Annotated in this window: 37 protein-coding genes and 1 tRNA gene; 28 read left to right on the top strand and 10 right to left on the bottom strand. The window is 72.5% G+C overall.

Annotated features, from left to right (window positions below; all coding sequences use genetic code 11):
* The 3 genes from kdpB to kdpF all read right to left on the bottom strand — a co-directional run.
* On the bottom strand, window positions 1–1,733 hold a 1,733-nt coding region (gene kdpB, locus ACWD4A_RS25850), incomplete at its 3' end, for a potassium-transporting ATPase subunit KdpB (RefSeq protein WP_451197547.1).
* Window positions 1,733–3,397 carry a potassium-transporting ATPase subunit KdpA gene (gene kdpA / locus ACWD4A_RS25845; protein ID WP_451197546.1) on the bottom strand — a complete coding sequence of 555 codons (1,665 nt, stop codon included), beginning with the start codon at window positions 3,395–3,397 and terminating at the stop codon, window positions 1,733–1,735. The genes kdpA and kdpB, both read right to left, overlap by 1 nt.
* Complete coding sequence (gene kdpF / locus ACWD4A_RS25840) at window positions 3,397–3,486, bottom strand: K(+)-transporting ATPase subunit F (protein ID WP_451197544.1); 90 nt, start codon at window positions 3,484–3,486, stop codon at window positions 3,397–3,399. Before kdpF ends, kdpA begins: the two co-directional genes overlap by 1 nt.
* A gap of 496 nt (window positions 3,487–3,982) precedes the next feature.
* Between kdpF and ACWD4A_RS25835 the strand changes: the two genes are divergently transcribed.
* From ACWD4A_RS25835 to ACWD4A_RS25785, 11 genes are all read left to right on the top strand, one after another.
* A complete protein-coding gene (locus tag ACWD4A_RS25835) occupies window positions 3,983–4,144 on the top strand; it encodes a hypothetical protein (RefSeq protein WP_451197543.1) in 162 nt (53 codons plus the stop codon).
* A 295-nt stretch (window positions 4,145–4,439) separates the two neighbouring features.
* A complete protein-coding gene (locus ACWD4A_RS25830; protein WP_451197542.1) occupies window positions 4,440–5,753 on the top strand; it encodes a DegT/DnrJ/EryC1/StrS family aminotransferase in 1,314 nt (437 codons plus the stop codon).
* A gap of 24 nt (window positions 5,754–5,777) precedes the next feature.
* On the top strand, window positions 5,778–6,872 hold the full coding sequence (locus ACWD4A_RS25825; protein WP_451197541.1) for a GHMP family kinase ATP-binding protein: 1,095 nt from the start codon (window positions 5,778–5,780) through the stop codon (window positions 6,870–6,872).
* Window positions 6,873–6,953: 81 nt separating this feature from the next.
* Window positions 6,954–7,745, top strand: coding sequence for a glycosyltransferase family 2 protein (locus ACWD4A_RS25820; RefSeq protein WP_451197540.1), 792 nt, complete (start codon window positions 6,954–6,956; stop codon window positions 7,743–7,745).
* 25 nt (window positions 7,746–7,770) lie between these two features.
* On the top strand, window positions 7,771–8,697 hold the full coding sequence (locus tag ACWD4A_RS25815) for a radical SAM protein (protein WP_451197539.1): 927 nt from the start codon (window positions 7,771–7,773) through the stop codon (window positions 8,695–8,697).
* Window positions 8,698–8,709: 12 nt separating this feature from the next.
* Window positions 8,710–9,630 (top strand): NAD-dependent epimerase/dehydratase family protein, encoded by a 921-nt coding sequence (locus ACWD4A_RS25810; RefSeq protein ID WP_451197538.1) that lies wholly within the window; start codon window positions 8,710–8,712, stop codon window positions 9,628–9,630.
* Window positions 9,627–10,787 carry a DegT/DnrJ/EryC1/StrS family aminotransferase gene (locus tag ACWD4A_RS25805; protein ID WP_451197536.1) on the top strand — a complete coding sequence of 387 codons (1,161 nt, stop codon included), beginning with the start codon at window positions 9,627–9,629 and terminating at the stop codon, window positions 10,785–10,787. The genes ACWD4A_RS25810 and ACWD4A_RS25805 overlap by 4 nt, the downstream gene beginning before the upstream one ends.
* Window positions 10,788–10,796: 9 nt before the next feature.
* Window positions 10,797–11,573, top strand: coding sequence for a phytanoyl-CoA dioxygenase family protein (locus tag ACWD4A_RS25800; RefSeq protein WP_451197534.1), 777 nt, complete (start codon window positions 10,797–10,799; stop codon window positions 11,571–11,573).
* Between the two features lie 56 nt (window positions 11,574–11,629).
* Window positions 11,630–12,259 (top strand): SIS domain-containing protein, encoded by a 630-nt coding sequence (locus tag ACWD4A_RS25795; RefSeq protein ID WP_451197533.1) that lies wholly within the window; start codon window positions 11,630–11,632, stop codon window positions 12,257–12,259.
* 31 nt (window positions 12,260–12,290) lie between these two features.
* A complete protein-coding gene (locus ACWD4A_RS25790; protein WP_451197532.1) occupies window positions 12,291–13,307 on the top strand; it encodes a zinc-dependent alcohol dehydrogenase in 1,017 nt (338 codons plus the stop codon).
* 32 nt (window positions 13,308–13,339) lie between these two features.
* The gene (locus tag ACWD4A_RS25785; protein WP_451197531.1) at window positions 13,340–14,200 is read left to right on the top strand and encodes a galactose-1-phosphate uridylyltransferase; all 861 of its coding nucleotides are present in this window, start codon (window positions 13,340–13,342) and stop codon (window positions 14,198–14,200) included.
* A gap of 62 nt (window positions 14,201–14,262) precedes the next feature.
* Here ACWD4A_RS25785 and ACWD4A_RS25780 read toward each other — a convergent pair whose 3' ends face one another.
* Window positions 14,263–15,402 (bottom strand): glycosyltransferase family 4 protein, encoded by a 1,140-nt coding sequence (locus ACWD4A_RS25780; protein ID WP_451197530.1) that lies wholly within the window; start codon window positions 15,400–15,402, stop codon window positions 14,263–14,265.
* On the opposite strand from ACWD4A_RS25780, the gene ACWD4A_RS25775 reads away from it, so the two are divergent.
* Window positions 15,381–16,031 carry a D-glycero-alpha-D-manno-heptose-1,7-bisphosphate 7-phosphatase gene (locus tag ACWD4A_RS25775; protein WP_451197529.1) on the top strand — a complete coding sequence of 217 codons (651 nt, stop codon included), beginning with the start codon at window positions 15,381–15,383 and terminating at the stop codon, window positions 16,029–16,031. The genes ACWD4A_RS25780 and ACWD4A_RS25775 overlap by 22 nt on opposite strands.
* Window positions 16,031–17,005: a UDP-glucose 4-epimerase GalE gene (gene galE / locus ACWD4A_RS25770; RefSeq protein WP_451197527.1), complete on the top strand. Its 975-nt coding sequence runs from the start codon at window positions 16,031–16,033 to the stop codon at window positions 17,003–17,005. The genes ACWD4A_RS25775 and galE overlap by 1 nt, the downstream gene beginning before the upstream one ends.
* Before the next feature lie 32 nt (window positions 17,006–17,037).
* Here the strand turns inward: galE and ACWD4A_RS25765 are convergent, their stop codons facing one another.
* A complete protein-coding gene (locus ACWD4A_RS25765) occupies window positions 17,038–18,012 on the bottom strand; it encodes a phosphotransferase family protein (protein ID WP_451197526.1) in 975 nt (324 codons plus the stop codon).
* 190 nt (window positions 18,013–18,202) lie between these two features.
* Here ACWD4A_RS25765 and ACWD4A_RS25760 point away from each other — a divergent pair, with 190 nt between their 5' ends.
* From ACWD4A_RS25760 to ACWD4A_RS25740, 5 genes are all read left to right on the top strand, one after another.
* A complete protein-coding gene (locus ACWD4A_RS25760; RefSeq protein ID WP_451197525.1) occupies window positions 18,203–19,996 on the top strand; it encodes an ABC transporter ATP-binding protein in 1,794 nt (597 codons plus the stop codon).
* A gap of 8 nt (window positions 19,997–20,004) precedes the next feature.
* Window positions 20,005–21,876 (top strand): ABC transporter ATP-binding protein, encoded by a 1,872-nt coding sequence (locus ACWD4A_RS25755; RefSeq protein WP_451197549.1) that lies wholly within the window; start codon window positions 20,005–20,007, stop codon window positions 21,874–21,876.
* An 82-nt stretch (window positions 21,877–21,958) separates the two neighbouring features.
* A complete protein-coding gene (locus tag ACWD4A_RS25750; protein WP_451197523.1) occupies window positions 21,959–22,855 on the top strand; it encodes an SDR family NAD(P)-dependent oxidoreductase in 897 nt (298 codons plus the stop codon).
* Window positions 22,856–23,005: 150 nt separating this feature from the next.
* Window positions 23,006–23,308 (top strand): acyl carrier protein, encoded by a 303-nt coding sequence (locus ACWD4A_RS25745; RefSeq protein WP_451197522.1) that lies wholly within the window; start codon window positions 23,006–23,008, stop codon window positions 23,306–23,308.
* Window positions 23,305–24,522, top strand: coding sequence for a beta-ketoacyl-[acyl-carrier-protein] synthase family protein (locus tag ACWD4A_RS25740; protein WP_451197521.1), 1,218 nt, complete (start codon window positions 23,305–23,307; stop codon window positions 24,520–24,522). Before ACWD4A_RS25745 ends, ACWD4A_RS25740 begins: the two co-directional genes overlap by 4 nt.
* On the opposite strand, the gene ACWD4A_RS25735 is transcribed toward ACWD4A_RS25740, so the two are convergent.
* Window positions 24,472–25,725 carry a wax ester/triacylglycerol synthase domain-containing protein gene (locus ACWD4A_RS25735; RefSeq protein ID WP_451197520.1) on the bottom strand — a complete coding sequence of 418 codons (1,254 nt, stop codon included), beginning with the start codon at window positions 25,723–25,725 and terminating at the stop codon, window positions 24,472–24,474. The genes ACWD4A_RS25740 and ACWD4A_RS25735 overlap by 51 nt on opposite strands.
* 225 nt (window positions 25,726–25,950) lie before the next feature.
* Window positions 25,951–26,715: a lysophospholipid acyltransferase family protein gene (locus ACWD4A_RS25730; protein ID WP_451197519.1), complete on the bottom strand. Its 765-nt coding sequence runs from the start codon at window positions 26,713–26,715 to the stop codon at window positions 25,951–25,953.
* Window positions 26,716–26,915: 200 nt separating this feature from the next.
* On the opposite strand from ACWD4A_RS25730, the gene ACWD4A_RS25725 reads away from it, so the two are divergent.
* The 10 genes from ACWD4A_RS25725 to ACWD4A_RS25680 all read left to right on the top strand — a co-directional run bounded on the left by ACWD4A_RS25725 (window position 26,916) and on the right by ACWD4A_RS25680 (window position 39,312).
* A complete protein-coding gene (locus ACWD4A_RS25725) occupies window positions 26,916–28,937 on the top strand; it encodes an oxidoreductase (protein ID WP_451197517.1) in 2,022 nt (673 codons plus the stop codon).
* 32 nt (window positions 28,938–28,969) lie between these two features.
* Entirely contained in the window at window positions 28,970–29,500 is a 531-nt protein-coding gene (locus tag ACWD4A_RS25720; RefSeq protein ID WP_451197516.1) for a PadR family transcriptional regulator, read from the top strand.
* 298 nt (window positions 29,501–29,798) lie between these two features.
* A complete protein-coding gene (locus ACWD4A_RS25715; protein WP_451197514.1) occupies window positions 29,799–30,500 on the top strand; it encodes a class I SAM-dependent methyltransferase in 702 nt (233 codons plus the stop codon).
* A gap of 374 nt (window positions 30,501–30,874) precedes the next feature.
* A complete protein-coding gene (locus tag ACWD4A_RS25710) occupies window positions 30,875–32,545 on the top strand; it encodes a hypothetical protein (protein ID WP_451197512.1) in 1,671 nt (556 codons plus the stop codon).
* 210 nt (window positions 32,546–32,755) lie between these two features.
* Window positions 32,756–33,913: an RNA-guided endonuclease InsQ/TnpB family protein gene (locus tag ACWD4A_RS25705; protein WP_451197510.1), complete on the top strand. Its 1,158-nt coding sequence runs from the start codon at window positions 32,756–32,758 to the stop codon at window positions 33,911–33,913.
* A 74-nt stretch (window positions 33,914–33,987) separates the two neighbouring features.
* Window positions 33,988–34,185: a hypothetical protein gene (locus ACWD4A_RS25700; protein WP_451197509.1), complete on the top strand. Its 198-nt coding sequence runs from the start codon at window positions 33,988–33,990 to the stop codon at window positions 34,183–34,185.
* Window positions 34,186–34,253: 68 nt separating this feature from the next.
* Window positions 34,254–35,993 (top strand): cholesterol oxidase substrate-binding domain-containing protein, encoded by a 1,740-nt coding sequence (locus tag ACWD4A_RS25695; protein ID WP_451197508.1) that lies wholly within the window; start codon window positions 34,254–34,256, stop codon window positions 35,991–35,993.
* 156 nt (window positions 35,994–36,149) lie between these two features.
* Window positions 36,150–36,908: a GNAT family N-acyltransferase gene (locus tag ACWD4A_RS25690; protein ID WP_451197506.1), complete on the top strand. Its 759-nt coding sequence runs from the start codon at window positions 36,150–36,152 to the stop codon at window positions 36,906–36,908.
* Complete coding sequence (locus tag ACWD4A_RS25685) at window positions 36,905–38,095, top strand: 1-acyl-sn-glycerol-3-phosphate acyltransferase (protein ID WP_451197505.1); 1,191 nt, start codon at window positions 36,905–36,907, stop codon at window positions 38,093–38,095. The genes ACWD4A_RS25690 and ACWD4A_RS25685 overlap by 4 nt, the downstream gene beginning before the upstream one ends.
* Window positions 38,092–39,312, top strand: coding sequence for a beta-ketoacyl-[acyl-carrier-protein] synthase family protein (locus ACWD4A_RS25680; protein WP_451197503.1), 1,221 nt, complete (start codon window positions 38,092–38,094; stop codon window positions 39,310–39,312). Before ACWD4A_RS25685 ends, ACWD4A_RS25680 begins: the two co-directional genes overlap by 4 nt.
* A gap of 57 nt (window positions 39,313–39,369) precedes the next feature.
* Here the strand turns inward: ACWD4A_RS25680 and ACWD4A_RS25675 are convergent.
* From ACWD4A_RS25675 to ACWD4A_RS25665, 3 genes are all read right to left on the bottom strand, one after another.
* A tRNA-Lys gene (locus ACWD4A_RS25675) sits at window positions 39,370–39,443 on the bottom strand.
* Between the two features lie 79 nt (window positions 39,444–39,522).
* On the bottom strand, window positions 39,523–39,951 hold the full coding sequence (locus tag ACWD4A_RS25670; RefSeq protein WP_451197502.1) for a hypothetical protein: 429 nt from the start codon (window positions 39,949–39,951) through the stop codon (window positions 39,523–39,525).
* Between the two features lie 128 nt (window positions 39,952–40,079).
* Window positions 40,080–41,828, bottom strand: coding sequence for a TIGR03767 family metallophosphoesterase (locus ACWD4A_RS25665; RefSeq protein ID WP_451197500.1), 1,749 nt, complete (start codon window positions 41,826–41,828; stop codon window positions 40,080–40,082).
* Between the last annotated feature and the right edge of the window lie 459 nt (window positions 41,829–42,287).

Genomic DNA, 42,287 nt, shown 5'->3' with positions numbered 1-42,287 from the left:
ATCTCGATGAGCTTGGTGGGGTTGGAGTCCAGGTCGACCATGTTCCCGGCCTCCTTGGCGGCGGAGGTGCCGGTGTTCATGGCGACGCCGACGTCGGCCTGGGCGAGGGCCGGGGCGTCGTTGGTGCCGTCGCCGGTCATCGCGACGAGCTTGCCGCCCGCCTGCTCCCGTTTGATCAGTGCCATCTTGTCCTCGGGCGTGGCCTCGGCGAGGAAGTCGTCGACACCCGCCTCCTCGGCGATGGCCCTGGCCGTCAGCGGGTTGTCACCCGTGATCATGACGGTCCTGATGCCCATGCGGCGCAGTTCCTGGAAGCGCTCCCTGATGCCCTCCTTGACGACGTCCTTGAGGTGGATCACGCCCAGGACACGGGCCCCTTCGGGATCGTGCACGGCGACCACGAGCGGCGTGCCGCCGTGCTGCGAGATCCGCCCGACCGTCTCGTGCACGTCGTCACCGACCGTGCCGCCCGCGGCGGTCACCCACCCCGTGACGGCACCGGCCGCGCCCTTGCGCACCTTGCGGTCGTCCACGTCCACCCCGCTCATCCGGGTCTGCGCGGTGAACGGCACGAACGTGGCCTGTTCCAACTCGCCTTCCGTACGGGCCCGCAGGGCGTACTTCTCCTTGGCGAGGACGACGACGGAGCGGCCCTCGGGCGTCTCGTCGGCGAGCGAGGAGAGCTGGGCGGCGTCCGCGAGTTCGTCGGCGCCCACCCCGCCGACGGGGAGGAACTCGGCCGCCTGGCGGTTGCCGAGGGTGATGGTGCCGGTCTTGTCGAGGAGAAGGGTGTTGACGTCGCCCGCGGCTTCCACCGCGCGTCCGGACATCGCCAGGACATTGCGCTGCACGAGCCGGTCCATGCCCGCGATGCCGATCGCGGAGAGCAGCGCGCCGATGGTGGTCGGGATCAGGGCGACCACGAGCGCGACGAGGATGACGAGGCTCTGCTCCGCGCCCGCGAAGATCGCGAACGGCTGGAGCGTGACGACCGCGATCAGGAACACGACGGTCAGGGAGGCGAGCAGGATGTTGAGCGCGATCTCGTTGGGCGTCTTCTGCCGGGCGGCGCCCTCCACCAGCGCGATCATCCGGTCGATGAAGGTCTCGCCCGGCCTGGAGGTGATCCGCACGACGATGCGGTCGGACAGCACCTTGGTGCCGCCGGTGACGGCCGACCGGTCGCCGCCGGACTCCCGGATCACCGGCGCGGACTCGCCCGTGATCGCGGACTCGTCCACGCTCGCGACGCCTTCGACGACGTCCCCGTCACCGGGGATGATCTGCCCGGCCTCGACCAGGACGTGGTCGCCCAGCCGCAGTTCCGCGGCGGGCACCTCCTCCTCGTGGACGGGGTCCGCGCCGGGCCGCCAGTCCATGGCGCGGCGGGCCGTGGTGTGGGTGCGCGTCCGGCGCAGGGTCTCCGCCTGGGCCTTGCCCCGGCCCTCGGCGACGGCCTCCGAGAGATTGGCGAAGACCGTGGTCAGCCACAGCCACGCCGTGATCACCCAGGCGAACACACCGGGTTTGTCGATCGCGGAGAGAGTGGTGAGCACCGCCCCCACCTCGACGACGAACATGACCGGGTTGTGGGCCATCAGGCGCGGGTCGAGCTTGCGCACCGCCGCGGGGAAGGAGGTGACGAGCTGCCGGGGGTCCAGCAGGCCGCCGGAGACGCGGTGCGGCCCGTGCCCGACGGACGAGGGAGAGGGAACGGCCGGGTGAGCGGGCATCAGCGCAGTCCTTCCGCGAGCGGCCCCAGCGCCAGCGCCGGGAAATAGGTGAGGCCGACGACGATGAGGATCACGCCCGTCAGCAGTCCGACGAACTGCGGCCGGTGCGTGGGCAGCGTGCCCGCCGTGACGGGCACCGGGCGCTGCCCGGCGAGTGTCCCGGCCAGGGCCAGGACGAACACCATCGGCAGGAACCGGCCGAAGACCATGACCAGTCCGAGGGCCGTGTTGTACCAGACGGTGTTGGTCTGCAGGCCGGCGAAGGCGGATCCGTTGTTGTTGGCCGCGGAGGTGAAGGCGTACAGCATCTCGGAGAAGCCGTGCGGACCGGAGGCCGTCATGGCCGCCCGTTCCCCGGGCAGCGCCATGGCGATGCCGCACGCCACCAGGACGATGGCCGGGGTGGTGAGGATGTACAGCGAGGCGAACTTCATCTCCCGGCTGCCGAGCTTCTTGCCCAGGTACTCGGGCGTACGGCCCACCATCAGCCCGGCCACGAACACCGCGACGATCGCGAGCACGAGAATGCCGTACAGGCCGGAGCCGGTGCCGCCGGGGGCGATCTCGCCCAGCATCATGTTGAAGATCAGCAGCCCGCCGCCGCCCGGAGTGTAGGAGTCGTGGGCCGAGTTGACGGCGCCGCACGAGGTGAGCGTGGTGGACACGGCGAACAGGGCGGAGGCCCAGACGCCGAACCGCTGCTCCTTGCCCTCCATCATGCCGCCCGCCGCGTGTCCGGCCGGGCTGCTCACGCTGTGCAGCTCGTTCGCCGTCACCACGGCGACCGAGGCCGCCCAGAGCAGCCCCATGACGGCCAGCACCGCGTAGCCCTGCCGCCGGTCGCCGACCATCGTGCCGAAGGCGCGCGGCAGCGAGAAGGAGATCACCAGGAGCAGGTAGATCTCCAGGAGGTTGGTGAAGGCGGTGGGATTCTCGAAGGGGTGGGAGGAGTTGGCGTTGTAGAAGCCGCCGCCGTTGGTGCCGAGTTCCTTGATGGCCTCCTGCGAGGCGACCGGGCCGCCGGTGATGCCCTGGTGGCCGCCCGCGACCGTGGTGATGTCCTGGACGCCGTGGAAGTTCTGGATCACCCCGGCCGCCAGCAGCACGACCGCGAAGACGAAGGCGACGGGCAGCAGCACGCGCAGCACGATGCGGGTCAGGTCGACCCAGAAGTTGCCGACGCGGTCGGTCTGCTTGCGGGTGAACCCCCGGATGAGGGTGGCCACGACGGCGATGCCCACCGCCGCCGACACGAAGTTCTGCACGGCCAGCCCGGCCATCTGCACCAGATGACCCATGGTCGACTCGCCCGAGTACGACTGCCAGTTGGTGTTGGTGACGAACGAGGCCGCCGTGTTGAACGCCTGGTCCGGGCTGACGGGCTTCATGCCCAGCGACAGCAGCAGCCGGTCCTGCACCCGCTGGAACCCGTAGAGGAAGACCACCGACACCAGCGAGAACGCCAGCACGCTGCGCAGATAGCCCGCCCAGGTCTGGTCGGTGTCCGCGCCCACCCCGCCCGCGCGGTAGACGAACCGCTCGGCGCGCAGGTGCCGGGAGGTGGTGAGGCAGCGGGCGATGTGGTCGCCCAGCGGCCGGTAGGAGAGGGCGAGAGCGCCCACCAGCGCGAGGATCTGCAGCCAGCCCGCGAGAGTACCGTTCATCAGAACCTCTCGGGGAAGAGGAGACAGAACACCAGATAGCCCACCAGGGCCACGGCCACGATCAGGCCCACGACGTTTTCCGCGCTCACAGGCGTTCGACCCCCTTGACGACCAGGTGGAGGAGGACGAACGCGAAGACGCTGAGTCCGATGAATGCCAAGTCCGCCATGAGCGATGCACCCCGTTGTTCCGTGAGCGGTGGACCGAATCATTTGAGCCACCCGTAGCGAAGCGCCAGGCAACGGGCTGTGGCGAGCCCCCTTAGCGCGCTCCTGACGCGCGGGCGCACTCCTTTGACGGGTCCTTTATTGCGTTCGAGGCCTTGTTCTGATTTTCGTGGGGCGGCGCAAGGCCCGAGAGCAAGGAAGAACGCACAGAGAAACACGGTAATGGCGGAAATCAGTGGGGACACAGAGGAACACGCCGGGTGCACGGGCACCCGGCGTTGGCGCGATCGGTATCAGTTGTTCCGGGCCAGGGAAGCGTTGAGGAGCTCCAGGCAGGACGCGACGTCCGTACTGCCCGGCTCGGGGCGGGGAGCCTGCCGTCGGCGGCCTTGAGCTCGCGCGGGGCACGCTCCATGGCGTGGCGCTCGGCGCCGGTGCCGACGACCACCCCACCAAGCCGTTCCGGCTCACCGGTCTCCTCGCCCGGCTCCTCGCCCACCCGCGCCGCCCGGCGGTCGTCACGGGCCCGGCGGCCGGCACGAAGTGCACCTGCGCCCCAAGGAGTTCGACCCGCTGGTGACCCTCGCCGGGTCGGCGGGGGAGCATGGGACGACCTCCGGGGGGGGGGCTTGCTCGGCGGGCTATCCTGCCGGTCCGGCCGGCCGTTCCCCCGTACCCGCAAGTACCAGCAAGTACCCGCGAGTGGCGTGAAGTTGACGGATCGTATGGTTGACACTGGCATCAGTCGATGGCGTAGGCTCCCGAATCATGCCGTCCGCTACGACGGGCGGTGCAAGGCGCGCGTACTCGCGTGAGACCCGTGGCACACCCCCTTCCGACCGCAGCCCCAGAGGCACTGCCCGCGCTGTGGTCTCGTGAGCACGGAGGTCCGGAGTTTGAAGACGCAAGCGCAGAGTGAGGGACACTTATCCCACGGCGGGAAACAGTCCCCCGAAGAGCCCGCCTGGCCGACCTGGCCCACCTTCACGGCAACCACCGAAGAGCGTCTGCTCACCGCGTTGCGATCCGGCCGATGGGCGGTGAGCGGTGCCTACACCGGCACCCCGTCGTTCGAGCAGGCCTTCGCCGACGCGTTCGCCGCGTTCACCGGCACCGCCTACGCCGTTCCCACCTGCAACGGCTCCGCGGCCCTGACGATCACCCTGGAGGCGCTGGGCGTCGGCGCCGGGGACGAGGTCCTCGTGCCCGGCCTGACCTGGGTGGCCTGTGCCTCGTCCGTGCTCCGCGTCGGCGCGGTGCCGGTCCTCGTCGACGTCGAGCCGGACACCCTGTGCATGTCCGTGGCGGCCGCCGAGGCTGCGCTCACCGAACGCACCCGGGCGATCATGGTCGTCCACCTCTACGGCTCGGCCGCGGACCTCGACGGATTCACCGCGCTGAGCCGCAGGCACGGCGTGGCCCTGCTGGAGGACTGCTCCCACGTGCACGGCGCCACCTGGCGCGGCCGCAGACTCGGGGCGTTCGGCGACGCGGCGGCCTTCAGCCTCCAGCAGACCAAGCTGCTCACCTCCGGCGAGGGCGGCGTGGCCGTCACCTCCGACCCCGAGATCCACAACCGGCTCTACCGCAAACGCGTCGACGGACGCAGGCGGCGGGAAGGCGCCCCGCTCGGCGAGCTGGAGCTGGAGGAGCTCCCCGGCGTGCAGGGATACAACTACTGCATGAGCGAGTTCAACGCGGCCGTCGTGCTGGACGGGCTCGCCCGCCTCGACGAGGAGAACGCCCGCAGACGCGTGTCGATGCGGCGGCTGGACGAACTGCTCGCCGACATCGACGGCGTGACCCCGCTCGCCCGCCCGGCCGCGCTCACCGAGGACGCCGCCTACCAGTACTGCGTCCGGCTGGACCCCGCGGTCTTCGGGCACGGCGCCAAGAACGCGGTCGCGGCCGTCATGTCGCAGCACCTCGGCGTGCACGTCGAACCCATCGACTCGGCGCTCAGCGACAACGTCCTCTACCAGCCGCTGGCCTCCGGCTGGACCAGGCCCGCGGTCGACCCGCGGCGCGCCCGCGAACTGGACCCGTCCCGCTTTTCGCTGCCCGTCGCCGAGGTCGAGGGGGAGAACGCGGTCGTCCTGCCGCACCGCATGTTCCTCGCCCCGCCCGAGCGCATGGACCTGATCGCCACGGCTGTCGAGAAGGCCAGGGCGCAGCTCTCCCGGGCCTGAACTCCGCTATCGAAGGCATTGGTGATGGACCTTCAGAAGGAGTACGGGCCCGCGACCGGAACGCGGTCCCTGCCGTACGCCCCCGTGCCGCCCCCGGCGATGGACCCGGCGACGGACCCGGCCCGCCCGGCCGTCGTCACCGCCCGCTCCCCGCTGCGCATCTCGCTCGCCGGGGGCGGCACGGACATCCCCAGCTATTCCACCCGCTTCGGCGGCCTGGTCATCGGCTGTGCCATCGACCGCTACGTCGGTGTCACCGTCTTCCCCCGGGAGTTCTCCGGGCGACTGCGGGCCGCCACCGACTCGTACGAGCTGTACGACTCCGCCGCCGACCACCCCAACAGCATGACCCGGGCCTGCCTGCTGCGTGCCGGGCTGCACCGCGACCGGCAGGTCGCCGTCTTCGGCGACGTGCCACCGGGCAGCGGGCTCGGCGGCTCCGCGGCCTTCGCCGTGTCCCTGCTGCACGCCGCCGCGCACCCCCGACCCGCCCCGGCCCGCGAACTGGCCGAGACCGCGAGCCGGGTGGAGATCGAGGACCTCGGGCGCGCTGTCGGCAAACAGGACCACTATCTCGCCGCGTACGGAGGAATCCGGCTGCTGCGCTTCCACCCGTCCGGCCACGTCGACCCCGAGCCCCTCGAACTCGTCCCCCGGGTCCGCGCGGAGCTGGAGGAACGGCTGCTGCTCTTCCACACCGGCATCAGCCGGGACGCCGGTGACGTCCTCGCCGAACAGAACCGGCGCACCCTCGAAGGCCACAGCGACTCCCTCACCCGGCTGCACGCGATCCGCCGTATCGCCGATGAGATGGCCGACCGCCTGCGCACGGGCGACGTCGACGGGGTCGCCGGGCTCGTCGAGGAACACTGGAACCTCAAGTCGAAACTCGGCTCACGGGTGAGCAGCCCGCAGCTCCAGGCCCTGCACGACCGCGCCGTCGAGGCCGGCGCGGCGGGCGGGAAGCTGCTCGGCTCGGGCGGCGGCGGCTTCCTGCTGCTGGTGTGCGACCCCCGCCACCGGGCGGAGGTGCGCCGGGCCATGGACGATGCCGGGCTGCGCGCCCTGCCCTTCCGGTTCACCGACAGCGGCAGCGAGGCGGTGCATGTCCCGCTCTGAACGCACGCCTCTCCCCGGACTTCCCGCGCACACGTCCCCTCCGCACGCACGAATCCGCACGTACGAAGGGCGGCTCCCCCCGTGCTGGTCACCGTCGTCACCATCACCCGCACCCGGCCCGCGCTCCTGGCCCGTGCCGTCCGCAGCGTCCAGGAGCAGAAGCTCGACGCGGCCTTCGAACACCTCGTCGTGCTCGACGACTGCGACGACTCCTACCGGTCCCTGCGGGAGCGCGGGCCACTGCCCGGCAACGTCCGCTGGGTCCTCGCCGGCCGGGGACCCCGCGACGTGTCCGGCCCCGGCCGCTCGTCCAGGCTGCGCAACATGGCCGTACGGATCAGCGAGGCACCCTGGATCGCCTTCCTCGACGACGACAACACCTGGCGCCCCGACCACCTCGACAGCCTCCTGGACTGCGCCCGGCGCACCGGGCACCGCGCGGTGCACTCCCACCTGAGGATGCTCAACAAGGACGGCAGCCCCTACCTGGAACAGCGCGACCCATGGGCCCGCGACCCCGCCGAAGGCCGCGCCGAGTACGCGCGCATGCGCGCCAAAGGGGTCGTGGAGCCCGGCACCTGCGTCCGCCGCGACCGGCTCGACCCGCCGGGGGAGCCCGACCCGGTGATCTCCGTGGACACGGGGGAGTGGCTGCTCGCCCGCGACCTGCTGCTGGAAGTGCCCTTCACCGACGACTTCGACGCCCGCGACGAGGAACGGCTCATCGGCGAGGACGACAAGCTCGCCATGAGCCTCCGCGCGCGCGGCGAACCCGTCTCCTGCACCGGGAGACCCACGCTCCACTACCACCTCGGCGGCTACTCCAACGACTTCTCCCGCCCCTTCGACGCGACGTTCTCCTGGCGGGACTGAGCGAGCGAGACGGAGGCAGAGCCCGATGACCTATCGCATGGTGAACGGAAAGGTCGAGACCCCCGAAGGCTGCGAGATCAACGTCGCCTACCACTGCAACCTCGGCTGTGCCTCCTGCAGCCACCTCTCACCGGCCTTCAGGCGGTCCCTGGCCGACCCCGGGACCATCGCCCGCGACCTGACCGTCCTCGCCCGCTCCTTCCGGGCGCGGTTCGTCAAGGTGCTCGGCGGCGAACCGCTGCTGCACCCCCGGCTCGTGGACATCCTGCACTCCGTCCGCGCCTCGGGCATCGCACCCCGCACCCTCGTCTGCACCAACGGGCTCCTGCTGCCCCGCATGGGCGACGACTTCTGGGCGGCGGTGGACGAGGTGGAGATCTCCGTCTACCCCGGCCAGGAGCTCCCCGAGGAACAGCGGGCGCGCGTCGAGGCCCGCGCGGCCGGCCACGGCGTCACCCTGACCCTCGCCCGCTACTCCCACTTCCGCTACTCCTACTCCGAGCACGGCACCGACGACGCACAGCTCGTCCGGCGCATCCACGCGACCTGCCAGATCGCCCACGTCTGGCGCTGCCACACCGTCTACGAGGGGCACTTCTTCACCTGCCCGCAGTCCGTCTTCATCCCCCAGGTCATCGCCGACCGCGAGGACATCTGGGCCGACGCCCTGCCGCTCGCCGACGACCCCGGCTTCGCCCGGCGGCTGCTGGACCACCTCCGGCGCCCCGAGCCCCTGCGGGCCTGCCGCAACTGCATGGGCAGCGTCGGCCGGCTCATGCCCCACCAGCAGCGCACCCGCCGCGACTTCCGCGCCCCCCAGCAGCACAGCACCGAGGAGCTCGCCGACCGGCGCTTCCTCACCCTGCTGGAGAACACCCCGGACGCGGACGACGGCTGCGCGGCGCTGCCCGTCCCCCCGCTCCCTTCCCCCAGCCTCCGGAAGAGGTCCTGAATGCGTTGCCTGGTGACAGGTGGATCCGGCTTCATCGGCCGGCACGTGGCCCACAAGTTCCACGAGGAAGGACACGAGGTCCACGTCGTCGACACCCGCTGGACGCCCGACGACCCCCACCCCGGCACGGCCCTGTCGGTCACCGCCAAGGACGAGCTCGCCGCCCTCTTCGCCTCCTGGCGGCCCGACGTCGTCATGCACCTGGCCGGGATCGCCGACGCCAGGGCCGTCCTCGCCGACCCCGTGACCGCCATGGACGTCAACGTCACCGGGACCGCCGCCGTCCTCGACGCCGCCGCCGGCTCCGGCGCCTCCCGGGTCGTCATCGCCGGGAGCTGCTGGGTCTACAACGCCATGCGCGTCGAGGCCATCGACGAGGACGAACCCTTCCTGCCCACCGGCGCGGGCCACTACTACACCACCTCGATGATCACCAAGGAGCTGCTGGCCCGGGACTACGCGCGGCTGCGCGGCCTCGACTCCACCGTGCTGCGCTACAGCCCCGTCTACGGGCCGGGCATGTGGCCGGGCCTCGTCGTCTCCGCCTTCCTGCGGCTGGCCGCCGAGGGCAAACCGCTCACCGTCTTCGGCGACGGCACCGAACGCCGCGCCTTCCTCCACGTCCACGACCTCGCCGACGCCTTCCACCGCGCCGTCGCCCCGGCCGCCGCCAACCAGGTCTACAACCTGGAAGGCCCCGAGATCCTCACCACCCGCGAACTCGCCGAACGCGTCTCCGCCCTCTTCGGCGGCGTGCCCGTCGTCCACCGCGACGAGCCCACCCGCCGCGGCGAACTCGTCTACTCCCAGCGCCTCGTCTCCACCGCCAAGGCCCGCGAACAACTCGGCTGGACCCCCAGGATCGGCATCGACGAAGGGCTGCGCATGGAGCTCGCCGCCCGCGGCCCCCGGGCGGAGGCGAACAGCCGATGACGACACCCCGGGTGGTGCCGGTGCGCCCCGACTTCACGGACACCGACATCGGCACGATCCTCGCCGCCGTCCGCACCTCCCTGGAAACCGGACAGCTCGCCCAGGGCGCCCAAGTCGCCGCGTTCGAGGCCGAGATGGCCGACTACACCGGAGCCCGGCACGCCGTCGCCGTCGCCTCCGGCACCGCCGCCCTGGTCTGCGGACTCCGCGCCGTCGCGGGCGAGCGGGGCGACGGCGGGACGGGCGAGGTGCTGGTCCCCGCCAACTCCTTCTACTCCTCGGCCGCCGCCCCCCTCCTCGCCGGACTGCGCGTACGGCTCGTCGACGTCGAGCCCGACACCCTCGCCCCCAGCCCCCGGACCCTCGACGAGGCCGTCACCGGCGCGACCGAGGGCGTCCTCCTCGTCCACATGGGCGGCATCATCACCCCCGCCGCCGACGCCATCACCGACTGGTGCGCCGAACGCGGCCTGTGGCTGATCGAGGACTGCGCCCACGCCCACGGCAGCCGCCTCGGCGGACGCCACGCCGGGACCTTCGGCGAGCTCGGCGCGTTCTCCTTCTTCGCCACCAAGGTCATCACCTCCGCCGAAGGCGGCATGGTCACCACCGACGACGACGAACTCGCCGCCCGCGTACGCCTCCACCGCAACCTCGGCAAACCCGAGGAGTGGCGCAGCCACCACACCGTCCTCGGCGAGAACGCCCGCATGAGCGAACTGCACGCCGCCGTCGGCCGCGCCCAGCTGCGCCGCCTCGACGAGTTCCTCAAGGTCCGCGACCGGCTCGCCCAGCGCTACACCGCCGGACTGCGGACCCTCCCGTACGTCCGGCCCGTCCTGCCGCAGCACGCGCCGGCCAGCTGGTACAAGTACGTCGTCGCCCTCGACCCCGCCGTGGACCGGGCGGCCCTGCGCGCCCGCATGAGGGACGCCGGGGTGCAACTCGGCGGCGAGATCTACGAGATGACGCTGGGCGAACAGCCCGCCTTCGACGGCAGGATCCCCCCGGGCCGCTTCCCCGTCGCCGAGGAGCTCTGCGCCCACCACATCTGCCTGCCGCTGCACACCCGCATGGGCGAGGACGACGCCGACACCGTCCTCGACGCGCTGCGCACCGCGCTGGACACCGCGCTGCACACCGCAGGGAAGAGGTGACCCGCCGTCATGACCGCACTGTCACCGGAGGAGCTCTACCTCTTCGACACCACCGGATTCCTCGTGCGCCGCGGCGCCTTCACCCCCGCCGAGGTCACCGGGATGCGCGCGGAGCTCGCCCGGATCACCCCCGCCGACTCCGGGTTCGCCAACACCGAGCGCTTCGAGGACCTCCCCGCGGCCGGTGACCTCTTCGCCCGGCTCGCCCTCGACCCCCGCCTCCTCGGCCCCGTCCGCGACGTCGTCAACCAGCCGCTGCGCCTGCTGGAGGGCTACGGCCTGCGCCGCGGCCCCGACAGCGTGCTCTACCTGCACGGCGGCAACGCCGAACTGCTGGACCTCGACGGCGGGACCGTGGGCCGCGACATGTCCATCACCCACACCTACCACGACGGCAAGCTGTACTGCCCGTACGTCAAGACCCTCGTCTATCTCAGCGACATCGCCTCCCGCGAGGACGGCTCCTTCTGCTACATCCAGGGCTCGCACAAGGCCAACTTCCCCCTGCTGCGGCCGCGCGCCGAGCGCGGCGCGCGCGCCTCGCTGATCGACGAGGGCTTCCCCACCCTCTCCGACCTCTTCGTGCGCGCCGGGGACATGCTGCTGCTCAACGAGGCGCTGATGCACGGCACCCGGCGCAAGCGCACCCCCGGCGACCGGCTGCTGGTGGCCTACGGCTACGGGCCGACGTTCCTCACCGACTGGCGCGAGCTCGACGGGGAGACCGGCGACCTGCGCGGCGCGGGCTATGTCGACCACGACGTGGAGGAGGACTTCGTGCCCTGACCCGACCGGCACCGGCGCCGTACGGAATTCCCCGACACGATGGCAGGCGATCAGAGATGACCCAGAACTCCCTCGCGACGGACGCCCCCGCCGGACCTTCCGACGGCCCGCGGGCCGGGAGCCGGTGGAGCGCGTACCTCGCCACCGCGGGCCCCCTGCTCGACGCCATGGGCGACCAGGTCCAGCAGCTGATAGCCGAGCTCGACGAGGTCCGGCACAGCGGGGCCACCGTCTTCCTCGCGGGCAACGGCGGCAGCGCCTCCGCCGCCTCCCACCTCGCGCAGGACCTCCTCAAGGGCACCCACACCGAAGGCGCCCGGCCGCTGCGGGCCGTCGCCCTGACCGACAACCTGTCCATGCTCACCGCCTACGGCAACGACTGCGGCTACGACCGGGTCTTCGCCGAACCGCTGCGGCTGCTGGCCAGGCCCGGCGACCGGCTGCTGGCGATCAGCTGCTCCGGCACCAGCCCCAACGTGGTGGCCGCCGCCCGCTGGGCGGGGGAGTCCGGTCTTCGGGTGCTGGCGGTGACCGCGGGCACCGGGGGCACGCTGCGCGAACTGGCCGACGTGGAGGTCAACACCCCCACGAAGGACGTGGGCATGGCGGAGGCCATGCACAGCGTGATCTTCCACTTCGTCACCCGGTCCCTGCGGGACAGCGCCGCGCGCTCCCCCCGCCGATGACCCGTAGCGACTCCCAGAGAGGCCACCGCCCATGAAGGCAGCCGTGCTGAACGGCCCCCGCGACCTGTCCGTGGAGACCGTGCCCGACCCCCGCCCGCCGGAGGGCTGGGCGCTGGTCCGCGTGGCCCACAACTCGATCTGCGGCAGCGACGTGTCCCTCTTCAACAACGCCTGGCACGGCTCCGCCTTCCCGGCCGTCCCCGGGCACGAGTGGAGCGGCGTCGTCGTCGAGAGCCGCAGCCCCCTCGTGGCACCCGGCGCCCATGTGGTCGGTGACATCGCGATGACCTGCGGCCACTGCCCGTGGTGCCGCGCGAACCAGCGGGTGATGTGTCCACAGCTGCGGGAGTTCGGCTTCACCGACCCCGGCGCCTGCGCCGAGTTCATCGCCGTGCCGGGCGAGAACCTGATCCCGCTGCCCGAGCACCTCGACCTGCTGGCGGCGACCCAGGCGGAGCCGCTGTCCGTCGCCCTGCACGCGCTGCACCGGGTACGGCTGGAGCCGGGGGAGCGGGTCGCGGTCGTCGGCTGCGGCGGCATCGGCCTCAACGTGCTGCAGGCGGCCCGCGCGGCGGGCGCCCGCGCCGTCCTGGCCGTCGACCCCCGCGAGGGCCGCGCCGCCGTGGCGGGCCGGCTCGGCGCCGAAACGGTGCTCACCGGCGCCGGCCAGGTCGCCGAGTGGATCGACACCGTGGGCCCGGAGGGCCTCCCGGACGTCGTCCTGGACGCCTGCGGGGAACCCGAGGCCCTCCAGCGCGCCGTCGAACTGGTCCGGCCGGGCGGCCGGGTGGGCATCATCGGCTACCGGGTGGGCAAGCGGGTCGACCTCCTGTCGGCGGGCTGGACGCTGAAGCTGATGGAGACCATCGGCGTGATGGGGCCGGGCAACTTCATGCCCCGCGCCGTCGACCTGCTGGCCCGTGGCGCCGTGCGCACCGAGGACATCATCACCGACGTACTGCCCCTGGCGGAGGCGGGCAAGGCGTTCCTGCTGGCGGAGGAGACGGACGGCGACGCGATCCGGGTGGCCGTCCGTGCCCATGGCTGACCCCACGACCCCCGCCGCGAAGGACGGCCCGGGTGGCTGAGCTGCGGACGGACCCGCTCACCGGCGTCCGCGTGGTCGTCAACGGCGGCAGGCAGGGCAGGCCGCGCAACCGCGGTGCGGACTGCCCCTTCTGCCCCGGCGGACTGGAGGCCCCCGAGCCGTACGAGGTCCGGCGGATACCCAACCGCTGGCCCGCGCTGGACGGGCAGCGGTGCGAGGTGCTGCTGTACTGCCCGGAGCACGAGGCGTCGTGGAGCACCATGAGCGGCGCGCAGGCCGAGGCCGCCGTCGAGCTGTGGAACGACCGCACCCTCGCGCTGGGTTCCCGGCCCGACGTCGCCTATGTGCTGCTGTTCGAGAACCGGGGCGCCGACGCCGGGGCGACCGTGGACCACCCGCACGGCCAGGTCTTCGGGCTCGCCGAGGTCCCCGACGCCCCGGCCGCCCGGCTGGCCCGCGGCGGCAGGCTGGGACGGTGCGCGCTGTGCGAGGCACCGCCCGGGGCACTGGTGGTCGCCGAGGAGGACGACTGGCTCGCCTGGGTGCCGCAGGCGCCGCTGTTCCCGTACGCCCTGCGGCTCGCGCCGCGCGGGCACGTCGCGGACCTGCCGGAGGCGGGACCGGAGGGACGGCGGGCGCTGGCCCGGCTGCTGCGGACCGTACTGGCCCGGATCGACGGCCTGTTCGGGCGGCCCGCCCCGTACTTCCTCTGGGTCCACCAGCGCCCCGCCGACGGCCGCGCCTGGCCCTGGGCACACCTCTACGTGGAGATCAACGCCGTGTGGCGGGCCCCCGGGGTGCCCCGGTTCATCGCGGCGGGCGAACTGGGCAGCGGGATGTACTTCACCCCGCTGGAGCCGGAGGCGGCCGCCGAGCGGCTGAGGGAGGCGTGATGCCGCGGGACCGTCCGGCGGCCCCGTTCCCGGGCGGCGACCGCCGCCCGGGAACGGGCCGTTCACACCCCGGCGAGCTCCTTGAACTGCTCCACCAGCAGGGCGATGGGGTCCGGCGGGATCTCCCGCCGGACGGCCTCGGCGGCCAGGCGGCCGATCTCCCGCCACTCGGCACGCCGCTGCCAGGCCCGCTCCAGCGCCTCGTCGAAGCACGCGGCCGCGGGCGCCGCCGCCACGAACCCCGTGACACCGTCCTCCAACAGCTCGGCGTTGCCCGCCACATCACTGACGACCACCGGCCTGCCGCACAGCATCGCCTCGATGATCACGGTCGGCAGGCCCTCCGCGCGGGAACACAGGACGAGGCCGTGATGCGTGCGCCAGACGCTCTCGATGTCGTCGGCGTACCCGGCGAAGACGACATCGGCCAGCCCCAGCCGGTCGCGCAGCGCCCGCAGCACGCGCTCGTGCGCCCCCGCCCCGTACAGCGAGACGGTCAGCGGCCGCTCCCGCCACTTCGGCATCGCCAGCACGTCGAAGAGCACGTCGTGGCCCTTGCCGTTGGGGTCCAGCCGGGCCAGGCAGGCCATCCGGATGCGGCCGTCCCCCTCCGGCCACGGCGGGGCGGCGGCGTAGTCGACCTTGAAGTGGCAGCGCACCACACGGGCGTTGGCGATCGGCCCGCCCACCTGCCGCTCCGTCAGCCGCCGGTTCCCCTCCGAGACGAAGAAGGACGCGAGGGCCCCGCCGTAGCCCACGGCCAGCCGCTCGGCGACGTCGTCGGTGCACCACTCGTAGTCGGAGGCCGAGTTGGCGTACGCCACATAGGGCACGTCCCGCCGGAGGCACTCCTCCATCCAGCCCAGGCCCTCGTAGTTGTCCCCCTGGGAGACCACCACGAAGTCGGGGCGGAGCTTCTCCAGGACGCTCGACTGCCGCTCGGACCACGGGAGTTCATGAACGGGGCGCTGGTCGTGGGGCGGCGGATCCCACCTGCGGTGCACCGTGCACCCGGCCCGCTCCACGGCGGCCAGCTCGGCGGGGACCTCCTCCCAGCCCTTGACGCTTGCGTGGATCTCGGCGCCGTCCCGCAGCCAATGACCGGCCGCCAGCGCCCAGTTGGTCTCGCTCGGGCCCCAGGGGGCCGATTCATTGGCCGACGCGAAGAGAATCCGGGGCCGTGCTCGATCCGTCCGACCCATTCCGGTATCACCTTCCAGAACAGACGACTTCGAATGAACAGGACCGTAACGTGAAAAACACCGGTACGGAAGTGCGCAACCGTGCGAGGAGAACCGCCGAGGTGCCCGACGCATTCTTTCTGGACAGGGACGGAACACTCAACGAGAAGCCCCCGCCGGGCGAATACGTGATGTCCCCGGACCGACTGGCCCTGCTGCCCGGAGCCGCCGCCGCGGTACGCCGCATCAACGCGAGCACACGCCCCGCCATATTGGTGACGAATCAGCGCGGCGTGGCCCGCGGAATCATGTCCGAGCGCGACCTGGACGCCGTACAGCGCCGATTGACGGAATTACTGCGGGCCGCCGGCGCCTTTCTGGACGCCTGCTATTGCTGCACCCATGGGGAAGGGGACTGCCGCTGCCGCAAACCGCACCCCGGCCTGCTCACGCGGGCCGCCGAGGACTTCCCGGGGATCACGCTCCGGAACACGGTCATGATCGGCGACTCCGAGACGGACGTCCTGGCCGGCCGCGCCGCGGGCACCGGCACCGTGCGCCTCGCCGAGGCGCCCGGCGACACCGCGGCGGACCTCGTCGCCCCCGATCTGTGGACCGCGGTCGACCTCTTGCTGAAAGGCGGTTGGTGATGAGAATCCTGGTGACGGGTGGCGCGGGCTACATCGGCAGTGTCGTCGCGCACCGGCTGGTCGAGGAAGGGCACCGGGTCACGGTCCTGGACGACCTGTCGACCGGCTTCGCCGAAGCGGTCCCCCAAGGCGCCGTCCTCGTCCGGGGGACGATGCGGCGGGCCGCCGAGATCCTCGGCGGGCGCGAGGGCTTCGACGCCGTCGTCCACCTGGCCGGCCGCGCCCTGATCGACGACTCGGTGCGCCGCCCGGAGCGCTACTGGCACGGCAACACCACCGAGACGCTCACGCTCCTCGACGCCATGCTCCGCACCGGGACCGGGCGGCTGGTCTTCTCCTCCACCGCCGCCGTCTACGGGCAGCCGGAACGCGTCCCGATCGAGGAGAGCGCGCCCACCGTCCCCACCAACCCGTACGGCGACTCCAAGCTCGCCGTCGACCTGGCCCTCGCCGCCTACGCCCGCGCCCACGGCCTCGCCTCGGTGAGCCTGCGCTACTTCAACGTGGCCGGAGCGGTCGACCGGTTCGGCGAGCGGCATGCCCCCGAGACCCACATCATCCCGCTCGCCCTGGACGCGGCGCTGGGCCACCGGCCGGAGTTCGCCGTGTTCGGCGACGACTACCCGACGCCCGACGGCACGTGCGTCCGCGACTTCGTCCACGTCGCGGACGTGGCGGAGGCACACCTGGCCGCGCTGCGCGGGGTGCTCCCCGGCGAGCACCGGAACTACAACATGGGCAACGGCACCGGCTTCTCCGTACGCGAGGTCCTGGCGGCCGCCGGCCGGGCCGTGGGCCGCCCGGTGCCCGCCCGGAACGCGCCGAGGAGGCCCGGCGACCCCGCCGTGCTCGTCGCCTCCAACGAGCGCATCCGCCGCGAACTCGGCTGGAAGCCGGCCCGGCCGGACCTCGACGGCATGATCGAGGACGCCCTCCGCTTCCGCCGGGAGTCCGGGCGGGGCAGGGCCCGGTGACGGGCCCCGCGGCCCTTCCCTCACACGCCCCCTCACACGCCCCAGAGCAGCCGGGCCAGTTCGCCGATGTCCTCGACACCGGTGAGATCGGCGGGCACCTCCTCCAGCACGTCGAAGTCGTGCAGGAACGTGAACTGCAGCATCTCCTCCGCGAAGCCGTCCGACACCTCCCATCCGGCGCCCTCCAGCGCCGCCGAGAGGAGCTCCCGGTCGGCCCGGAAGGCGTTGAGGTGCAACTGGACCAGGCCGTACCGCGGATCGCCCGCGTAGACGTCGGTGAAGTCGATCAGGCCGCTGATCCGCCCGGCCGCCGCGTCGACGAAGAGGTTCGTGCCGTGCAGATCGCCGTGCACCAGGACCGGCTCCCGCCCGGCCAGCAGGGCGTCGACCCCGGGCAGGAAGTCCGGCACGTCCGCCAGCAGCCGGGGCGACAGATAACCCCACTCCCGGTGGTCCTCCACCGTGTCCTCCCGCCGCTCGCGCAGCAGCTCGGCGAAGACGTCCGACTCCGGCCGCAGCGCGGCCGCACCCGTCAGCGGCACCTCGTGCAACTGCCGCAGTACGGCACCGAAACGCCGGGCGAGAGACAGCAGCCGGGGACGGTCCACCGTCGCCATGGCCTCCCGCCAGGTGATCCCCGGGGCGGTCTCCATCACCAGGAACGGCCATGGCCAGGCGCCCGCGCCGGGCCGCAGCTCCCCGCGCGCCACTAACCGCGGAATCGGCAGGCCGTGGCCCGCCAGGACCTCGTACGCCTCCAGCTCGGCGGCGTGATTCTCCGGACCGCACCAGTGCTCGCCGTAGAGCTTGACGGCCAGCCCGGTATCGGTGAGCAGTACCGGATTGGTGCTCTCACCGGGAATGCGCAGCGTGCCGGGGGCCACGAGACCGAGGGAATCCAGCGCCCCGCGGACCCATGGCTCCCAGAAATCCAGATCGTTACGGAGCTTTGCGTAGATGTCATCCGAATTGATTTCGGCGAGATCCGTGGGACGGCTTTCCGGCACTGGGGGACTCCCGTTCTGTGCGCACGGGTCCGTGCACACGAGGATTTCCGGCGGAATTCGCAACAGGCTAGCACGGAGGGCGGTACCGGCAACCGTGAAGTCCGGTCAACGGTACGCGTGTTGAGAAGAAACGGCAGTCGAGGACTTCGAGGACTTCGAGGACGACGAAAGGCAGCGTGAGGAGCCAGCAATGAGCGCCGATCCCGACAACGCCCGCAGGCCAGGTTCGTCACTCGCCTCGCTCCGGCGGCTCGCCCCGTACCTGAAACCCGTCCGGCGCCCCGTCGCGGGCGCCGTCGCCGCGACCCTGGGCGCCCAGCTGTGCGGGCTCGGCATCCCCCTGGTGGTCCAGCGGATCATCGACGGCCCGTTCACCACCCGGGACTACGGCCGGCTGCCCTGGCTGATCCTCCTCGTCGCCGCGCTCGGCGGCGCGGAGGCCCTGCTCTTCTACGCCCGCCGCAAACTCGTCGCCCGCCCCACCGCCCTGGTGGAGGCGCGGATGCGGGCCGACCTCCTCGGACACCTGCTGCGCATGCCCGTGGCCTTCCACGACCGCTGGCAGACCGGCCAGTTGCTGTCCCGCGCCGTCAACGACCTGGTGACACTGCGCAAATACCTGGCCTTCGCGGCGCTCTTCCTGGTCGTCAACACCGTCACCCTCGTGGTGGGCCTGGTCCTGCTGTTCACCATCACCCCCATGCTCGCCCTCGTCGGACTGTGCAGCGCCGCACCGCTGTTGCTGGTCTCCTACTTCTACGAGACCCGCTACAAGCTCGTCGCCCGGCGCGTCCAGGACCAGTCCGGCGACCTCACCACCATCGTCGAGGAGACCATGCTCGGCATGCGGCTGCTGAAGTCCTTCGGCCGCACCCGGGTCCGCACCCGGCTCTTCCACGACCAGGCCCGCCTGCTGCGCGACAGCGAGCTGCGCATCGTCCGCATCATGGCGGCTCTGTCCGCCGCCGTCCTGATCCTCCCCGAACTCGGCATCGCCGGGCTGCTCGCCGTCGGCACCGCGGGCATCATCCACGACAGCCTCACCCTCGGGGACCTCGTCGCCGCCATCACCATCAGCACCTACCTGCGCTGGCCCACCGAGTGCATCGGCTGGGCGCTGTCCGAGACCAGCACCGCGGCGTCGGCCTGCGACCGCTACTGGGAACTCCGCGACAGCGTCCCGGCCATCACCGACCCACCGCACCCCGCCGCGGCGGCCCGCCCGGCGCGCGGCCACCTCCGCTTCGAGAACGTCCACTTCCGGTACCCCGGCGCCCCCCGCTCCCTGCTGCGCGGCATCGACCTGGAAGTACGGCCCGGCGAGACCATGGCCCTGGTCGGTGCCACCGGCTCCGGCAAGACCACCCTGACCGCCCTGGTGCCCCGGCTCATCGACGTCACCTCCGGCCGCGTCACCGTCGACGGCACCGACGTGCGCGACCTGCCCCTCGCCGACCTGCGCGCCCACATCGGCTGCGCCTTCGAGGACGCGATGCTCTCCTCCGCGAGCATCCGGGAGAACGTCGTCCTCGGTGCCCCCGGCGCGCCCGGGTCCGAGGTCCGCGAGGCGCTCCGCATCGCCTCCGCCGAGGAGTTCACCGACGCCCTCCGCCCGGATGGGGCGGACACCCGCATCGGCGAACAGGGCCTCTCCCTCTCCGGCGGCCAGCGCCAGCGGCTGGCCCTGGCCAGGGCCGTCCTCGGCAGGCCCGCCCTGCTTGTCCTCGACGACCCCCTCTCCGCCCTCGACCTGCACACCGAGGCCGAGGTGGAGAAGGCGCTGCGCGGTGTGCTGACCGAGGCGACCGCCCTCGTCGTGGCCCACCGCCCCAACACCGCCCGGATGGCCGACCGGGTCGCCGTCCTCGCCGACGGCCGGATCACCGCCGTCGGCACCCACCACGAACTGCTCACGACCTGCCCCCACTACCGGGCCCTCATGGCGGCACCCGAGCCCTGGCACCAGGAGGCGACGCCGCGGTGACCATCTCCATGGGCTCCACGGGAGCCTCCCGCGCCACCCCCGCGCCGGCCCCCGACCCCTGTCCGGGCCTCGACGCCGCCGAGGACTCGTCCGTACTCGACAAGGCCACCCAGCGCCGCGTCCGCGCCCGCTCCCGGCGCCTGTTCGCCTCCCTGATGCGCCCCTGGCTGATCCGTACGGCGGTCGCCATGGCCGCGCTGGTGCTGGAGAACGCCGCCCAGCTCGCCGGACCGCTGCTGATCGCCCGCGCCATCGACACCGGGGTGCCGCGCGCGGTCGCCGGCCGGTCGGGGCCGCTGGTGTGGTGCGTCGCCGGCTTCGCCGTGTGCACCGGGGTGTCCGCGGCGGCCCGCTACGCCTTCTTCCGGCTGTCCGGCGCCGTCGGCCAGGCCGTCCTGCTCGACCTCCGGATGCGCATCTTCCGGCAGGCGCAGCGGCTCCCGGTCGCCTTCCACGACGCGTACACCTCCGGCCGCGTCGTCTCCCGGCTGACCGCCGACGTCGACGCCGTGCGCGATCTGGTCGAGGGCAGCCTGGACGGCCTGCTCACCTCCCTGCTCACCGTGCTGGGCATCGCCGTGCTCCTGATGTGGCTCGACCTGCCGATGGCGCTGGTGGTGCTCCTCTCCTTCATCCCGCTGATCCTGCTGACCCGGTGGTTCCGCGAGCGCTCCCGCCGCGCGTACCGCAGGGCCCGCAACACCGTCGCCGAGATCCTCACGGAGCTGGGCGAGACCCTCAACGGCATCCGGGCGGTGCAGACCTTCCGCGCCGAGCACCGCAAGGCCGCCCGCATGAACACCCTCAACGAGGACTTCCTCGCCGCCCAGACCGAGGCCCTCGGCGTCGTCGCCCGCTACACCTCCGGCGTACGCCTCGTCGGCAACACCGCACTGGTCCTCGTCCTGGCCATCGGCAGCTGGCGGCTGTCGGAAGGCAGCCTCCGGCTCGGCATCCTCACGGCCTTCGTCCTCTACCTCCGCAAGTTCTACGACCCCTTGGACGAACTCGCGCACTTCACCAACCTCTACGTCGCCGCGAGCACCGCCCTGGAGAAGATCTCGGCACTGCTCGCCGTCGAACCCTCCGTACCCGAGCCCGCCGCCCCGGCGTCTCTGCCCGCCGACCGCCCCGGACGCGGCCGCCTCCACTTCCGGTCCGTCGACTTCCGCTACACCCCCACCGGCCCCCTCGTCGTGCCACGGCTCGAACTGACCGTGCCCGCCGGGCAGACCGTGGCCGTCGTCGGCGCCACCGGAGCGGGCAAGTCGACACTCGCCAAGCTCGTCGCCCGCTTCTACGACCCCACCGCCGGCTCCGTGACCCTCGACGGCGTCGACCTCCGCGAGCTCCCCGACGCCGCGCTGCGCCGCGAAGTCATCCTCGTGACACAGGAGAACTTCCTGTTCACGGGCACCATCGCGGAGAACGTCGCCCTGGCCCGCCCGGACGCCACACGGGACGACATCCGCGCCGCCGCGGCCGCCGTGCACGCCCACGAGGTCATCGAGGCGCTGCCCGACGGCTACGACACCCAGGTCAGCAAGCGCGGCAGCAGGCTCTCCGCGGGACAGCGCCAAATGGTCGCCCTCACCCGGGCGTTCCTCGCCGACCCCACCGTGCTGCTCCTCGACGAGGCGACGTCGAGCCTGGACATCCCGACCGAGCGCGCGGTCCGGGTGGCCCTGTCGAAGGTGCTCGCGGGCCGCACCGCGCTGATCATCGCGCACCGGCTGTCCACCGTGCTGTCGGCCGACCGCGTCCTCGTCATGGACGGCGGCCGGATCGTCGAGGACGGCCCCCCGCGCACCCTGATCGCCGCGTCCGGGCCCTTCTCCCGGCTGTACCGGACGTGGGTGGCCTCGACGTCGGGCGGCTGAGCGCCTGTCAGATTTCGCCCTGGTTGTCCGTCATAGTGTGTGGCGCCCGGCACGAAGCGGGGACGGTTCGAAGGAGGCGCTGATGGGACGCAGTGTGATGGTCACCGGTGCGACGAGCGGGGTGGGCATGGGAGCGGCCCTGCGGCTGGCCACCGCGGGGTACGAGGTGTTCGCCGCGGCCCGCACCGAGGAGGAGGCGGAGAAACTGCGGGCGGCGGCCGACGAGTACGGGCTGCCGCTGCGCACGGTGCTCCTCGACGTGACCGACCCGGACTCCTGCGAGCAGGCGTACGCGGAGGTCGCCGCGCGGACCGACGGCGGCCCCTGGGCCCTCGTCAACAACGCGGGCAGCCCGCTGGCCGGGGCCGTCGAGGACATCGGCGACGTGGTCGCGCGCGCGTCTCTGGAGGCCGATGTGCTGGCCCCCGTCCGGCTCGCCCGGCTGGCGCTGCCCGCGATGCGCCGCCGGGGCGACGGCCGGATCGTCAACGTCTCCTCGCTCGCCGGACGGGTCTCCGTACCGGCCATGGGCTGGTACTGCGCGGGCAGGGCGGCCCTCGGGGCCCTGAACGACGCCCTGCGGATGGAGGCCGGGCCCGACGGGGTGCGCGTGGTCGTCGTCGAGGCGGGCCTGCACGCGGGCGCCGTCCGGGACCGGGCCGCCGACGGCCTGGAGAAGCTCGCCTCGGAGGGCCGGTCCTCGTTCGCCGGGCTGTACCGGTCCGCGGCCGCGGAGCTGCGCACGAGAGGCGCGGAGCCGCCCGGACCGGACCCGGTCGTCGGCGCGATCCACGCCGCGCTCGCCGCCAAGCGCCCGAGGGCCCGTTATGTCGTCGGGGCGAAGGCGAAGGCGGGGGCCGCCGTCGACGCGCTGACCCCGTACCGGGTGGGCGACCACGTCAAGCGGGTGGCCCTGGGGGCGGCCGGCTCGCACCGGGCGGTGGAGTACGCCGCCCGGCGCTGGTGCTCCCCGTGGTGACGGCGAGTGCGTGCATCGTCCGGATGAAATCCGCTCATAAACTATCAAAGGTAGTCACTTAAGCGGCGCGGGAGCCCTGAATCCGTACAAGGCGGTTGCTAGCTTGCCGCCCGTGACCGAACTCCGAGCGTGCCCGGCGGGCGACAACCGATGACTTCCCTCTACGAACCCATCAAAGACAGCCTGATCCAGCACTTCAACATCCCCGAGGACGCCGTCCGGCCCGACAGCACCCTGGAGGATCTGGGCCTGGACTCCCTGGGCGTGGTGGAGCTGATGTGCGTCCTCCAGGACGAACTGGGCCTGCGCGTACCCATGGACGACGCCGCGCTGAAGTCACTGCTGACCACCTTCGGCGAGGCCGTCGCCGCCGTGGAACGGGCCCAGCCCGCCCGGCCCGTGCCGGACCAGGGCCCGCGCCCGGCCGCCGACTCCCCGGTGTCCCCGGTATGAACGACATCGCCATCACCGGCCTGGGGCTCCTGACCCCGGCCGGAACGGACGTCGGAGCCACCTGGCGAGGGGTGTGCTCCGGCACCTCCACGGCCGCTCCCGACCCGGCGCTCGGTGACGTCCCCGTACCGCTGAGCTGCCGCGTGCCGGACTTCGACGCCAAGTCCCTTCTCGGGGGCGACGTATGGCGCATGGACCGCTTCACACGTCTGGCACTGGCCGCCGCCCACCAGGCGGTCGCGGACGCCCGGCTGGACCCCGGTGTCTGGAACGGGGCGCGGGTGGGCGTGGTCATCGGCGTCGGTACGGAGAGCAAGGACACCACCGTTCCGGCCGTCCGGAAGTTCGCCGAGCACGCCTACGCGGCCATCTCCCCGCTGACCGTGCCCCGTTCGATGGCCAACGCCGCAGCCGCCGAGATCTGCATCGCGCTGCGGGCCCACGGCCCGAGCATGGCGGTGACCACCGCCTGCGCCTCCGGGGCGACCGCCCTGGGTGTCGCCCGGGACCTGCTGCTGGCCGACCGCTGCGACATCGTGCTGGCGGGCGGCGCCGAGGCGCCGTGCCACCCGCTCACGTCCCTCTCCTTCTCCCAGATGGGCGCGCTGTCCTCCCGCGTGCACGACCCGCAGGGCGCGAGCCGTCCCTTCGACGCCGACCGTGACGGATTCGTCCTCGCCGAAGGCGCGGGCATCCTCGTCCTGGAACGCGCGACGGACGCGCGGGCCCGCCGCGTCCCGCCGCACGCCTACTTCTGCGGATACGGCAGCTCCACCGACGGCCACCACTACGCCGCCGCGCACCCCGAAGGGCTCGGCATCGAAAGGGCCTTCAGGGCCGCACTGGCCGACGCCCGCCTGGAGCCCGCCGACATCGGCCACATCAACGCCCACGGCACCGCGACCCCGATGAACGACCGCATCGAAGGCGCGACCTTGAGCCGTATCTTCGACGGCCACCCGCCCCCGGTCACCTCGGCCAAGGGCGTCACCGGGCACACGCTCGGCGCGGCGGGGGCCATCGAGGCGGCGCTCAGTGTTCTGACGTTGCGTCACCAGTTGATCCCGCCCACCGCCAACCTCGACCGCCTCGACCCGGAGATCGACCTCGACGTGGTCACCAAGGTCCCCCGGCCGTGCCGGATGGACGTGGTGGCCAGCAACTCATTCGGCTTCGGCGGCCACAACACGGTGCTGATCCTCTGCCGGTCCTGACGCATCGCAGCCCTGGTCGTGCAATTCGGCCAGGGCTTCCGCGAGCAGTCCGGGAAGTCGTTCCGTGCCCTCGATGGCCGCCTCGGCATTGAAGGACGCCGTGACCCGCGTGCGCTCCAATACAAAGGCGCAGACGATCGGGGAGCGATTCTGCGGGGACGGTACCGGTACCAGTTCGACGATATCGAGTCCGGCTCCGTACGCTTCCATGGAAACGATGGTCACGCCCAGGCGGCGCGGCCAGAACGCGCGCAACGACCGGTAGAGAACCGACGAGAACGGGCGCGGCATCCGCAAGAGACAGTCGAGGACCTGCCGGACCTGATACAGCGTGCCGAATCCCATGTCGCGGGCAAGGATGTCCAGCCGGCGTTCCGGAGACGGCTCGGCGCAGGGGAGCGTGAGGGGCATGATGCCGACCGCGGTGCCGAACGCGGACCGGTCCTCGTGCGGGCGCAGACTGACCGGCATGTAGAAGCGCAGTCCACGGCGCTGTCCTCGGCCGGCCGTCCCGCACCAGTGCTCGGGTGTCCAGGCCCGCAGCGCGCCGGCGAGGGCGGCGAGACCGATCTGCGCGGTGGTGGCCCCGGTGCGGCGGGTGATGTCGTCGAACAGGGACCGGTCCAGGGTGACGGTGCGCAGCACCCGCCCTCGCGCGGTGGCGGAGCGCGGGGGCAGCCAGCGTGCCGTACGCCCGAAGAGGTGCGGCAGGCAACGCGCCGCGCGCCGCACGGCCCGCGGTGACGGGACCGCCGGTGCGGGACGCGGAGCCGGGTGCGGCAGCCGGGCCCCCGAGAGGACGGCCGCCAGTGTCCGCGCGACGCCCATGCCGTCCTGGAGGATGTGCGCGACCCGGTAGGCCAGCAGATATTCGTCCGGGCCGTACCCGCGGATCAACTGCACGCTCCACGGCGGCCGGTCCGTCGGCAGAGGGCGCGCCAAGGCCTCCAGCGCGCATTGCGCGGCCGGCCGGCCGGCGGGGACGTCGATCTCCTCGACATGGCGGGACACATCGAGATCCGGAGCCGGTTCGAACCGTGCCCTCCGGCCCTTTCCCACGACCCGGTAACCGAGGACGGGCACCCGGGCGACGGCATCGGTGAAGAGCTCCTCGAGTTCGCCGCGCGTGGGGGGAACCCCGGTCAGTCTGGCCGCGAGGGAGATCTGCCAGCAGCTGGGGTCCGAGGCCGACCGCGCCTCCAAGTACTGGAATTTGTCGGATGCGCCGAAAGGTACGGAGCCATTGGTGCGACGTGTGCGATTGCTGAACACTCAGGCCGCCTTTTCGTTCATTCCCGACAGCGATTTACGTCACTATGTCGTGCGCTGTGGGGAATGTCGGCGAGAACACGATCGCGGCTGCTGAAATTGGGCTACGCGGTGTGGCCCGCACCTCGCGGCGCGGGTCACGTCGTATGCGGGCCCGGGTCAGGCGGCCGCCGGGTGGTTGCTGCCCGGAGCGAGCCGCGGGCGTGAACTCCCCGGGCGGGCAGGGGTGTCGGTGGGCGGGTGGACGGCCTTGAGTGCCGCCCGGGCGTCCGTCGCGTACGTGTCCACGTACTCCTGCTCCGACAGCTTGAGGATCGCGTACATGATCTCGTCCGTGACGGCCCGCAGCACCGCGCGCTGGTCCTCCATCCCCGCGTAGCGGGAGAAGTCCAGCGGGGCCCCGAAGCGGATCGTGATGGGCACCAGGCGGGGGAGCCGCCGCCCGGTCGGCTGCGCCTCGAACGTGCCGATCATCGCGCACGGGATCACGGGCGCCCCCGACCGGAGCGCCATGGCCGCCACGCCGACCCGGCCCTTGTAGAGCCGTCCGTCGTGCGAGCGGGTCCCCTCCGGGTAGATGCCCAGCAGCTCGCCCCGCGCCAGCACGCGCAGGCCCGTGTCGACGGCGGCCTGTGCCGCCTCCTTGCCCGAGCGGTCCACCGGGATCGCCCCGAGCGCGCGGAAGAACGTCGCCGAGAACCGGCCCTTGAGGCCCCGCCCGGTGAAGTACTCCATCTTCGCCAGGAAGGAGATCCGGCGTTTCACCATGGTGGGCATCATGAAGTGGTCGGCGAACGACAGATGGTTCCCCGCGATGATCGCCGCACCCGTTTCCGGCAGGTGCTCCATCCCTTGCACCCGCGGCCTGAACAGCCACCGCAGGAGCGGTATCAACACCACGCACCTGAAAGCGAAGTAGAACATTTTCAGTGAGCCCCCTGGCCGACCGACTGGCCCCCGCGCCGAGGCACGCTAGCCGTCCGCCGGGATCATGGGGAGAGGGAGTATTGAGCCAAGGGTGACGAACCGGCCGCAGCCCGTTATGCAACTTGTTGCAAAAATGAGTGGGGGACCGTAGCCTCGTGGCAGCCACCGGACGTGGCGCGACGCGAAGGGGCACCGCCGTGAGTCACTACCCGCACCTCCTCAGCCCGCTCGACCTCGGGTTCACCACCCTGCCGAACCGTGTGGTGATGGGATCGATGCACGTCGGCCTCGAGGAGGCGGAGCGCGGCTTCGAGCGGATGGCCGCGTTCTACGCCGAGCGGGCGCGCGGCGGCGTCGGTCTGATCGTCACCGGCGGCATCGCCCCCAACGACGCCGGGCGCCCCTGGTCGGGCGGCGCCGCGCTGACCACCGAGTCCGAGGCCGAACGGCACCGGACCGTGACAGAAGCCGTGCACCGCGAGGGCGGACGGATCGCGCTGCAGCTCCTGCACTTCGGCCGGTATGCACACCACACGGATCTCGTGGCACCCAGCGCGCTCCAGGCGCCCATCTCCGCGCACGTCCCGCACGCCCTCACCGACGACGAGGTCGAGCGGACCGTCGAGGACTTCGTGCGCGCCGCCGCCCTCGCCCGGCACGCGGGCTACGACGGCGTCGAGATCATGGGCTCCGAGGGCTATCTGATCAACGAGTTCATCGCGCCCGCCACCAACCACCGCACCGACCGCTGGGGCGGCTCCTACGAGAACCGCGTCCGCTTCCCCGTCGAGATCGTCCGCCGCGTCCGCGAACGCGTCGGCCCCGAGTTCATCCTGATCTACCGGCTCTCCATGCTCGACCTGATACCCGGTGGTTCCACCCTGGACGAGGTGATCGCCCTCGCCAAGGAGATCGAGGCGGCGGGCGCCACCCTCATCAACACCGGCATCGGCTGGCACGAGGCCCGCATCCCCACCATCGCCACCTCCGTGCCGCGCGGCGCCTACACCTGGGTCACCAGGAAGCTCATGGGCGCGGTCTCGGTCCCGCTCATCACCACCAACCGCATCAACACCCCCGAGAAGGCCGAACAACTCCTCGCCGACGGATACGCCGACATGGTGTCCATGGCACGGCCCTTCCTCGCCGACCCCGACTTCGTCCGCAAGGCGAGCCGGGGGAGCGCCGACACCATCAACACCTGCATCGGCTGCAACCAGGCCTGCCTCGACCACACCTTCAGCGGCAGGATCACCTCCTGCCTCGTCAACCCCCGGGCCTGCCACGAGACCGAGCTCGTCCTCGCACCCACCCGGCTGCGCAAGCGCCTCGCCGTCGTCGGCGCGGGGCCGGCGGGCCTCGCCTTCGCCGTGACCGCCGCCGAACGCGGCCACGCGGTGACCCTCTTCGACGCCGCGGCCGACATCGGCGGCCAGCTCGACATCGCCAACAAGATCCCCGGCAAGGAGGAGTTCGACGAGACCCTGCGCTACTTCCGGGTCCAGCTCGCGCGACAGGGCGTCGACGTACGGCTCAACACCCCTGTGACCGCAGACACGTTCGCCCCGGGCACGTACGACGAGATCGTCGTCGCCACCGGAGTCACCCCCCGGACGCCCGCCGTCGACGGCATCGGCCACCCCAGTGTCGTCAGCTACCTCGACGTCCTCCGTGACGGCGCCGAGGTCGGCGAACGCGTCGCGATCATCGGCGCGGGCGGCATAGGCTTCGACGTCGCCGCCTTCCTCACCGACCCGGGCGACGGGGCGAGCCTCGACCCGGAGGCGTACTTCCGCGCCTGGGGCGTCGACACCGACTACCGCGCGCCCGGCGGGCTGCGCGCACCCGAGCGGCCGAAGCCACCGCGCACCGTCCACCTCCTCCAGCGCAAGACCTCCAAGGTCGGCGCGGATCTCGGCAAGACCACCGGCTGGATCCACCGCACCGAACTCAGGCACCGGGGCGTCACCATGACCGCCGGTGTCACCTACGACCGCATCGACGACGAGGGGCTGCACATCACCGTCGACGGCACCGCCACGACCCTCCCCGTCGACACCGTCGTCCTCTGCGCCGGACAGGAGCCGCGCCGCGGCCTCTACGAGGAGCTGCGGGCCGCCGGACACACCGTCCACCTCATCGGCGGAGCCGACGTCGCCGCCGAACTCGACGCCAAACGGGCCGTACGCCAGGGCACGGAGCTCGCCGCGGCCCTCTGAGCCGCGCCGGGCCCCGGCGATAGGATCACGCCATGTCCCTGCCGCACGCCATCCTCACCGCGCTGCTCGAAAAACCGTCGTCAGGGCTGGAACTGACCCGGCGCTTCGACAAGTCCATCGGCTACTTCTGGTCGGCCACGCACCAGCAGATCTACCGCGAGCTGGGCAAACTGGAGGAGAACGGCCTCATCCGCGCCCTGCCGACCGCACGGCCGACCCGCGGGCAGAAGAAGGAGTACGAGGTCCTGCCCGCGGGGCGCGAAGCGCTGACCGCATGGGTGTCCCTCGCCGAGGACCCGCGGCCGGTACGGGACCCGCTGCTGCTGCGGGTGCGCGCGGCGGGGGTGGTCGGGGCGGAGGGACTCGCCGACGAGCTCCGACGCCATCTGGCCATGCACCGGGCCCAGTTGGCGGAATACCAGGCGATCGAGGAACGGGATTTCCCGGCGGGGGCGGAGGGCGAGGAGGACCGGTTGCGGCATCTGGTGCTGCGGGGAGGCATCGAACTGGAAACCTTCTGGATCGGGTGGCTGACGGAGGCGCTGGCGAAGGCCTTCCGCTGACCGCGGGAGTGGGAGCGCCGGGCGCCTGCGGCGGGCTTTCCCGGCCCCTCTCTCTCCCGATCTCTTTCCCGAGCCGGGGGAGACCCCGGACCCCCAAAGCGGCTGCGCCGTTTGTCCTCAAACGCCGGACGGGCTGAATTTCGCGCACTGAGGGAGTGAGAGTGCGGGTCAGGCCCGCGGGCTCAAGGGCACGGTCCGTGGAACCAGCCCGTCCGGCGATTGAGGACGCGGCCGCAGGCCGCTCCCGCCGGGGTCCCGGGGCCTGCGGCCCAGGTTTCGGGAAGGGGCGGGGCGGGGAATGGACGGACCCGACGACGGGGGGCAAGTGAGCCGGGACATCGCGCAGTTCGAGTCATGGGCCGCCACCTACGACCGCAGCCCGCTCCAGAAGCGCTACTTCCGCCCCGCCCAGCGCGCGCTGCTGCGCCACGCGGCGGCCGCCGAGCCGAGTCCCGCGGCCGTTCTGGACATCGGCTGCGGCACCGGGACGCTGCTGCGCGCGGCCCGGCACCGGTTCCCCCGGGCCGCCCTCGTCGGCATCGACCCCGCACCGTCCATGCTCCGCATCGCCCGCGCCCACGCCCGGCCCGGGGAGGCCCACGCCGGAGGGCGCGCCGAGCAACTCCCCTTCGCCGATGCCTCCTTCGACCTGGTGCTCAGCACGCTCTCCTTCCACCACTGGGCGGACCGGCCGCGGGGTCTCGCCGAGGCCCGGCGCGTCCTGCGCCCCGGGGGCACCCTCCTCGTCGCCGACCACTTCGCCGCCGGCTGGCTGCGGGCGGTCTTCGCGGCGGCCGGGAAGCGGGCCCGCATGCACACCCACCGCGAGGTCGACGCCATGCTGCGCGCCGCCGGACTGCTGCCCCTCGGCTGGGCGACCGCGCTCACCGCGGCGGACTTCCTGCGCGCGGCGGACACCCGCCGGAACGGCCGCTCCCTCTTGCCGTTGGTCACCCTCTGCACGGCGCGGAAGCCGCACCCCCGTGGCACCATGCTCTGACAAGTCGGCGGGGCGCCGCGCCTGAGGGGGAGGCTGAGCGGAGTGCCGGAACCACAGAGACCGCCCGTGGGCATCCAGGGCGTCGAAGCGCTGTACCAGGAGTGCCGCACCCGGGTGCAGGACGGGCGCGGGGCGCGGGACCCGCACGGCCTCCCCGTGGTGACCCTCGTCGGCACGCGCGGCAGCGGCAAGACCACCGCCCTGGCCTGGCTCGGCTATCTGGGCTCCCACCGCCCCCACGCCTTCTACGACTTCGGCTCGGCCGCCCGCCGGAGACCCCACGAGGTCGCCGGGCGGCTCGCCTACGGCTCTCGCACCGCTTCCCCCGCCAGCCCGCGCTCCGCTTCCCCCGGCTCACCCTGGGGCTCCTCGTCGTGGACCCCGCCCTCTCCCTGGACGCCAACAACGCCCGGAGGGCGGGCGGCCAACTGCGGCTCGCGCTGCAGGACGCGCAGGAGCACACGCTGGCCGCCGAGCGCGTCGCCGACGTCGCCGGGCTCCTGCAGGACCTCAACCTCGTCCAGATCCCCGGCGTCGGCCTGCTCGCCGGGCTGATCCGGCAGCCGCCCCGGCTCCCGCTCGGCGTGTCCCGGCGCACCGGCTTCTCCTGGTACGCGGGCCCCCACACCCCGCTCGACGAACTCGTCGCCCTCAACCAGCTGAGCAAGAGCGAGGCGGCCGCCGACCGGGACGCCGTCGACCGGCGGCTGTGCCAGGCGTTCCTCGCCGACCTGCGCGGCGAGTACGCCCGCCGCCGGCGCGACCGCAACTGCGTCGTCCTGCTGGACAACATCGACGCCGACGGCGGCCGCGAGTTCCTCGACCTGCTGCTCCAGCTCCGGGACGCGGACACCGCCACCGACCCGCTGCTCGTCGTCGCCACCGCGTCCGACACCGCCCGGGTCCCCGGCCCGTTCGCCCGCGGCCCGGCCGGGGTCCGCGTCCACCCGCCCGAACGGGTCTCGTACACCGACTGGGCGCGGTCCGTCCCCGAGCCGCCCCCGGACCGCTCCTGGCGCTGGTACTGCGTACAGCTCCGCGACCTCACCCAGGGCGAGGTCGCCCAGCTCGGCGCCGGGGTCGCCGCGCGGCTGCCCGAGGCGCCCGCGCTGGTGCACCGGCTGACGTGCGGCCACCCGTGGAGCGTGACCCGGCTGCTCGACGAGGCGGCCCGGACGGCCGGGCGCGACGACCACGAGGCCACGCTCCGCGGCATCCTCTCCCTGCCCGCACCCTCGGCCGGAGACGCGCTGCCACTGGGCCACGCCGTCCTGCTCGACCTCCTCCAGGGGCTGACGGACGATCAGCGCGCCGCCCTCGTCGCCTGCTCCGTCGCCCGCGCCTTCGACTCCGCCTGCGACGCCGGACTGCCCGACACCTTCTCCATCCACACACGCAACACCCTCGCCGGACTGATGGGCACCCGGCTCTGGCTCGTCGACCCCGTGCCCCAGGACGCGGGCGCACGCGGCGGCCGCGGATCCGGCTACCTGGAACACGCCCACCCGCGTCCCCTGCCGGCGCGCCCCGAACTCCACCCGTGGCTACGCCTGTTGCTGCTCCAGAAGCTGGCCGGCAGACCCGACCGGTGGGACGAGACCCACGAACACCTCCAGACCTGGCACCAGTTGCACGGCCACCCCCTCGATGTCATGTACCACGCGCTGGCCCGCGGCCGCCTCGACGACGTCGTCGACCACCTCGCCCACGGCCTGCTCGGCCTGCCCGACACCGAAGCCTGGCTGTACGAGCTCTACGCGGTCACCGCCGCGCCCCTGCGCGAACCCGTCGTGCCCGAACAGACGGCGACCCTCCGCGTGGACCGGCTCGCCGCCGGACTCGCCCCGCGCTCCTTCGGCACGCACCGGGCCCTGACGGTCCTGGTGACCGCGCTGTGGCTGGCGGGCGACCCCCGCAACCGGCTGCCCGGCGGCAGCCCCGAACTCAACCTCACCATCGGCTCGATGTTCCAGGACCTGGCCCTGCACTCCGACCCCCGGAGGGTCGGCCTCCGGCCCCTCGCCGTTGCTGGGACAGGCGCCTGAGTCCCCCGAGTCCCAGTAGCTGAGCTCCGACGTATTCGCAGGCCTGGCGTATGACCTCTTCGCGGCGGGTGATGATCGGGCCAGTGAAGACTCTGTGCCGGTACTGCAGGGCAAAACCAAGTGGGTACGGAGGGCGTGGACAACATTACGGCCTCCTCGGATGTCGGAGTTCCCCAGTGTGATGACATAGACGCACGCTAGGCTGCCGGGGTGAAGATCGTCGTGCAGGTGAAGCTCTTGCCGACACGTGAAGAGGCGTTGGCACTCGAACGTACTCTGCGCGCCTGCAATGACGCGGCGAACTGGCTGTCAGGCCAGGCGCATGAGCGGGGTGCGACGTCCCGTAAAGCGTTGCAGGGCTTTGCCTATTCGGACCTGAAGGCGCGGGGGCTGTCGGCTCAGCCCGCGCTGCACGTCCTGCGGAAGGTCGCCGACGCCTACACCGCTTTACGGGCGAACCTCCGGGCTGGAAACCTGGGCAAGGCAGACTCCAGGCGCCGGATCAAGGCGGAGTCCAAGCCCATCGGCTTCCGGGCCGATGCGGCACAGCCGTACGACGATCGGTGTCTGTCCTGGCAGCACGACGCCGGGACGGTGTCGGTCTGGACCACCGGCGGGCGCCTGCGGGGCGTGCGGTTCGTCTGCTCTGAGCAGGCCCGCAAGACGCTCGCCGAGTATCGTAAGGGCGAGTCGGATCTTGTCCATCGGGACGGCATGTGGTTCTTGATCGCCACATGCGAGGTGCCCGAGGCCGCGCGGATCGAGCCCGTGGATTTTCTAGGAGTGGATCTCGGTATTGTCAATATCGCTACTACGTCGGACGGAAAGATCCATGCCGGACGCAGGCTGAACCGGTACCGCAAGCGTCAGCTTGCCTTGCGGGCGAAGCTCCAGAAGAAGGGCACCAAGTCCGCGAAGCGGGTCCTGAAGCGGCAGCGTCGCAAGGAATCCCGTAAGGCCACGGAGGCCAACCACATCATCGCCAAGCGCATCGTGACCGTGGCTGAACGCACCGGGCGCGGGATCGGCATGGAAGACCTTGCCGGTATCCGCACGCGGGTACGGCTGAGGAAGCCCCAACGGGTCGTGCTGCATTCCTGGCCCTTTGCCCAGCTCGGACGGTTCGTGGAGTACAAGGCCAAGCGGGCCGGTGTCCCCGTCTTGTTCGTTGGCCCCGCTCACACCTCCCGCATGTGCGCGGAGTGTGGCCATATCGACAAGGCGAACCGGGCCTGCCAGGCCAAGTTCGTATGCCGGTCGTGCGGATTCGTTGATCACGCCGATCGCAATGCCTCCCGCAACATCCGCGCCCGTGCGTGGGAGTTGTGGCGACGCGGGGCGGAGTCACACGCCCCTGCACCCGCATAGGGTGCTGGACGCGGACGTCAGTATCACAGCCAGTGATGCCCGTACTGCAAGCCCGGCCTTTCAAGGCCGGGTAGTTGACCGCCGTCAACAACATCTGTCCGGCCCAAGGCCGACCGGCTCCGGGGGCGGGCCAGATGCGCCCCGTCTTCGCCGCCGGCGGCGAGCTCAGCTTCGACGACGCCTCCGGCGGCTGGCCGCACAACAAGCCGGTGCCCGTCATCCAGGTGCCCGCCGCCTCCGGCGCCCCGGGCCCGCTCTACAAGACGCCGTAGTGCCGTAGTGCCGTAGTGCCGTAGTACGGAGAACGCCGTGGCCGACCGCGGCAGAGAGGGCGACACCAGTGGCCGACAGGAACACCGTCACGCCACCCGGCCCCGGCCGCCGCCGGGTGCTCACCATGGCCGCCGCCGCGGCGACGGCCGGGTCCTGGACACCCGCCTTCCGCGTCGACGCACGAGCCGCGGAACCGGGCACCCCGCCGTCCTTCCCGCCGGGCATCCGCCTCGCCAGACAGGCGTTCCGCAACTGGTCCGGAGAGGTCGCCCTGGAAGCCGTCTGGACCGCGTTCCCCGCGTCGCCCGCCGACGTCGTCACGCTCGCCGACTGGGCGCGCGGTCAGGGCTGGCGGCTGCGCGCCAAGGGAGCCTGCCACACCTGGTCGCCCGTGCTCGCCCGCCGGGGCGAGGACACCGGCCGGCTCGTCCTGGTCGACACCACGGAACACCTCACCGGGATCGCCCTGCGGCACGGCACCGCCCCGGCCGTCACCGCGCAGGCGGGCACGACCCTGGACGCGGTGCACTCCGCGCTGGAAGCCGCCGGATACGGCCTCACCTGCGTCCCCTCCATCGGCGACCTGACCGTCGGCGGCGCCCTCGCCATCGGCGGGCACGGCACGGGAGCCGGGCGCGGTACCAGAGGCGCGCACGGTACTGAAGGCGCGCACGCCTTCTCGTCCACCGTCAGCGACCTCGTCGAGTCGCTCACCGCCGTGGTCTGGGACCACGCGGCGGAGCGGTACGGGCTGCGCACCTTCCACCGCTCCGAGCCCGACACGGCGGCGTTCCTGCTGCACCTCGGCAGGGCGTTCGTCACCGAGGCCACCCTGCGCGTCCCGGCGAACGTCCGGCTGCGCTGCGTCAGCAGCCTCGACGTCCCCGTCCAGGAGCTCTTCGGCCCACCCGGCAGCTCCGGCCGGACCCTCGACCGGCACCTGGCGGACGCGGGCCGGGCCGAGGTGCTGTGGCTGCCTTACGCCGACCGGCCCTGGCTGAAGCTCTGGACCGAGGAACCGCGACGGCCCGCCGCGTCCCGCCAGGTCGACGCCCCGTACCCGTACACCTTCTACGACAACGTGCCCGAACCGGTGTCGAAGCTCGCCCGCGAGGTCATCCAAGGCGCCGGTGCCGTGACTCCCCTCTACACCAAGGCGCTTGAACAGGGCATCAGGCTGGGGCTGACCACGACGGCCACCTGGGACCTGTGGGGCTGGTCGAAGAACACCGTCCTCTATGTGCGGCCCACCACGCTGCGTTCCGTCTTCGCGGGCTGGGTGGTGCTCTGCGCGCGGGCGGACGTCCAGCGGGTGCTGCACGGTTTCTGGTCCCGCTACCAGCAGTTGCTCGACACCTGCCGGGCACGGGGGGAGTACCCCGTCAACGGCCCCGTCGAGGTGCGGATCACCGGGGTCGACGCGCCCGCCCCCGACGGCCCGCTGCTCTCCCCGGCCCGGCCCCGGCCCGACCACCCCGAGTGGGACACCGTCGTCTGGCTGAACTCCATCACGTTCTCCGGCACACCGGGGGAGTCGGCCTTCCACCGCGACCTGGAACAGTGGATGGTCACCCACTTCACCGGCTGGTCGGCGGTCCGCCCCGAGTGGTCCAAGGGCTGGGCCTACGGGCCGGACGGCGCCTGGACCGACGCGCCGCTGCTCGCGAGGGCCTGGCCGGACGCCTTCCGCGAGGGCCAGCCCGCCGGCGCGCGCTGGGACGACGCCGTCGCCACCCTCGACCGCCACGACCCCGCGGGCGTCTTCCGCGGCCGCTTCCTGGACACGCTGTTCCACACCCCGCGGTGAGCCCGGCCGGACCCGCCACCTCCACTCCTTCACAACATGTTCAGCCGGAGAACGGCGGACGGGACGTACACCGCCGGACGGGCTGGGCAGTTTGCCCCGGCAGGCGGTCCTCCGGGTCGCCGCGCACACGGGCCGACGACCCGGAGGACGACCCCGATGACCGGATCACGAGTCCTCGCCCGCACGGGGAGCGCCGCTTCCCCCCGCGCCTACGAGGTCACCCTCGCCACCGACGAGCCGGGCGTGCACGCCGCCCAGCGGCTCCGGCACGCCGTCTTCACCGAGGAGTTCGGGGCGGGTGCCGTCACCGCGGCGGACGGCCGTGACGCGGACGCCTTCGACGAACTCTGCGACCACCTCGTCGTCCATGAGACGCGCACCGGCGAACTGGCGGGAACCTACCGACTGCTGCCGCCGCGAGCCGCCCAAGAACTCTATGCCGACGGCGAGTTCGACCTGGGCGCGCTCGCGCCGATCCGCGACGGCCTGGCGGAGGCCGGGCGCGCGTGCGTGCACCCCGGCCACCGCAACGGCACCGTGATGATCGCCCTGTGGTCCGCCATCCTGACCTACCTGACGGAACGTCAACTTAGCTGGCTGTGCGGCTGCGCCTCCATCCCCCTCGACGACGGCGGCACCAGAGCGGCCGCCGCCTGGCGCACGACGCGCGACCACCACTACGCGCCCCCGGCCCACCGGGTCAGCCCCCGCGTCCCCTGGACCCACCACACCGCCCCGGAAGCCGCCGACAGCGCGCTCCCCCCACTGCTGCGCGGCTATCTGCGCCTGGGCGCCTGGGTGTGCGGCCCACCGGCCTTCGACGCCGAGTTCGACGCCGCAGACCTCTTCGTCCTCCTCTCCCTGGACCGGGTCCACCCCGACTACCTCCGCCTGCTGCGGAGGCTGGGCGGATGACGGGCCGGCCGGCCGCGGCCGCCGGACCCTGGCGGCCCGCCTCCCCGTGCGGACGCGGCTGCCTGCCGACCGGACCGCGGCCCGCCGGGCGTGTCCGACAGGCCCTGCGGATCGGCGTGTTCCTGCTGCTGCTCGCCCAATTCCCCTGGCTGGCCCTCACGATGCTCGCGGGCCACCGGGCCTCGGCCCGCGCCTACCGCTGGTTCATGCGGGCGGTTCTGCGGGCCGTGGGCGTCCACTGGACCGCGCGCGGCACGGACCTGCCCACGACTCCCGTCGCGCCGCTGGTCGTCGGCAACCACACGTCCTGGCTCGACGCCGTCCTGCTCCCCGCCGCGCTGCCCGTACGCCTGGTGGCACGGGCCGACCTGCTGAGATGGCCGGTGATCGGCTGGTTCGCCGCCGTCGGCCGCAGCATCCCCGTCGACCGGGACCGGCTGTCCACCCTGCCCGACAGCGTCCGCCGCATCACCGCGGCGCTGCGCGCCGGCGAGGCCGTCGCGGTCTTCCCCGAGGGCACCACCTGGTGCGGCGCCGCGAGCGGCCCCTACCGCCCCGCCGCGTTCCAGGCCGCGCTCGACGCGGGCGCGGCCGTACGCCCGGTCCTCCTCCGCTACCGCGCCGCCGGACCGGCCACGACCGCCGCCGCCTTCGTAGGGCCCATGAGCGCGGCGGAGTCCCTGCGCAACGTCGTCGCGACGCGCGGACTGACCGCCGAAGTGATCGTGCTGCCGCCCCTCCCGCCCCACGCGGCGCCCGACCGGCGGAGCCTGGCCGCACTCGCCGAACGCGCCGTCGACGACCGTACCCCGGCCGCGCACCGCTGCCGCGCACGGCGCTGCTCCGTACCGCACACGGCGTGCGCACGCCCCCGCACCCCTTCCGCGCGACCGGCCCGGCGCGGCACCCTCTGTGAGAACCGACTGCGAAGGACGGCGATGAGCAGCACGTACGAGACCCTGACCGAAGCCCTCGTCACCCGGATCGGCATCGACCCCGAACGGCTCGCCCCGGACCGCACGTTCGGGGAGCTGGCCCTGGACTCCATGGCCGTGGTGGAGCTCGCCGTGGCCATGGACGGACACACCGAGGCCCCGCTCCCGCTGGAGAACCTGGCCGGCCTGACCCTAGCCGAGGCCGCGGCCCTGCTGGACGCGGCGGGCACACCGGAAGCCGCCGGACCGTGAGCGAGGACGAGGTGGCCGTCACCGGCCTCGGACTCGTCACCCCGGCCGGGGTCGGCACCACCGCCACCTGGCACGGGCTGCTCACCGGAGAGAGCCGCGCCGCCCCCGACCCCCGGCTCGCCGGGCTGCCCGTCGACTTCTCCTGCCGGAGCGACTTCGACGCGGTCACCGCGCTGGGGCGCCGACTGGCCGTCCGGCTCGACCGGTTCAGCGCGATGGCGGTCGCCGCCGCCCGCGAGGCGGTCGCGGACGCCGGACTGGACACCACCGCGTGGGACCCGCTGCGCGTGGCCGTGGTGATCGGGGCGAGCAGCGCGTGCACGGAGCACTACGACCGGGAGTTCGCCCTGATCGCGGCGGGCCGCCCCGACCGCGTCTCGCCCATGGCGATCATGCGGAGCATCCCCAACATGCCCGCGGGCGAGGTCGGTATCGACCTCGGCGCCCGGGGGCCCAACCTGGCCGTCTCCACCGCATGCGCCTCCGGGGCCACGGCGCTCGGGGTGGCCCGCGACCTGGTGCGCGCGGGCAGATGCGACATCGCCGTCGCCGGCGGCAGCGAGTCGCTGTGCGCCCGTGCCACCGCCGTCGGCTTCCACCAGATGCGTGCCCTGTCCGTACGCGGCCACGATCCGGCGGGCGCCTCACGGCCGTTCGACCGGGACCGCGACGGCTTCGTCCTCGGCGAGGGCGCCGGGGTGCTCGTGCTCGAACGCCCCGCGCACGCACGGGCCCGGGGCGTCCGCGCGCGGGCCGTGCTGCGGGGGTACGGGGCGTCGTGCGACGCCCACCACACGGTCGCGCCGCACCCGGAGGGGCGGGGCGCGGCGGACGCGCTGCGCGCCGCCCTGGCCGACGCCGGGATGGCGCCCGGGGACATCGGCCACGTGAACGCGCACGGCACCGGCACGAGGATGAACGACCTCACTGAATACCGGGCCCTGGCCCGGGTGTTCCGCGACCCGCCGCCCGTCACCGCGGTCAAGGGCGCCCTCGGGCACGCGGCCGGCGGCTCCGGCGGCATCGAGGCCGCCTGCGCGGTGCTGACCCTCCAGCACCGGCTCGTCCCGCCCACCGCGAACCTGGACCACCCGGACCCGGAGATCGGCCTCGACGTCGTCCGAGGGGTGCCCCGGCGGCTGCGGCCGGCCGCCGTGGTGAGCAACTCCTTCGGCTTCGGCGGGCAGAACGCGGTCCTCGTCTTCAGCGTCCCCTGAGCCCGGGGCGGAGGGGGAACGACGAAGGCCCCCACCGGAGTGAGGGCCTTCGATCCGTGCGCCACCAGGGACTCGAACCCCGGACCTGCTGATTAAGAGTCAGCCGCTCTAGCCAACTGAGCTAGCGGCGCGGAAGAAATATTACCCGATCTGCCGGGGTGGTTCTTCCCGTCCTCAGTCGGCGACTCTTTTTCCGGAAGGGTTCCCGGGTCAGTGGACCATGACGGTGACGGTCGGGGAGACGGTCTTGTCGTGGGCGACCCGCAGCTTCTCCGTGCCCTTCTTCGCGAGCTTGACCTTCACGTTGTAGCTGCTGCCGTGCTTCACGGTGGTGCTGCTGTGGAGCGTGGTCCACTTGCCCTTGTTCATGTGCTGCACGACGAGCTTGCTGCCTATCGGGAGGCCCTTGGTCCTGCCGGTGAGTGTGACGTCCTGCCCGGCCTTGACCGACTTCGCGCTCGCCTTGATGGTGAGGGACGCCTTCGGCTGCGGCTTCTGCACGGACGCGCTCGCGACGGTGATGCCGGGGGAGCCGGCCGGTACGGCGGCCGCGACCCCGGCGCCACCCGCGAGCAAGGCGGCACACCCGGCCGCGATCGCGGCGGTACGGAGGCGGTACGCCTTTGTGGTGGCCTTCACGATGCTTCACCTCGCCTTTCCTCGGTGAAGCCCATGGTGGGCTTATGGGGTGATTCCTTCCATAAGCCAGTAAAACCCTTGTCCAGGGCGGATGTCAGGCATCCCTGCCCCATGCACTATTTGCCCTTTCAAGAGCGGGGCCTCGTCAGCAGCAACTCGGTGTTGTGGTCGGCCGGCGCGCCGAGCTTCTTGGCCGGAGTGGCGTACGGGTCGTTGTACGACAGCTCGCGGTAGAGCGCCGCGAGCCCGGCGTCCGAGGTGTCGCCGAAGTCCGTCGCGTACGGGGCCGCCGACTCCACCAGGGTGGTGAACAGGGACAGCGTGCCGTCGCCGTTGTCCGCGATCTCGATGATCCGGGCGTGCTGCGGGAAGTCGACGTGCGACGCGGTGTTGATCTCCCAGAAGGCGCGCTCGGGCACCGCGTGGCCATGGGCCAGGATCCGGTTCTCGTGCGTGTGGCCGTTGACCCAGGCGACGACGTTCGGGAACCGCTGGAGCAGCGCGACGAGGGCGTTGCCGTCGTGCCGCTTCTCGAACGGGTGGTGCGGGTCCGGCAGCAGGTTGCCCATGGTCGCGCTGGTGTGGTGGCTGAACACCACCACCAGCTCGCCGGAGCCGCCGCCCTTCACGACACGGCCGTCGGCGTCGTACCAGTGGCCGCTGCGGGACTTCAGCGCCGACTCCAGCCAGGTGAGCTGCGCCGTTCCCAGGGAACCGTCGGCGAAACCGGCCGGGTTGGTGGTGTCCAGGCTGATGCCGGTCACGCCGTCCGCCATGGGGAAGGTGTAGTACAGCCGCCCGCTGTCGGCCGCCGACGCGGTGAAGCCGTGGCCCACCGGGCCGGGGCCGGTGTACTTCGGGTTCAGGTGGGCCGCCGCGAACTCCTTCGGCGTGAACGGGGCGCGCCGCGGGTCGGGGGTCACGCGGCGGACCGGTCCGCCGTTCTCCAGCAGATGCGCGAGCCGGGCGATGGCGTCCGCGGGATTCTTCCGCAGCGCTTCGGCCAGCCGGGCCGCCTCGGCGTTGTCGCAGCCCTCCAGCTTGCGGTCGCCGGTGTAGAGGGAGCGGAGCAGACCGAGGTCCGGGAGGGTTCCCTCGATGCTGTCGTCGTGGTTGCCGACCGTCGAGTACCACGGGGCGCGCAGCCCCGGCGCGGTGAACGAGCCGCCCGCGGCGGACAGGAAGCGGGGGACCTCGGGGAAGCCCCGGGCCTTGTAGGAGTCCCGGAAGGACGACTCCGGGTGCCAGAACTCCGCGTTGCCCGAGTTCTGCACGCCCTCGTAGCGCCTGGGGTCACCGCTGTTGGGGGTGACGGAGCCGCCGCTCATGACGGAGAGGTACCAGTCGAGTTCGATCAGCTCGTGGTTGTCGGTGTTGTCGCCGGTCGCCATGACCAGGGAGAACGGCCGCCCCGTCCACGGGCCGCCCGCCAGCGAGTTCACCCGCTCCACGAGCGAGGAGGCGCCCCGGACGGTCAGCACCTCCTGGGGGCGGTGCGCGCTGTCGTTGTACGGGGCGAGGAACTCGAACCGCACCGGCGACTCGGTGTCGGCCAGGTGCAGATCGGTGAACTGCACGAAGGAGGCCAGCGCGGTGCGCCGGTCGTCGCGCGCCGCGGCCGCCGGGGCGAGGTCGGTGCGGACGACGAGGGGCCAGCCCGGCCCGGAACGCAGGCGCTTGTACGGGCCGCTGCCCGTGGGCGTGGCCACCTGCTCCAGGGTGGTGCCGCCGATGCGGACGGCTCGCGCCGCCGAGGCGGCCACCGCGCGGTCACGCGCCGCCGCGCTCGCGAACCGGCCGTCGGCCAGCGCGAGCGCCGCACCGGCCGCCGCGGCCGAAGCTCCGGTGAAGAACTGCCGTCTGCTGTATGCGGACATGCCGCGCACCCCTGACTCCGTCGTTCCAGCCCCGTACTTACCGGCTGGTAATCGTCGCCCGTCAGGATGCCGTTAGGGAGGGGGTGTTCGGTGAACGAACGGCGAAGGAAAAGTGTCCAGATGTCGGGTGTCCTCGCGCCGGACGGGGGCACGGGACTCCGGGCACGGCGCCGTCGCCGCTTGCGGGCCGGTTTGCTGCCTGCGGCGGGGGCGGGCTCCCTGCGGGGGCGTGTCCCGGATATCGGCTGCGGGTCGTCTTGCCGCCTGCGGCGGGGGCGGCCTGCGGCCGCGTCCTCAAACGCCGGACGGGCTGATTTTGCTGGCGTAGTCCGCAACCTGCGGTCCGCAAGCCTGCGGGCCGCAGGACAAGAACCACGGTCCGCAAATCCAGCCCGTCCGGCGTTTGAGGACAACGCGGCGAAGCCGTGTTGCGGGGCCCGGGGCGTCAGCCCCGGGACC

The sequence above is a fragment of the Streptomyces sp. NPDC002537 genome, from assembly GCF_053594975.1.
The sequence above is the reverse complement of the archived record's forward strand: the minus strand, read 5'-3'. Positions and strand labels throughout refer to the sequence as shown.

What these genes read in the sequence shown, in the direction of transcription:
- ACWD4A_RS25720 (WP_451197516.1), top strand. Translation starts at nt 28,970, where the DNA reads ATGTCCCTGCCGCACGCCATCCTCACCGCGCTGCTCGAAAAACCGTCG.
- ACWD4A_RS25790 (WP_451197532.1), top strand. Translation starts at nt 12,291, where the DNA reads ATGAAGGCAGCCGTGCTGAACGGCCCCCGCGACCTGTCCGTGGAGACC.
- kdpA (WP_451197546.1), bottom strand. Translation starts at nt 3,397, where the DNA reads ATGAACGGTACTCTCGCGGGCTGGCTGCAGATCCTCGCGCTGGTGGGC.
- galE (WP_451197527.1), top strand. Translation starts at nt 16,031, where the DNA reads ATGAGAATCCTGGTGACGGGTGGCGCGGGCTACATCGGCAGTGTCGTC.
- ACWD4A_RS25685 (WP_451197505.1), top strand. Translation starts at nt 36,905, where the DNA reads ATGACGGGCCGGCCGGCCGCGGCCGCCGGACCCTGGCGGCCCGCCTCC.
- ACWD4A_RS25760 (WP_451197525.1), top strand. Translation starts at nt 18,203, where the DNA reads ATGAGCGCCGATCCCGACAACGCCCGCAGGCCAGGTTCGTCACTCGCC.
- ACWD4A_RS25740 (WP_451197521.1), top strand. Translation starts at nt 23,305, where the DNA reads ATGAACGACATCGCCATCACCGGCCTGGGGCTCCTGACCCCGGCCGGA.
- ACWD4A_RS25815 (WP_451197539.1), top strand. Translation starts at nt 7,771, where the DNA reads ATGACCTATCGCATGGTGAACGGAAAGGTCGAGACCCCCGAAGGCTGC.
- ACWD4A_RS25715 (WP_451197514.1), top strand. Translation starts at nt 29,799, where the DNA reads ATGGACGGACCCGACGACGGGGGGCAAGTGAGCCGGGACATCGCGCAG.
- ACWD4A_RS25805 (WP_451197536.1), top strand. Translation starts at nt 9,627, where the DNA reads ATGACGACACCCCGGGTGGTGCCGGTGCGCCCCGACTTCACGGACACC.
- ACWD4A_RS25750 (WP_451197523.1), top strand. Translation starts at nt 21,959, where the DNA reads ATGGGACGCAGTGTGATGGTCACCGGTGCGACGAGCGGGGTGGGCATG.
- ACWD4A_RS25730 (WP_451197519.1), bottom strand. Translation starts at nt 26,715, where the DNA reads ATGTTCTACTTCGCTTTCAGGTGCGTGGTGTTGATACCGCTCCTGCGG.
- ACWD4A_RS25745 (WP_451197522.1), top strand. Translation starts at nt 23,006, where the DNA reads ATGACTTCCCTCTACGAACCCATCAAAGACAGCCTGATCCAGCACTTC.
- ACWD4A_RS25780 (WP_451197530.1), bottom strand. Translation starts at nt 15,402, where the DNA reads ATGGGTCGGACGGATCGAGCACGGCCCCGGATTCTCTTCGCGTCGGCC.
- ACWD4A_RS25800 (WP_451197534.1), top strand. Translation starts at nt 10,797, where the DNA reads ATGACCGCACTGTCACCGGAGGAGCTCTACCTCTTCGACACCACCGGA.
- ACWD4A_RS25795 (WP_451197533.1), top strand. Translation starts at nt 11,630, where the DNA reads ATGACCCAGAACTCCCTCGCGACGGACGCCCCCGCCGGACCTTCCGAC.
- ACWD4A_RS25665 (WP_451197500.1), bottom strand. Translation starts at nt 41,828, where the DNA reads ATGTCCGCATACAGCAGACGGCAGTTCTTCACCGGAGCTTCGGCCGCG.
- ACWD4A_RS25825 (WP_451197541.1), top strand. Translation starts at nt 5,778, where the DNA reads ATGGACCTTCAGAAGGAGTACGGGCCCGCGACCGGAACGCGGTCCCTG.
- ACWD4A_RS25690 (WP_451197506.1), top strand. Translation starts at nt 36,150, where the DNA reads ATGACCGGATCACGAGTCCTCGCCCGCACGGGGAGCGCCGCTTCCCCC.
- ACWD4A_RS25755 (WP_451197549.1), top strand. Translation starts at nt 20,005, where the DNA reads ATGGGCTCCACGGGAGCCTCCCGCGCCACCCCCGCGCCGGCCCCCGAC.